Source organism: Mycobacterium persicum (assembly GCF_002086915.1).
Taxonomy (GTDB): domain Bacteria; phylum Actinomycetota; class Actinomycetes; order Mycobacteriales; family Mycobacteriaceae; genus Mycobacterium; species Mycobacterium persicum.
In genome coordinates this window covers 5754115-5811785 of record NZ_MWQA01000001.1, presented here as the reverse complement: position 1 = coordinate 5811785, position 57671 = coordinate 5754115, and the positions used below count along the sequence as shown (strand labels likewise).

Genomic DNA, 57671 nt, shown 5'->3' with positions numbered 1-57671 from the left:
GACGGAGATAATGTGAGCCCGGCTCATCACCCCCAGGTCAGACGGATGTTTGATCAGGCCGACGTCGTGATGTCTCTTCTGGACCAGCAGGTTCACCGGATGGACGCCGAGGCGTTCACCGCCACACATCAGACAGGCGCCGTCGAGGTGACGGTTAATGGGCATCGACGCCTCATCGGACTCAGCATCAACCCGGGGATACTTGGCATGGGCGCCCACGACGTTGCTCGGATGATCAACGAAACCATCAGCGCGGCAACTGATTACGCGCAGGAATGCATGGCCGATGATGTTGCGGAGCTAGCGGACAGTATTGCCGACGCCCTGGCGGCGATGCGAGACCTGCCGCCTCCGGCGTAGGGACGTCAAGACACCCAGATGCGTGGATCTTCCCGGTGAGCCGAGGGTGCCTCAAGCTGATAAGCGCCGTCGGCGCCGCGGGTGTAGGGGAAGATCAGCCCGATCGCCACACCTTCGCGGTGCTCAACGCTGATCTCGATACCGTCCTGATTCGCCTCGGTCAATCTGACGTTGACCGCGACGGCGGCGGCCCGCAGGCTGTCCTTCAAGTCGGTGAGCGCGCGCCACTGCGTAGCGATCTGCTCTGCTATCGGCAGTTCACGACCGCGGGGATAGTTAGGCGCGATGGCTTGTCGTTCGCCGCCGTTGGACACCGCGAGGGCGAACGGCAGAAATTCACCCGCCGAGGCGACCCGCTCGAGCGCGAACCCGGTTGCGGCGTCGACCAACTCGTCGAGGTCGGCTTGTGCTTCCTCGGTCACGCTGTCGCGCCAACCGGCCATAGCTCGCCATCTCCGCTTCGTTCTAGTCGCGTGTGGACCGCCTGTGACAGTAGTCTGCGGATACGACGTCTTTTCGAGGGGTGGTCAGCATGGCGGCCGAAGAGCTTCGCGTTTACTGTGCAGAGCTGGCTCACGCGTCGAAGACCACGACGGGCGCTGCCGACGAGATCGATGGCCTGCGCGACAAGCTGGGCGGGCAGACGGACGGCCTTGCCGGCACCTGGACCGGTCAGGCAGCCAGTGCCTATCTGGATGTCTGGGCCGAGATCGACGACGAGTGCGGCCAGATGCTCGCCGACCTGCGATGGATCGGGGAATCGCTGGCAGCCGCGGCCGCCGGCTACGCCCAGATGGAGCACGCCGCGGCCGATGCTTTCGGCAGCATCAGGCCCGCTGGCCCGGTTGACGGGCGCTGATCATGGCGCGCCGCACCGTCAACGAGCATGACTTGGTGGACGCCGCCGATGCGATGCGGCAGTTTTGCCTGGTGATGAAGGATCGCCTCAACGAGGTGGCCACCGAATTGCGTGGCCTGCAACATCATTGGGAAGGTGTGGCGTTCGACGCATTTCTGGAGCGGGTGCAGCACTGGCAGGGCTGGGCGGACGAGATGAGCGAGGTGGTGTTCGACATGCACCTCAACGCGCACATCGCGCATCGCAACTATGTGCATAACGCGGAGGTTAATACCGCGATGTGGGGCGGTTAACCCTGGTTGAGGCGAGGGCGGATCGCCGCCGGGCTGTTCATGGGAGTGTTGCTAGGCCCATATTCCGAAGGGATGGCCGTGACGCGCAGTGACGCCGGGAACGGATCGGGCAGTCCGGCGAGTTGGCCGCGATCGGTGGGTTCCTCGGTCGGCGCGTATAGGGCGCCCTCGTCGTAGTAGGTGGTGTGTTCGGGCGGCAGATAATCGCGGACCAGTGGCAGGTAATCGTTGCCCAGCCAGGTCCACCAGACTGGGTTGGCCGGCAGACCCAGGATCCCGCCGGGGCCGCGCAGTGAGCCGCTCAGATCCCAGCTGGTGTCTGGGGGTCCGGACAGTTTGTGGTTGCGTAGCACTTCGCCGGTGGCCAGCACGCTGCCGCGCCGGCGGGCGTACTCGACGAAGAAGCGCTGCACGGTGTTGCGCCACGGTGGGTCGTCCAACGGTTGGGCCACCATTTTGAGGGTGTCAATCAGGATGCCGTCCCATGGCTCGAGGTACAGCCCGCCGTCGATGCACGGCAGGGTGGCCTTGAACCATGCGCCGTGGGAGGCGAAGGTTGCGATGAATTGGTCGTCTCCATCCCGATCCAGCCGATACCGCAGCGGGTAGACATTGCCGAAGCGACGTGGCAGCGCCTCGGGCAGAAACTTTCTTGCCAGCTCCAGCCACAGGGTCGCCGCGTCGGGCGCCGACTCCGGTGAGTGCCACTGCAAGTCAACGATGCGGATCAGCTCCGAACCGGGCGAGGCGATCTGGCGTGCCCTCTTCGCGCCGAGAATCTCCTCGGTCTGCTCGTCGACCGCAACACCCCCCGCGGCCCAAGCCAACGCCTTGGCGAACCGCCGGGCGGGCCGCACTTCGGCCGGATCGCTGCCCTCGATGACGATCTGCCAACTGGTGGTCGGGTCCAGCACATGCGGCACCACGTCGTCCGGCACGTCCTCGGGCTCGATCTCGTGCGGCCCGAAGACGGTGAACGAGTACTTTTCTTGCTTACCGCGCAGCACGGTCATCTCATGGTCACCGCTATCGCCGACCGACAACCCGGGGACCGATGCGACGATTTCTTCCAACTGCTCGTCGTCGATGCTGGACGCGGCGTAGACGGTCAGGTCATAGGACAATGGGGTCAGCCCTTACTGTCGTCCGAATTCACCCGAAATCACCGAACGCCAGGTTGCCATACAATCGATCCGCTAGCGCGGGAGGTGGGCGGGGCGGCCATGACTGACGTTGACCCGGAGTTGTTCTACGACGCGGCCGCGGCGTACAAGGAAAACAGCGACCACGCCGGCGCCGCGCTGCGCAAGCTGGCCGGGGTGGATGCCGCCGGAGCGGCCGGAACCCACGGGGTCGGCCCGCAATGGGCGAGTTCCTACGACGCCGCGGCCGAGGAGGCCGGCCAGGTCGCCTACCGGTTGGTCAACGTGTTCCACAATTTGGGCAGCCTGCTACGCCAAAACGGCATCAACCACGACCAAACCGAGGAAGCCTCGACCCTCAACCAGCGCGATGCCTATGGCGCGCCGATCACCCCGCCGGGTGAATCCGCCGGCACCTTCATCGACGCGGCGGTGGCTGTGAGTTCGGTGGCCGGTGGCGGCGATCCCGAACCGCCGCACTGGAATCTGGTCGCCGACCGCATCGTGGACGGCTGGCCCGACGGGCATCCCGATCATGCGCTGGCGGCCTCGGCGGCCTGGGAAACCTTCGGCCACGACCTCGTTCGCATCGACGATCAACCCGGCCCCGAAGAGCAACGGCTGATCGTCGATGTGGAGGCCGCCGAGATTGCGCCGCTGGTCGACCGGCTGGAGGAGGCGCGCGGTGTCAACACCGATATCGCCGGCGCTTGTGGCGATTTGTCGCGTGCGGCAAAGGATTACGGCAATAAGCTGAAGTCCGTCAAGGACGACATGGCCTTCGTCGTCAACCAGTTGCATTGGCTGATAATCATTTTGGATAGCTACCCGCCGGTGCTGCATCGACTGACCGGGCCGATCAAGGAGACCTTCATCGCCGCGGCCGTTACCCAAATCAACGGGCTCAACGCCGCGCTGCGCACCACCGCGACCGCGTCGATGACCGATTTGACGGCGGCAGGCAGCGCCATGGGCACGGCATTGCCCGCGGTGAAGCGGCTGTTGGATCTGGTGCCGCGTCGGGTCAATCCGACACCGACGCATGGGTTAAACGACAACCGCCGCAAAGGCCGCCGCGCCGAGGACATCGCCGGCATCGACCAGTCAAAGAAGGTGCGGATCCCCGTCAGGAACCCGAAACCTGGCCGCCCCAGGTTCAGGATCCCTGATGAAATCGACGATGAAAATCACGTAGTGCGTGAGGTCAAAAATGTTAAGAAGCTCGACACCACCCAGCAGATCCGCGATATCGCAGAGTGGGCGCGCGACAACGGCTACAAGCTGGTCATCGTGGTGGACAAAGGCCGGACGGACGCCGGAAGCGTAGAACAAACATTGGAACGCGACTTTGAAGGACTGGATGTGGTAATCGACGACAGCAAGAACCTGTCATGAACCAGAAGTACGGCGACGACCCCGCAACCTGGCCGGAATACCGACGAGCGATGAAACACGAACTCAACGCCGCTGGCATCCCTGAAGACACCATCTTCCAACTTGTCAACTCCCGCTACGACTACCCTCAGGCAGTGCCGATCATGGTGGACTGGCTGCAGAACCTCGACGAACGCATCCCAGCCGAAGAAGATCGCCGCGCCTGGCGAGTCGCCTTGATCCGCAACCTGATCACCAAGAACGCCAAAGGCAACCGTGTTGCCGCCGACATCTTATTCCACCAATTCGATATCGACCCGCCGCTGAGCGGCTTGGAACTCGAAGTCACCGGGTTTGCCCTGGCTGAAGTCTGTGATGGCTCCGACTTCCCAAGGGTGGCCGCGTTGCTTCGCTCCGGCAAGGACTTCTCAACAAAGTTTGAGTTGGTGCGCTGGCTCGGCCGATTCAAGACCGAGGAGGCCAAGGAGCTAGTGGTTAGCCAACTCGCCGATCCGACAACTCGGGCTGACGCTATGGCGGCCCTGGTGCGCCAACGCGCCACCGGGGTACGGGTGACCGTTGCGAGGTACCTCAACGACGAGGTCTGGCGCAAGGAAGCGCAAAAGACCCTCGACAAACTGCCCCCGGACTAGTCCTGTCCCCCGCCTCACCCGCGGCTCGCGCCGGTCGAGCATGCCCACGCCCGCAGCCACAACGCTCACCCAGCCGGCCCTAGGTGAATCGGACGACGCTGCCCGGTACCAGGAGTTCCACTCGTCCGCGGCATTCGATTTGTACCGGCGGCACATCACGCGGTTCGACGCTGATCTCCGCGCCCTTGCCGCTGACCCGCAGGTGCAGGTGGTTGCCGCGGTAGTGAATCGGAAAGCCAAGCGCACCAAGGTATTCCGGCCAGAGCGGAGACAGCACGATGCGATCTCCACGAATCTCGAGGCCAGTGAAGCACCGTTGCACGAAATCGACACTGCCGGCCATGGCGGCGAGGTGGACGCCTTCCGAAGTGGTGCCACCCTGGATGTCGGCGATATCGGACTTGAGCACTTGCTGGAAGAACTCCAGCGCCCGATCCCGGTTGGCCCTGGCCAGCACCCAGCCATGGACGACCGCGCTCAGCGTCGACCCATGTGAAGTACGCGCCACGTAATAGTCGACCATCTCCGGAATCCGGCGCGGATCCAAGTGGTAGTCGAGCCGGTCCAACAGCTCCCGCAATTCGTCGGCCGACAGCAGGTAGAGCAGCATCAGCACGTCGGCCTGCTTGGACGCCCGGTATCGGTTGACGTCGTCGTCCTCGGCTTCGAGGATGCGGTCGAGCCGCTGAATATTGCGGTATCGCCGTCGGTAAGCGTCCCAATCCAGTTCCAGCAATTGCTCGTATCCTTCGAACTGGCTGATCACACCATCGTGGAACGGAACGAACATGCGCCGGCTGACGTGGTCCCAGTGGGCGAGCTCCTCGTCGGTCACGCCCAGCTCTTCGCACAGGTCCAGCCGGTTGGGCAGCGGCATCAGCTGCAGCGCGTCGATGGCCCGCAGGATCACCCAGACCGCCATCACGTTGGTGTAGGCGTTGTTGTCCACGCCGTCGTATGGCCGGTCCGGGTAGCCGGAGTGGAATTCGTCGGGCCCGATGACTCCGTTGATGGTGTAGCGGTCGCGGTCCCGGTCGTAGGTGGCCCGGCTCACCCAGAATCGGGCGATCTCGGCCATCATCTCGGTGCCGTAGTCGATCATGTACGCCAAATCACCGGTGACCTGGTAGAAGTTCCATACGTTGTAGGCGACGGCGATGCCGATGTGGTGCGCGCGATGGCTGGCATCGGGTCGCCATCGCCCGGATCGCGGATTCAGGTGCTGCTCCGGGCTTTCCTCTCGCCCGTCGCTCCCGGACTGCCATGGGTACATGGCGCCGCGGTAACCGGCCAGCTTGGCCGCGCGCCGAGCCTCCACCAGGCGCCGATGCCGGTACCGGAGCAACGACCGGGTGACCGTGGGAACTCGCAGGTTCAGCACCGGAAAGATGAACAGCTCGTCCCAGAAGATATGGCCGCGGTATGCCTCGCCATGCAGCCCGCGGGCCGGGACGCCGACATCGAGTTCCTCGCTGTTGTAGGACACCGTCTGCAGCAGATGAAGCAGATGCAGCCGCAAGACTCGCAACTCTTCGGTGTGGTTGCTGAATTCGATCGACAACCGCTCCCACAGATGCGCCCAGGCGAGCCGATGGGCAGCACAGATGTCGGCGAACCGCCCTTGGCGGGCGAGCCTGCGCTCGGCTCCGGTCGACGGGTGTGACGTGGCAACGTCACGCCCGGTCACCAGGGCGACGATCTTCTCCACGGTCAGCGGCTGACCCGGTTTCAGGTCGGTGAAGATCTGGTGGCCGATCTCGAATTCCTGGTCGAGCAGTCGATACGTCGCGGGCGCCGGCGCATCGCCGTGCCACACGCTGGTCCGCGCGGCCAGCGCGACCGGGATCTTCGACTGGGTGGTCTCGACGGCCATCAGCACCGAATTCTCTGACAGCGCAACCTTTTCCAGTACCTGGAGGTGGTTGCTGGCCAAGTCCCGGTAACGCTCCACGCCGGAGTTGCGGACGTCGCCGTCCAGGGTTGACCGGATCTCGATTGTCCCCTCCCAGTCCTGGGCCACGATGGTGGTTTGCAGCGCCGCCACGTGCGCCTGGTTCATCGCCACGAACCGGTGCTGCGTTATCGAGGTGGTGCGGCCCGCGTCGTCGCGGTAGGTCAGCTCCCGAGCGAGCACCGCACCGCGCAGGTCCAGGGTCTGGCGGTAGGACAGCAACGTCACCGCGTCGACGTCCAACCAGTCACCGCCGTCGATGCGGAAGGTCAGCGGAAGCCAGTTGGGCAGATTCACCAGGCTTTCGTGCGCAGTCCTGGTACCGGCGACCAGATCATCGAGCCGGTTGTAGACACCGGCGGCATAGGTTCCCGGATAATGGACTTGCCCGGCCTTCGATTCCGGAGCTGCCCCTCGGGTGGCGAAGTAACCGTTGCCCACCGTGCACAGGGCTTCACGCAGCTTTTCGCTCGGCGGATCGTAACCCTCCCAGGTGAAAGTCCAACCGCGAGCGCGCGTCTCCCGGTCATAAGCCAGCCACCTGGCGCCACGCCGGACGAAGTCACGAGCTTCGGTGGGGCTGGTCAGCGTGAAGCTGGCAGCGGTCGGGCGGTCACCGTCCTCGTCGTGCCGGACCACGACCCCGATACCGCTGAACCGCACGGCGTCGAAGGCGTCCTCGTCGGTGAGGTCGCCACCGATGTAGATCGGCAGCACCCGGCCCGGTTGGGCCCCCGATTCGACCCCCGATTCGATGACGTGATTGCGGATCCAGGCAAGTGCGGTGCCCTTGTCCCAGTCGACATCGGGGCGCAGTTCGACAACGCCGCGGGCGGTGGTCAGCCGAAGGCCGTGTCGTCGGCTCTGCCGGTGCGCTGCCCCGACCACCGCGGACACCTGCTCATGCGCGACCTTGCCATAGTGCACGCGGACGACGAACCGGGTGTGTTCGACGAGCGCACCCGATGTCGGGTCCAGTTCGTCGCGAAGTGCGGTGGCCGCGCTTGCCAGCACGGGGACCGCGGCGGCCGCCGCGTCATGCTGATACCGAGTGCCGTCGGGTGCCATCAGGTCAAAACCGTGGCCGCCGGCATACCAGATGCCCGGCAGCCCCACCCGGTTGCGAATATCCGCCAGATCCCGGCCGGACAGCATCGCGACCGGACACTGCATCGCCAAATCCGCAAGCGCCTCGGCCGCACCGTCGACCAGCGTGGCGAGGTCGGGGTCCGGCACGGTCTCCGACAGCGTGCTGTCGTAGTTCACACAGACGAACGGCTGCCGGCCGGAGACCATCCCGATGACCTGACCGTAGGAATCCAGCGCGTTGGGGCGCCGCGACATGCATTCGTCGCCGGTGCGGACCATGACGTCGGAGAGATTGGCGACGACGACGTCGGCGCCGCAGTGCAGTAGCTCGTCGGGATGCCCCTCCTCGTCGAGACCAACGACGTAGGCGAAGCCGCACTCACGGGCCGCCGCACCCCCGCCGCTATCGCCCGCAATCACCGCCGATCGCTCCGCGGCGACTCCCAGCTTGCCGGCGGCCGCTAACAGGCCGATGCAGTAGCGCTTGGTGGGCAGTTCCGGTGCCCCCGCGGGGGCTCGCTCGACCCGGGCGGTGAACGGTTCGGCGATCCCCGTCGCCTCCAGAACTCGGATGCTGTGGCCGGCCGGCGTGTAGAGGGCGGTGACCAATCCGGCTTGGCGGAGCCGATGGGCAAGCGCGAGGGTCGACTCCATCACCGAGTCGTCAGGCTCGGGTCTCATCGGCACGGCAGGAGTGTCGAGAACGAAGATCACCCCGTCGTGCCGACGCGGATCGATCGTGAACGACTTCATCGCGGGGATCCCCCTTGGCCCGGGTACTCAACGTCCAATGGTCGCGCGCATGCGCAACGGCGAGAACCTTTTCCGGGTGATCCGAGCATTTCGGCAGCCGATTGGTGACAAAGGTCCCGTCGAGCGAAGGCAGCTAGGCCATGGCGGCACGCCGTACGGAAACTAGAGCAGCGCTTGGAAACTAGAGCAGCGTAGGTAGGCCCAACGCCGAGTCGACCGCCAGTGCGCAGAAGACCAACGCCAGATAGTTGTTCGACTGCAGGAACAGGCGCAGCGGTTTGACCGGCTCACCGGCGCGGACACCCGCGTCCAACTGATGTGCCATCGCCAGGAACCACGCACCCGCCACCACGGCTACCGCCGCGTACAGCCATCCGGTCGCCGGTGTCAGCGCCAGCGTCGCCAACACGGTCAGCCAGGTATAGATCAGGATCTGCTTGGTGACCTGACGTTCGGTCGCCACCGCGGGCAGCATGGGCACGCCGGCCTCTTGGTAGTCCTCCTTGTACCGCATCGCCAACGCCCAGGTGTGCGGCGGCGTCCAGAAGAAGACGATCGCGAACATCGCCAGCGCCGGCCACGCCAGGGTGCCGGTGACCGCCGACCAGCCGATCATCACCGGCATGCAGCCGGCCGCCCCGCCCCACACCACGTTCTGGGAGGTGCGGCGCTTGAGCAGCAGCGTGTAGACGAACACGTAGAACGCCACCGTCGCCAGGGCCAGCAGCCCCGACAGTAGGTTCGTCGTCCACCACAGCCAGAGAACGGAGACCACCGTCAGCGCCAGACCGAAGGCCAGCGCGCTTCTGGTCGGCACCGCCGCACGCGCGAGCGGCCGACGCGCCGTCCGCTTCATCACCTTGTCGATGTCGGCGTCGGCCACACAGTTGAGGGTGTTCGCGCCGCCGGCGGCCATCATTCCGCCGATCAGCGTGTTGAGAATGACGAACGGATGTACGCTGCCGCGATCGGCAAGCAGCATCGCCGGGATCGCGGTGACCAGCAGCAGCTCGATGACCCGCGGCTTGGTCAACGCCAGGTAGGCCAACGCTGTTGCGAGCGCGCGGCTCCTCTTCGACGTCGCGATGTTCGGCGCGTACTGCCGCCTGGCCATGCCAGGTATGCCAGGTATGCGGCCCGTCGCGACGCGGCCACGAACGCTCACGAAATAACTCCTTGGGGAACGGCCGCGCACAGCTTCTACTACGCACGATGGTAGACGGCGTGGCCGCGGCAGCAGCGCCGCAGGGTCGATTCACAGCAATTTTTCCGGCCTTGCGGCACTGATTGCACAGCCTACGCAGCCGGCAGGCTATTTTCACAGTGCTGTTGGACGCTTTGCTACAGGCCGCGATGGTTACTCCAACTTGGGGCCTGCAACCGCCGGCCATCCCGCACTAGGGTGGGATTGATCAGTTTGATGACCCTGGACTGCGGACTGAACTGAGGACTGAATCTGTGACCACACTCGAAGAGATCTCGACGCTTACCCAACCGCGCCACCCCGACGACTGGACCGAGATCGATTCGGCTGCGGTCGACACCATCCGGGTGCTTGCCGCCGACGCCGTCCAAAAGGTCGGCAATGGTCACCCCGGGACGGCCATGAGCCTGGCTCCGCTGGCCTACACCCTATTTCAGCGCACGATGCGCCACGACCCGAGCGACACCACCTGGCTGGGCCGCGACCGGTTCGTGTTGTCGTGTGGGCACAGCAGCCTGACCCTCTACATTCAGCTCTACCTGGGCGGCTTCGGCCTCGAACTATCCGATATCGAGTCGCTGCGCACCTGGGGTTCCAAGACTCCCGGACACCCGGAATTCCGGCACACCCGAGGTGTGGAGATCACCACCGGCCCGCTGGGTCAGGGGTTGGCGTCGGCGGTCGGAATGGCCATGGCGTCGCGGTACGAACGTGGTCTGTTCGACCCGGACGCCGAGCCGGGCACCAGCCCCTTCGACCACCACATCTATGTGATCGCCTCCGACGGGGACATCGAGGAAGGAGTGACCTCCGAAGCGTCGTCGCTGGCCGCCGTCCAGCAGCTGGGCAACCTAATCGTGTTCTACGACCACAACCAGATCTCGATCGAGGACGACACGGACATCGCGCTGTGTGAGGACACCGCCGCCCGCTACCGCGCCTACGGCTGGCACGTACAGGAGGTGGAGGGCGGCGAGAACGTCGTCGGGATCGAGGAGGCCATTGCCAACGCGAAGGCCGTCACCGACCGGCCGTCGTTCATCTCGCTGCGGACCATCATCGGCTACCCGGCGCCGAATCTGATGAATACCGGGAAGGCGCACGGTGCGGCCCTCGGCGACGACGAGGTGGCCGCCGTGAAGAAGGTGCTGGGATTCGATCCCGACAAGACTTTCGAGGTTCGCGACGACGTCCTCACCCACACTCGGGGTCTGGTGGCTCGCGGCAAAGAAGCCCACGACCGCTGGCAGGTCGAATTCGACGCCTGGGCACAGCGCGAACCGGAACGTAAGGCGCTGCTGGACAGGTTGACCGCCGAGCAGTTGCCCGACGGATGGGACGACGACCTGCCGCATTGGGAACCCGGGTCCAAAGCGCTGGCCACCCGTGCGGCCTCAGGCGAGGTGCTGTCTGCCCTGGGACCGAAGCTGCCGGAGTTGTGGGGTGGGTCCGCGGACCTGGCGGGCAGCAACAACACCACCATGAAGGGCGCGGATTCCTTTGGCCCGCCGTCGATTTCGACCAAGGATTACACCGCGCACTGGTATGGCCGAACCCTGCACTTCGGGGTCCGCGAACATGCGATGGGCGCCATCCTGTCCGGCATCGTGCTGCATGGCCCCACCCGCGCCTATGGCGGCACGTTCTTACAGTTCTCCGATTACATGCGCCCGGCGGTGCGGCTGGCTGCTCTGATGGATATCGACACCATCTACGTCTGGACGCACGACTCGATCGGGCTGGGCGAGGATGGGCCGACCCACCAGCCGATCGAGCACCTTGCGGCGTTGCGGGCGATTCCCCAGCTCTCGGTGGTACGTCCGGGCGACGCCAACGAGACCGCATATGCCTGGCGCACGATCCTGGCCCGCGGCAACGGCAGCGGTCCGGTCGGGTTGATTTTGACCCGGCAGGGCCTACCGGTGCTCGAGGGCACCAGCGCCGAGGGCGTCGCCCGTGGCGGCTATGTGCTTGGCGACGTCGGCGATGACGAGCCTGACGTGGTGATAATCGCTACCGGCTCGGAGCTGCAGCTCGCGGTCGAGGCCCAGCAGTTGTTGGCGGACAAGGACATTATCGCGCGAGTGGTGTCGATGCCCTGCGTGGAGTGGTTCGAGTCCCAGCCATCGGACTACCGCGACAGCGTGCTGCCGCCGTCGGTGTCGGCCAGGGTCGCCGTCGAGGCCGGTGTCGCGCAGTGCTGGCACAAACTGGTCGGGGACACCGGCGAGATCATCTCGATCGAGCACTACGGCGAATCCGCCGACTACAAGACGTTGTTCCGGGAATTCGGCTTTACCGCGCAAGCGGTTGCCGCCGCCGCGGAACGAGCACTCGACAACTGAGAAAGGGCGTTTCCATGAGTCAGAACCCCAACCTCGCCGCGCTCAGCGCCGTGGGCGTATCCGTGTGGCTGGACGACCTGTCCCGCGACCGATTGAATTCGGGCAATCTGCAGGAGCTGATCGACACCAAGTGTGTCGTCGGCGTGACCACCAATCCGTCCATCTTCCAGAAGGCGCTGGCCGAAGGCGATGCCTACAACGGCCAGATCGCCGAGCTGGCCGAGCGCGGAGCCGACGTGGACGCCACGGTGCGCACCGCCACCACCGACGACGTGCGCCGGGCTTGCGACGTGTTCGCCCCGGTGTGGGAGGCTTCCGACGGACTGGACGGCCGGGTATCGATCGAGGTGGACCCGCGACTGGCGCACGACACCGACAAGACGATCCAGCAGGCCGTCGAGCTGTGGAAGATCGTCGACCGGCCGAACCTGTTCATCAAGATTCCGGCCACCAAGGCCGGCCTGCCCGCCATCACCGCCGTTCTGGCCGAGGGGATTTCGGTCAACGTCACGTTGATCTTCTCCGTCGAACGCTACCGTGCGGTCATGGACGCCTTCCTCGCCGGAATCGAGAAGGCACGAGAAGGTGGCCAGGACGTATCCAAGATCCATTCGGTGGCATCGTTTTTCGTGTCCCGGGTGGACACCGAGATCGACAAACGGCTGGAAAAGCTCGGATCGCAGGACGCGCTGGCATTGCGCGGGCAGGCCGGGGTAGCCAATGCCCGCCTCGCCTATGCCGCCTACCAGGAAGTCTTCGGGGGCGGCGACCGTTTCCGAGCCCTCAAGGCAGACGGCGCCCGCGTACAACGACCCCTGTGGGCTTCGACCGGCGTCAAGAACCCCGACTACGCGGACACTCTCTATGTCACCGAGTTGGCGGCTCCCGACACGGTGAACACCATGCCGGAACCGACGCTGGATGCTGTCGCCGATCATGGCGTGATCACAGGAGATACCGTCAGCGGCACCGCATCCGACGCCCAGCAGGTATTCGACAACCTTCAGGCGGTCGGCATAGACCTGGACGATGTGTTCATCGTGCTGGAGAACGAAGGCGTGGCGAAGTTCGAGGCGGCGTGGACGGAGCTGCTCAAAGAGACTCAGGCGCAGCTCGACTCCGTCACCAAATGAGCGCAGCTCGCAACTCCGCCGCCACGCAGTGGCACAACCCGCTGCGCGACAAGCTGGACAAGCGGCTGCCCAGAATCGCCGGTTCCTGCGGCATGGTGATTTTCGGCGTCACCGGCGACCTGGCCCGCAAGAAGGTGATGCCGGCGATCTACGACCTGGCCAACCGCGGGCTGCTACCGCCGACATTCGCCCTGGTGGGATTCGCCCGCAGAGACTGGGACACTCAGGATTTCGGCCAGGTGGTCTACCAGGCGGTCAAAGAACACTGCCGGACCCCGTTCCGGCAGGAGAACTGGGATCGGCTGGCCGAGGGGTTTCGTTTCGTACCAGGCTCTTTCGATGACGAGCAGGCGTTTGCGCGGCTCGCCGAGACGCTGGACAAACTCGACGCCGAGCGCGGCACCGGCGGCAATCACGCCTTCTATCTGGCGATCCCGCCCAAGTCCTTCCCGGTGGTGTGCGAACAGTTGCACAAATCTGGACTGGCCCGTCCGCAAGGTGACCGGTGGAGCCGGGTCGTCATCGAGAAGCCGTTCGGTCACGACCTGGACAGCGCCCGCGAGCTGAACAAGGCTGTCAACGCGGTCTTCCCGGAGGAATCGGTCTTCCGCATCGACCACTACCTGGGCAAAGAGACGGTGCAAAACATCCTGGCGCTGCGGTTCGCCAACCAGTTCTGGGATCCGATCTGGAATGCGCACTATGTCGACCATGTGCAGATCACCATGGCCGAAGACATCGGCCTGGGTGGTCGGGCCGGCTACTACGACGGTATCGGTGCGGCCCGTGACGTCATCCAGAACCACTTGATGCAGCTGCTGGCGCTGACCGCGATGGAAGAGCCGGTCAGCTTCAAACCGTCTGCGTTGCAGGCGGAAAAGATCAAGGTGCTCTCGGCGACTCGGCTCGCCGAGCCGCTCGACGAGACCAGCAGCCGTGGGCAATACACGGCCGGCTGGCAGGGCGGCGACAAAGTGGTGGGTCTGCTCGACGAGGAAGGTTTCGCCGAGGACTCCACCACCGAGACGTTCGCCGCGATCACGCTCGAGGTCGACCCCCGCCGCTGGGCCGGTGTGCCGTTCTATCTACGCACCGGAAAACGCCTGGGCCGCAGGGTAACTGAGATCGCGTTGGTCTTCAAGCGGGCGCCCCATCTGCCGTTCGACGCCACCATGACCGACGAGCTCGGAGCCAACGCTTTGGTCATCCGGGTGCAACCGGACGAAGGGATGACCCTGCGGTTCGGATCCAAAGTCCCGGGCAGTGCGATGGAAGTCCGCGACGTCAACATGGACTTCTCCTATGGCTCGGCGTTCGCCGAAGACTCACCGGAGGCCTACGAGCGGCTCATCCTCGATGTGCTGCTCGGCGAACCGTCGCTGTTTCCGGTCAATGCGGAGGTCGAATTGGCCTGGGAAATACTGGATCCAGTCCTCGATTACTGGGCGGCACATGGCAAGCCTGACCCCTACGAGGCCGGCACGTGGGGCCCGGATTCGGCATTCCAGATGCTGCACCGCACCGGCCGGGAGTGGCGGCGCCCGTGATCCGCGCCGGCGACGATGGATTGCGAAGCGATGAAAAGGAGCGACGCCAATGATCGTCGATCTGCCCGAAACCACCACCACCGCGGTCAATAAGAAGCTCGACGAGCTACGCGCAAGGATCGGCGCTGTCACGATGGGCCGGGTCCTGACGCTGATCATCGCCCCGGACAGCGAGGCGATGTTCGAAGAATCCATCGAAGCCGCCAACTCCGCCAGCCATGAACATCCCAGCCGGATCATCGTGGTGATGCGAGGTAATCCGTACGCCGAGAAACCACGCCTGGACGCCCAACTGCGGGTGGGCGCCGACGCCGGCGCCGGGGAGGTCGTGGTGTTGCGACTGTCCGGCCCCCTCTCCGGCCATGCCCACAGCGTCGTCATCCCGTTCCTGCTGCCCGACATCCCGGTAGTGGTCTGGTGGCCCGACATCGCTCCGGCGGTACCTGCCCAGGATCCCTTGGGCAAGTTGGCGATTCGGCGCATCATGGACGCCACCAATGGCGTCGACCCGCTGTCGGCGATCAAGAGCCGACTACCCGGTTACACCACCGGCGACACCGACTTGGCCTGGAGTCGCATCACCTATTGGCGGGCATTGCTGACCTCTGCCGTCGACCAGCCGCCCCACGAACCGATCGAGTCGGCGCTCGTGTCGGGCTTGAAGACCGAGCCGGCGCTCGACATCCTGGCGGGCTGGCTGGCCAGCCGGATCGACGGTCCGGTGCGCCGCGCGGTCGGCAAACTCCAAGTCGAGCTGGTGCGCAAGAGCGAGACCATCGTGTTGAGCCGACCGCAGGAAGGGACCACCGCCACCCTGAGCCGGACGGCCCGGCCCGATGCCCGGGTTCCGTTGGCGCGCAGGGTAACTGGGGAATGCCTGGCCGAAGATCTGCGCCGGCTGGACCCCGACGAAATCTACTTCGCGGCATTGGAAGGCATCAAGAAGGTGCAGTACCTATGAATCTGGACGTCCAGACCTTTCCTGACAGCGAGATTCTGGTCGAGGCCGCCGGCCAACGACTGATCCGGGCCATCGACAACGCGGTGGCGGCCAGGGGGCAAGCACTGATCGTGCTGACCGGCGGCGGGAACGGCACCGCGTTGCTGCGCTATCTCGGTGCGTCCGGGCCGCGGATCGACTGGTCCAAGATTCATCTGTTCTGGGGTGACGAGCGCTACGTCTCCGAGGACGATGACGAGCGCAACGACAAGCAGGCGCGTGCGGCGTTGCTCGATCACGTCGACATCCCACCGAGCCAGGTGCACCCGATGGCCGCCAGTAATGGTGAGTTCGGCACCGATTTGGACGCCGCGGCACTGGCCTACGAACAGGTGCTGGCAGCAAATGCGGCACCCGGTGATCGGGCACCGAATTTCGACGTACATCTGTTGGGAATGGGGCCAGAAGGCCACGTCAACTCGCTGTTCCCGCACACTGCGGCCGTGCGTGAGGCCACTCGTCTGGTGGTCCCCGTCGACGACTCGCCCAAACCCCCGCCCCAACGAATCACCTTGACCCTACCGGCGATACAGCGTTCCCGCGAAGTGTGGCTGATCGTTTCGGGCCGGGCCAAGGCCGACGCGGTGGCCGCTGCCATCGGCGGCGCGGACCCGGTTGCGGTGCCGGCGGCCGGAGCAGTCGGACGGGAGAGCACACTGTGGCTGCTCGACGAGGAGGCCGCGGTCAAGCTCGGCTGACAACGCGGTCGGCAGACTCGAAGCCGCGTCGGCTCCAACTGGCGCAATAATGGCCGTCATGGCAGACAGAAGCGTGCGCAGCGGGGCGGAGCGTAGCCGGATCAAGACCCTCACCCAGGCGGCGCTGAACGCCGACAAGACGGTGGAGCAGGTCGAGGACGTCCTCGAGGGACTGGACAAGACGATGAAGGAGCTGAACAGTTCACTGTCGGCTCTCAACACCACGGTGGAGCGGCTGGAGGGTGGCCTGGACCACCTCGAGGGCACATTATCCAGCCTCGACGATCTGGCCAAGCGGCTTATTATGCTGGTCGAGCCGGTAGAAGCCATCGTCGACCGGATCGACTACATCGTGAGTCTGGGCGAGACCGTGATGTCGCCACTGTCGGTCACCGAGCACGCTGTCCGCGGCGTGCTGGACCGGCTACGCAACCGCGCGGTCCACTGAGCGCTGACTCGGCAGCGGTGACGGGGTCGGGCCGCAGTTGGCGATCACACTCGCGACGCCCGCCGCTACCCGCTGTTTCGCAGCGCGCTGGCCAGCCCGTTCATCGTCAGCAGGATGCCGCGCTGCACCAATTCGTCGTCTTCGCCCGAGCGGTAGCGACGCAATAACTCCACCTGGAGGTGATTCAGCGGCTCGAGGTACGGGAAGCGGTTGAACACCGACCGCGCCAGGGCCGGGTTGTCGGCCAGCAGATCGTCGTGGCCGGTGATGCGCTTGTACAGGGTGATGGTGCGGTGATGTTCGTCGACAATTTTGTCGAAAACCCGGCGCCGCAATGATTCATCGGCGACGAGTTCGGCGTAGTGGGCGGCCAGGCCTAGATCGCTCTTGGCCAGCACCTGCGCCATGTTGGACAGCACGCTGCGAAAGAACGGCCACCGCTGGTAGAGATCGTGCAGAACGTCGAGTCGCTCGGCCTCACCTTCGGGGCCCGCCGCGATCCATTGCTCGAACGCCGTGCCGGCGCCGTACCATCCGGGAAGCATCACCCGCGACTGGCTCCACGCCAGCACCCATGGAATGGCGCGCAGGTCCGCGATCGACGAGGTGGGCTTGCGGGACGTCGGGCGACTGCCGATGTTCAGCGACCCGATCTCGCTGACCGGCGTGGACGCCATGAAATACTCGACGAAACCCGGTGTCTCGTGGACCAATTCGGCATACGCACGCTGCGACAGGGCGGCGACCTCCTCGAGCACCCCGTAGGCCGGCGCCGCCGTGTCACCGAGACCCTCGACATCCAGCAGCGTCGATTCCAGGGTTGCGGCCAACAGGCTCTCCAGATTGCGCCGCGCCATCTGCGGCTCGGCGTATTTGGCGGCAATCACCTCGCCCTGCTCGGTAAGACGCAACGAGCCGCTCACCGCGCCCGGCGGCTGCGCCAGGATGGCTTGATAACTCGGGCCACCACCGCGGCCGACGGTGCCGCCGCGACCGTGGAAGAGCCGCAACCGAATTCCCGACTTGCGGGCCGTTTCGACCAGGGCCAGCTCGGCGCGATACACCGCCCAGTTGGCGGCCAGATACCCGCCGTCCTTGTTGGAGTCGGAGTAGCCGAGCATCACCTCCTGTATGTCACCTCGGGCCTCGACCAGCCCGCGATAGAGCGGAAGGTCCAGCGTCGCTTGCAGAATCGTCGCGCCGTTGCGCAGGTCGTCGATCGTTTCGAACAGTGGCGAGATACCCACCGGGCAGTACGGTTGCGGTGCCGAGGCGTCCAGCAAGCCGGCCTCTTTCAGCAGGATCGCCGCCTCCAACATGTCCGATACCGACCGGCACATGGAAATAACGTAATTGGGCACCGCCTCGGGACCGTAGGTCTGGACCGCGTGGGCGGCGGCCGCCATGATGTCCAGCTCGCTACGCGCCAGGTCGGACAATTGTGCCCAGCCGCCGATCAGCGGTCGCCGGGTGCTGAGCTCCCCGACCAGCAGCGCAACCCGCTCGTCTTCGGGCAGCGAGCCATAGTCGGGATGCACCCCGGCCCATGCCAGTAGCTCGCCAACGACCTCCTCGTGTACGTCGGAATTTTGCCGCAGGTCCAGGCCGCACAGGTGAAAACCGAAGACGTGCACGGCTTCTCGTAACAAAGCCAGCCGGTCGTCGGCCAACAGCGCGCTGCCGTGGGTGCGCAGCGATGCATCGATGACGTCGAGGTCGGCCCGCAGCTCACCCGGCGTGGCGTACGGCGGCAATCCCAGGTCCAGCTGGTGCTGCGGTTGTTGGTCCAGGATCTCGGCGCCGGTGGCGCTGAGCCGGGCGCGGATCACGCGCAGCGCCCGCCGGTATGGTTCGTCGTCGCGAGCCTTGTCACGGCAGCCGTCGGCCAGCGCGGACAGCTCGGGTGTGACGGTGAGCAGCCGCGACGACATCGACAGCTCCTGCTCGAGCTGGTCGAGCTCGGCCAGGTAGTGCGACAGCGCGGTGTAGGCGGCGCCGCCGGTGGCCAGCCGCACCACCTCGGCGGTCACGTTGGGGTTGCCGTCACGGTCGCCGCCGATCCATGATCCCGGTTTCAGAATGGGCTCCGACAACAGGTCGGTGTCGGGCCACCGGTCGCGCAATGCCCCCCGCACCTCGGCATTGACCTGCGGGACGACCTTGAAGAACGCCGACCGGTACAGCCGCAGCCCGACGGCGATCTCGTCGCTGATCTGCAGTCGCGATAGCCGGATCAGCGCGGTCTGCCACAAGGTCAGAACCTGGCGACGCAGCTCCAATTCGATGCTGCGGCCGTCGTCGGTCTCGCTGTGGCCCTCGGCATGGAGCCGCATCAACTCGGTGATCCGGTGCTGGGTGACGAAGATGGTGCGCCGGCGGATCTCGGTCGGATGGGCCGTGATGACCGGGGAAACCAGCGCGCCCTTCAACGCGTCGGCAACGGTGACCGAATCCAGCTCGGCCGCTTCGAGTTTCAGGTACGTGGCGGCTAGGCTGCTGTCTTGCGGCGGCTCCCCGGCGGCGATGTGACCGGCGCGGCGGCGTTCCCGGTGGATGTCTTCGGCGACGTTGGCCAGCAACGCGAAATGGCTGAAGGCCCGAATGACCGGAAGCGCCCGGTGAATGTCGATACCGTCGAACATCCGCGCCATCTCGGTTCGGTCGATCTCGGAGCGACGCACCCGGAAGGCTTCCACCCGTGCTCGCTCGACGAGTTCGAAGATCTCGTCGCCGTTCTGTTCGCGAACGGTGTCGCCCAGGATGGAGCCCAACAACCTGATGTCGGCGCGCATCGGCTCGGTCGCCTCGCGCCCCAGCCGGGTCCGGTGGACATCGCCAATCGGTTCCAGCGCGGCATCTGAAACCAGGTCGGTAGCGTCACCCATGAGTCCCAGTATCAGCGACGGGCCGTAGGGCAACGGCGTGGACCGCACGTTTGCGGGCTGATCTGCCCTACGGGGCCGTCGTGCCGACGCATGGACCGCGTAGCCGTGGGGCGACAAGTGTGGCTCCGGCGTCTTTGGCGATTTCACCGGATAATGGCGACGCAGATGCGCGACGCCCTGAACGGCACTGGTCCTCGTGCAACACCCGTTCGCAATCGCCCCCTCGTGATGGCGGCTCCCCCGCCCGCAGGCTCGTCGGCGCTCGTCGCCGGGGAGTCTGAACCTGCTGGTCCCAGGCGCAAACTGGCCGCCGGGGCGATGATCGCTCTACTCGTGCCAGCGATCATGGTGATGGCATGGGATCCGCCGTTCGCAGCGCCGCCACTACCAGCAAGCCGTCCACGGCACCGGAGGCGGCGACGTCGCCGACAGAGGCGACATCGCCCGTCAGCATCCCGGCACCGCCACCACGGCCGCCGCGGGGGCCATGGCAAGAACCCCAAGGGCCGACCAGGCGACTAATCGGTCGGGCAGTCGCCAACCCGATGCCCGACGCCACGCAATCGTTTCCACCACCGTGCGGTGATCGCGAAACGCCTGCCGCCTTGACGACCGCCGGCATCAACGACCCGACCGCCCGCCGCCCGCTATCGGCCGGACATTCGGTAGGCTGCCGGTCATGGAGTTGGCCCTGCAGATCACCTTGGTGATCACCAGTGTGCTGGTGGTGTTGCTGGTGCTGTTGCACCGCGCGAAAGGTGGCGGCCTGTCGACCCTGTTCGGCGGCGGTGTGCAGTCCAGCCTATCCGGGTCGACCGTTGTCGAGAAGAACCTGGACCGGTTGACGCTGTTTATCACCGGGATCTGGGTGGTGTGCATCGTGGGCGTGGGTTTGCTGATCAAGTACCGCTGACGCGCCCGCGCAGCCCAGCGCCGCGACGGGTCGTCTGGTAGCTTTCAGCCCTGGTGTTCGTCCCTATCCTGGTAGCCGGCGTCGGTGTCTGAGCTGGTGCGGTTCACCGACGCGTCGGGGCATGGGCCCGGCCACGGCGTCGCGGGACCGCTGGCCCGGTCGGAACACGACCTGGTTCGCGGCACCGGCGCCTACGTGCGATGCGGTTCGACGGCGAGGCGCACGGCTGCCTGGTGCGCTCCCCGTTGCCGCATGCCCGGATTCGGCGCATCGACAGCTCGCGGGCAACGAGCGCGCCGGGGGTTCTGACTTCGGAGTCGTTGCAGTCCGATACTCAAGACCGCGGGCACATCACCGACGCGGCGATCGCCCTGGACAAGGACGGCCGCTTTCTGGCGTTGTCGGTCCGGTCGACCGTCGACTTGGGCGCCTACCTGTCGCAGCTCGCGCCGCTGACCGCGACCGGCGTCGGCGCGCCGGTACAGGCCGGCGCCTACCGCTTCCGGGCCGTCGAAATCAACGTACGAGCCATGTTCGCCAACAACGTGCCGATCGACGCTTTCCGCGGAGCGGGCCGTCCGGAGGCGACCTACGTGCTGGAACGACTGATCGACCCGAGCGGCTCAATAACTGGGCTTCGATCCGGCCGCGCTGCAGGCCCGCAATCTGCCCGCCACCCAGACCTGGTCCCTGACCGCGGCCACCGGGCTGGTCATCGACGGCAGCCGGTTTCTGGACAACCAGATTCGGTGTCCGGAGTGGCCGACCGTGCCGGGTTCGAATCGCGCCGGCGAGAATCGGCGGCACGCGGCCGGTTGCGTGAATGCGGCTTTGCCAACTACCTGGAAGCCAACGGCGGCCTCCAGGTCGCCGAGGCCATGCGCACCGGCGCCTTTCCCGTCGAGTGCGCCGCCCTGACGTTTTCCGGCGACGGCTGCCTGGACATTGCGGACGGGACCCAATCGAGCAGGACCATGCTGTTCCGCTTCAGCAGCTGGCTGCCGAGCGGCTCGGTATCGATCCGCGGCACATCACCGTGCGCGCGACATCACCGCCGGTGGCACCGAGGTCCGTATCGGCGCAATGGCGACCCATACCCGGGTCGCTACCGATGCCCTTGTCCGGCAAGCAATTCCAACACTGGCGCTGCCGGCTTCCCAAATCGCAGATCTGCAGGTGCGCAATCACGCCACCATCGGCGGGTCACTGGCATACAACGATCCAGTCGGCGACTACCCGGCTGGCTGCGTCGGAATGGGCGCCACGGTGAGCACCGACCGGCGGCGCATTCCGGCCGAAGAATTCTTCACCAGCGCTTTCAGCACCGCGTTGGCAGAGTCGGAAGTCATTGTCTCACTGGCCTTTCCGAAAATCCCCCAACTATTTCGGGCGGCGTTCGTGCGGCTGCCCGATCGAGCCGCGCGCCGTGCGCTGGTAGGGGTGACGGTGGCCGAGACGAAAGCACCTGGCACGGACACTGACCATTCGGGCGGTGCGGTCGTTGACCACATGACCTCGCGATCGACTATCGAAGAGCGAGTGCGGCCGCGCATGCCGCACCGAGGCAGGCCACTACCGCGACTCGGGGATCTCCGACGAGCACTCCGACACCGCCGCTCAACGCCGCGGTGGCCATCGCCCAGGCCGCCGGCTCGACCACCCAGCGCGCTTGGGCCGGCCGACCGTCGAGCTGAGCTACCCCGCCCGCTACTACGCACCGTCGCAATCGAAATGCAAAGCATGCTAGAGAATCGGCCGCTTAGAATTTCGATAACGCGCCTTCGAGTATATCGTGTGGCGCCGCATTCTGCCGGATGCATAAATTGCTCCCGATGATGTCCGGTGCATACCGCGCCGGACGTCGCGAAGTGCGATTAAAACGAACGCAATAGCAGTTCCCGCACCCGGCCTGCCATCCCTTGTCTGGTGTACAAAGTCTCTACATCCATGTTGTCACTCCGCACATCGCGCCCTGATGTCGAAAACTTGTGCAGCGCACCCGGAACCAATCACCGGTTCGACAGGGCAGGTGATTACCAAAACCGCTCGTCAACGGGAAATCGCGGGCGAATTTAAATCACCGACATAGTTATTGTTGACGATAGCTATATTCCCTGGGATTCATTGGTTCCGCCGGAGATTCGGCCGGCCTCCGAGTCGGCGTGAATGTGATCTGGGCCTGCCGGTGAAGAGCTGCACCAGAAAGGTTGGCTAATGGCGTTAGGGCTGAGTGATAAAGGTTCCACAGTGGCTAACGGCCTCCCGATATTTCAGCGCGGTCGTTGTATCCGATATTCGCCGGCCCGGCCCGAGGAAAGACCTCAATGCTGACCGTGACGTTCATGGTCCACGAAAGCTAGGAACCTTTCCTACCCGCGCAGCTTCGGCACCGCGATACTGATCGGTTTTGCCGAGAGCCGCCGCCGAATGCATTAGCCGCCGCAGTTCGAACAAATCACCCGCCAGCACCGGACACCGTAGCCCGGGCTTCATCAGGCCGGGCCCCGGTTCGCATGCACCGAACCGCGTCGCCTTAGTCGCCTCGACCAGCCAAGGAGGTAGCACATGTTCACCAATTTTGCGTTACTACCGCCAGAGGTCATCTCGACCAGGATGTATAGCGGTCCGGGATCAGGCTCGCTGCAAGCCGCGGCGGCGAGCTGGCAGCAGTTGTCTGCTGAATTGCAGACCAGCGCCCAGACGTACCGATCGGTGGTCTCGGACCTCATCGCCTGGCATTGGGTGGGCCCTTCGTCCGCTGCGATGGCGGCAGCAGCCACCTCTTACGCGGAGTGGCTGGAGGCAACAGCCATCCAGACATGGCAGACCGGCCGGCAGGCCGCGGCCGCGGCGAGCGCATTCGACGAGGCGTTTGCCATGACGGTGCCCCCGTCGATCGTCATCGCCAACCGCGAGCAGCTGCACTTGCTGATAGCGACGAATTTCTTCGGACAGAACACTTCGGCGATCGCCGCCTTGGAGCTGGCCTACGCCGAAATGTGGGTCACCAATAGCAGCGTGATGCAGGATTATGCCGTCACTTCGGCGGCCGCGACGACGCTGACGCCATTTGCTTCCCCGCAGCAATCCACCAACCCCGCCGGTCTACCGGCGCAGACCGCCGCGGTGGCTCAAGCCACGGCCGGAGCCGCCGCTGACGGCGGTAACTGGCTGGGGAATCTCTTGGAACAGATCGGGATCGCCCTGCTGCCGATCGCACCCGAGCTGACGCCGTTCTTTCTGGAGGCGGGTGAATTCATCAACGCCATTCCTTTCCCGTCCATCGTCGCGGACGACTTCACGTTCCTCGACGGCGTGATGGCGTGGTACGCAACCGTCAGCTCGATCAACAACATCAGCTCGCTGGGCACCGGTATCATCGGGGCCGAGAAGAATCTGGGCATCCTGCCCAACCTCGCGGCACCGGCAGCCGATGTTGTCCCCAGTGAGCTTGCCCCGCTGGTCAATTCGGTCAAGAACGTAGCCGACGCGGTGGCGAAGGGCGGACCAGGAATTGGCGAGGTGTCCGCAGCTTTCCGCGGCGCCGGTTCGATCGGGCAAATGTCGGTGCCGCCTACCTGGACCGCACCGGCAGTCACCACGGTGAAGACGTTCCAAGGTACGCCCCTGACTACGCTGCCAGCCGGCGACGGAGGGGCCGGGATGCCGGGGATGCCAGGGATAGCGTCTGCCGGGACGCGGCGCGGCGGGGTGGTGCCCCGGTACGGTTTGACACCTCGAGTGATGACACGCCCCCTCTCCGGAGGGTAGCGCGAGCGTCGATTGCCGTGCGGTGGCTACGGAAGCGGTCCCCCGGCGGCGATGGCCGCCAGCGTCGCGAACTGCTCCCCGTCCAGCGACGCGCCACCGACCAGCCCGCCGTCGATGTCGTCTTGGGCAACCAGGTCGGCGACGTTCTTCGCGTTCATCGAGCCGCCGTAGAGCACCCGCACCGTCTCGGCGATCTTCGCTGATGCCAGCGACGCCAATTCCTTTCGGATCGCCGCGCAGACCTCCTGGGCGTCGGCGGCGCTGGCCACCCGCCCGGTGCCGATCGCCCAGACCGGCTCATAGGCGATGACGACGGACCCGATCTGCTCAGCCGACAGCCCGGCCAGCGAACCACGTAGCTGTTCGACGTTGTATGGCACGTGGTTTCCCGCTTCCCGCACGTCGAGGTGTTCGCCGATGCAGACGATCGGCGTGAGCTCGTGCTTGAGCGCGGCGGCGGCCTTGGCGGCGACCAGGGCATCATCCTCGTTGTGATAGGTGCGCCGCTCGGAGTGTCCGACGATGACGTAGCTGCAACCCAATTTCGCCAGGAACGCCCCGCTGATGTCACCGGTGTAGGCGCCGGAGTCGTGTTGTGACAGGTCCTGGGCACCATAGGTCAACCGGAGCTTGTCGCCGTCGACCAGCGTCTGCACGCTGCGCAGATCGGTGAACGGCGGGATCACCGTGACGTCCACCTTGTCGTAATACTTGTCCGGCAACGCGAACGCGACCTTCTGCACCAGCGCGATCGCCTCGAAGTGATTGAGGTTCATCTTCCAGTTGCCGGCGATCAACGGCTTGCGGCTCACGACTGTCCGCCTCTCTTGTCTTGACCGGGCTGGACCTCACCAAGGACCTCGATACCGGGAAGTGCTTTGCCCTCAAGGTATTCCAGCGACGCGCCGCCGCCGGTGGAAATGTGCGAAAAGTCGCTTTCGGCGATGCCGAGCGCGCGCACCGCGGCCGCCGAGTCGCCGCCGCCGACCACGCTGAAAGCTCCTCTACCCGTCGCGGCGGCGATCGCCTCGGCGACGCCTCTGGTGCCCGCCGCGTAGCCGGGGAATTCGAACACGCCCATGGGCCCGTTCCAGAAAATGGTCTTGGCGTTGGACAACAGCGTGGCGAAACGTTTGACCGATCCCGGGCCGATGTCCAGGCCCATCAGCTCGTGCGGGATAGCGTCGGCGGCGACGGTTTGGGGCGGGGAATCGGCGGCGAACTTCTCGGTCACCACGATGTCGACGGGCAGCCGCAGTACGTCGTGGTAGGTGTCGAGCAGCCTGCGGCAGGTGTCGATCATCTCGCCTTCCAGCAGCGACGTGCCAACCGAATAGCCTTGCGCGGCAAGGAAAGTAAAACACATTCCGCCGCCGATAACGATGCTGTCAGCCTTGGTGGCCAGCGACTCGATCACACCGAGTTTGTCCGACACCTTCGATCCGCCCAGCACCACCGCGTAGGGCCGCTCGGAGGAGCCGGTCAGCTGCTCGAGTACCCGGATCTCCTCGGCCACCAACTCGCCGGCATAGTGCGGCAGCAACGTCGCCACGTCGTACACCGAGGCCTGCTTGCGGTGCACCACGCCGAACCCGTCGGAGACGAAAGCACCTCCCGGAGATACCAATTCGGCAAGCTGTCGAGCCAGGGCGAGGCGCTCACCGTCGTCCTTGGCGGTCTCGCGCTTGTCGAAGCGGATGTTCTCCAGCAGCAGGATGTCGCCGGCCGTCAGCCCTTCGGCGCGGGCTAGCGCGTCAGCACCGACGACATCCCCGGCCAGCTGAACGTGCCGACCCAACTGCTCACCCAGCGCCGCGGCCACCGGCGCCAGCGACAGCTTCGGGTCGGGGCCGGCCTTGGGGCGACCCAGGTGCGCGGTGACCACCACCTTGGCGCCGGCATCGAGCAGTGCCTGCAATGTCGGTACCGACGCGGTGATGCGGCCCGGGTCGGTGATGGCGCCGTCCTCATCGAGCGGAACGTTCAGGTCGGAGCGCACCAATACGCCGCGACCCGAAACGCCTTCGGCGAGAAGGTCTTCGAGGGAATGGATAGTCACGGCTGCCTGAGTTTACAGGGACTTGCCGACCAGGGCGACCAGGTCGATGAGGCGGTTGGAGTAACCCCACTCGTTGTCGTACCACGACACGACCTTGGCCTGGCCTTCGATCACCTTGGTCAACCCGGAGTCGAAGATCGAGCTGTGCGGGTCGGTGACGATGTCGCTCGAGACGATCGGGGCGTCGTAATACTTCAAAATTCCCTTGAGCCTGCCCTCGGCGGCCGCTTTGTATGCGGCGTTGATCTCTTCGGCAGTGGCAGACTTGGCCAGGTCGGCGGTCAGGTCGGTGACCGAACCGGTGGGGATCGGCACCCGCAGCGCGTAGCCGTCGAGTTTGCCCTTGAGCTCGGGCATCACCAACCCGATGGCCTTGGCGGCTCCGGTCGAGGTGGGGACGATATTGAGCGCGGCGGCGCGGGCGCGCCGCAGGTCCTTGTGCGGGCCGTCCTGCAGGTTCTGATCCTGGGTGTAGGCGTGGATGGTCGTCATCAGGCCCCTGACGATGCCGAACTCGTCGTTCAGCACTTTGGCCAGCGGTGCGAGGCAGTTCGTCGTGCACGAGGCGTTGGAGATGATGTTCTGGCTGCCGTCGTACTTGTCGTCGTTGACACCCAACACGATGGTCAGGTCCGGGTCAGTCGCGGGCGCCGAGATGACGACCTTCTTGGCACCGGCGTCGAGATGACCCTTGGCTTTGGCGGCGTTGGTGAACAGGCCGGTGGATTCGACGACCACATCGACGCCGAGGTCGCCCCACGGCAATGCGGCCGGCCCTTCGCGAACGGCCAGCGCCTTGATCTTGGTGCTGCCGACCACGATCGTGTCCTCGCCCTCGAGGCTGACGTCCTGGGGCAGCCGGCCCAGGATCGAGTCGAATTTCAGCAGGTGAGCCAGTGTATGGTTGTCGGTGATGTCGTTGACGCCCCCCACCGCCATATCAGCGGTGCCCTGCTCCTGTTGAGCCAATAAGGCCCGGTAAAAGTTGCGGCCGATTCGACCAAAGCCGTTGATGCCTACCCGGACCGTCACTTGCCTCTCCCTGCCTTTCGCTGTCCACTCATGAGTCCGCTTACGAGCGCCTTGCCGCCAGCCTAGATCAGTGACGGGCGCCCCGACGCCCCGCCAGTAAGAGTGCGGGACCTCCGCGGCGCGAAAAGCCGGCGCGGGTCGAGCGCGGGTTGCGACAGAGGTGGGTGAGAGCACCGATGGTCCTGTTCGACGGCGCACGGCTGGCCCCCGCCGCCCTCCTTTGCAAGGAAAAGTGATGGCGAACGTCACCATTTGGAAACGGCGCGGTGCGGCGCGCCTCGTCTTTCCCGTCGGCTGCCGAAAATTGTGCCGGTCGGCTAGACACGAGTGCAGTAGGGCTAGCTCTGCTGCTGCACGTTTTGATTGCGGAAATGCTGGGTGCCAATAAAGAGGAGTCGGCGTGATGACGGTCTTCGATCGGTTCAACTTGAAAGTGGTTGCCTGCGCTGGCTTGTGCGGGGCCGCCATAGCGTTGAGCCCGAATGTAGCTGCCGCCCCGCTGAAGACCGGCGGCTACGGCTGCGTGCAGGGGATGGCGGGCGAGGGTGCGACGCCGGCGGCCGCTGGTGCGGCCGCGGCCGCATCCGGGGCGTGCTGCGCGCCGGGAGGACCGGCCGCCGGCGGAGCAGCAACCGGAGGCGCACCGGGCGCCGGCGGAGCAGCAACCGGGGGCACACCGGCAGCCGGGGGCGCACCGGCAGCTGGGGGCGGACCAGCCTCCAGTGCCGAGATATGCGCGGCTAGCGCTGCGCTCACTGACATGTCTGGTGTTCCGATGGTTGTCCCCGGACCGGTTCCGGTGCTGCCGGCTGGTGCTCCGCTGATTGACCTTGGGCCGGCCGTTGCCCCGGTGCCCGCCGTTGCCCCGGTCCCCGCCGCGGCCCCGGTACCGGTGCCAGCGGCCGCTCCGGTACCCGCCGTGGCCCCGGTTCCCGCCGCTGTTCCGGTGCCGGCCGCTGTTCCGGTGCCCGCTGCTGTTCCGGTGCCCGCCGCCGCCCCAGTGCCCGCCGCTGTTCCGGTGCCCGCCGCTGTTCCGGTGCCCGCCGCTGTTCCGGTGCCCGCCGCTGTTCCGGTGCCCGCCGCTGTTCCGGTGCCCGCCGGCGCCCCCGTCGTTGCGCCGATGCCAGCTGGTGTTCCGTTGATCGCACTCGGGCCGGTCGCGGCTGGTGCTCCGCTGGATGCGCCGGCGCTGGCTGGGGCTCCGATCATCGACATGTCTGGGACCGGCAAGGGTGCGCCGACTGGTCCCGCACCCGCGGGTGGGCCCGTACCCGGTCAGCCCGTTGCGCCGGGTCCTTCCGGTGCGGGCGCGGGCTGAGATTCGGCTCTTTCGGTCAGCTCTTCGGGTTTGTGCTGACCCACTTGGTACCAGCAGCGAATGCGGTAGCTGCCGCTGCTGGCCGGTATCTCGTCGGCGGTCTTGACCTGGGCCCGACGCGGTGCAGGTAAGTGCGCCGTCAAGGATGGAAGTTCAAGCGCCCCTGAGCAATTCGATTAGACCCAGCGCCCTCTGGCCACGTCGAGCCGACTCGGCGGCGTGATTGCCCGCCATCCGGCCAACCCCGTTGTAACCCGGCATCACCGCAGAATCTCCGGCAACCAGGAAATTGCGGTTCATAGTTTGCGTTAATGAACCGAACATGAAAATGAATTGCCGAGATGTTGTCGGCATAGCGCCGCATTGGTTTTAATGGAATCTCGTTTCAATCGAAGCACGCAACGCGCAAAGGCAGCGAGGCGCGGCGGTGTAAACCGAAGGATTAGCGTTGACGCAACGAATGTTTCCTGCGGGGCTGATGACCCATGGCACGGCCGCGCACACGTTCACTCTTGGCCGGAGTATCACACATGTCGCCGCGACACCAAGGAATATCACGGCGACGTCCGCAACAGGCGAACAATTATTGCCGGTTGCCTCGGTGAGATTCACCGGTTGCCGCGATATACCAAATGCGCGCGCAGGTAGCTCACAATGACGGCGCCGATATGGATGGCAGCGCCACCGGAGGCGCATTCGGCGCTACTCAACGCGGGGCCAGGACCGGACTCGTTGCTGGCCGGGGCGCAGGCCTGGACATCACTGAGCTCCGAGTACGCGTCGGTGGCCGAGGAACTGACCGCCATACTTGCCGGGGTCCAAGCCGGCACCTGGGACGGTCCCAGCGCAGAGCTCTGCGTGGCAGCCTACGTCCCCTATCTGGCGTGGTTGGCAGGCGCCAGTGCCGTCAGCGCGGAAACCGCTGCAGCCCACCAGAATTTGGCAACGGCCTATGTCGGTGCGGTAGCGGCGATGCCGACGTTGGGCGAGTTGGCGGTTAACCATGCCACCCACGCGGTGCTGGTGGCCACGAACTTCTTCGGTATCAACACCATCCCCATCGCACTCACCGAAGCCGACTACGCACGGATGTGGATCCAAGCCGCGACCACCATGAGTGTGTACGACGCGGTTGCTACTACCACGCTGGCCGCCACCCCACACACCGTCCCGGCGCCGTTCATCATCAAACCCGGCGCCAACATCGTGGCCGGCATCGCCCAGGCCGTCACCGAGACGCCGATCGAACAATTATTGATTGAGTTACTTACCCTCGTTTTAGCCGAGTATCTCAATGTGCTGGAAATAGTTATCGGCATCCTCATCTTGCCTACACTGGGACTGAGGATCCCGTTATTGGCCCTTTTGGACTTCTTGACCCTGCACTTTGCCGCCGGCTTTTTCATGCTGTGGTATTACGGCTTTCTCTGGTATCACTTCGTCGTCGCGCCGGCGTTCTGGTTCGTGGCCGATCCGTTGTTGGTCGTCGGTGCGGTGATCGAATGGATTCTTGGGGGTGGTGCGGGTCTTGGCGCTGTCGGGGCTATGGCGACTCCGTTGACTGACGCGGTGGCGTTGGCGGCCACCGGTGCGGCGGCTGCTTCCGCCGGCGCGAACCTGGGCGCTATGAGTGCCATGCCCGTCGCCGATGTCGCCGTTGGCGCGTTAGGGCCGTTGGCTGGCGCATCTGCGGTTCAGCCACTAGCACAATTCACGGCGGCGGCGGCGCCGGCGGTACCGGCGTCGGTGATAGCTGCTGATCACGGCGCCGGGGTGCTGGGGTTTGCCGGGACCACGCCCGGTGCGACGGCCATGCCGGCCGCAGGATTGACGACGCTCGGCGGCGGCGAGCTTGGTGACGGGGCACGGGTACCGATGCTGCCGGCCAATTGGGAGCCCACCTTGGTCGGCGGCCCAGTCGAGAACCCGTGATAGTTGGGGTGATCCAGCTGGCAAGCTCGAAAGGTGACCGCGAGATGCGGTTTGTCGCTGCGCGAATCGACCCGCGGCCAGTGGGTAACCGTCGGCTCGAATTGCACAGCTGCGTGGGCCTTGTCAGGTCGAGCGCACGTGACGGTGATCGCGCCGGGTGCCGTCAGCGTCGCCTACGCAGCCACCGCAACGCTGATTCTGCGGCGTAGTACCCACACAGTCCATGGATGCCAGCACCCGGCGGGGCGGATTGCGAGCAGAGGTAGACACCAGGCACCCCGATCACATAGGGATCGACGGCGACCCGTGGCCGGAAGATGACCTGGAGCCGGTCATTGGCACCGCCGATGATGTCACCACCGATGAAGTTTCGGTTGTAGGCCTGCAATTCGGCGGCGGATTTGCTGACGCTGGTGATGACGCGGTCGCGGAAACCGGGGGCGAACCGTTCGATCTGGTCGACGACGGCCGCGGTGGCGTCACCGGTATAGCCGAACGGCACGTGGGCGTAGGCCCAGACCGGATTGACGTCACCCGCTGAGCGGCACCGGTCGGCCAGGTACTGCTGCCCCACCAGAACAAACGGCCGTTGCACCATCTTGCCTTGTGCGCGTTGCCGTTCCGTGTCCGCAATCTCGGCGAAGGTGCCGCCCAGATGGACGGTCCCGGCGCGCCCACAGTCTGGATTTGTCCACGGAATGTCGCCCTCGATGGCGAAGTCGACCTTGAACGCCGACGATCCGGCGCGGTAACGCCGATAGGACGACTTGATCCGGCCCGGCATCACATCGCCGTAGAGTTCCAGGACGCCCGCCGGGCTGAGATTGAGCATGACGATGTCTGCGTCCGGGATGTCGCGGCGGCTGGTGACGGTCACGCCGGTGGTGATGTTGCCGCCGTGCGCCCGCAGCGCCGCATCCAGTGCCTGCGTGATCGACCCCGATCCGCCCTGGGCTACGGGCCAGCCGTACCGGTGGCCACTGGCCAGGATCATCAGACCGAGCGACGCGGTCAGCGGCCGGTCCAGACGCGTATAGACGTGTGCGGCGGCCCCGCCGAACAGCGCGCGTGCCTGCTCGGTACGAAACCAGCGCGCCATCACGGTGGCCGGCAGCGCCGCACGCGGACCAAAGGCCGCAAGACGAAGCGGGTGCCGCGGCACATTGATCACCGGCCGGAGCAAATCGCTTGCCAGGTCATCGAATCCGACCGCCAGATCCCCTACCGCGCGTCGCCAGCGGCCGCCGTCCGGTCCCATCCGCGCGGCGGTCGTCTCGATCGACTGGAACAGCACGGCGGCGCTACCGTCGTCGAGCGGATGCGCGCAGTCGATCTCCGGCCACTTCCAGGTGAGTCCATAACGCTGCAGGTCGATCTCCTGCCAGAACGGCGAACCGACGCCCAGCGGGTGAAACGCCGAGCAGTGGTCGTGGATGAGCCCGGGAACGGTCAGCTCGCCCGAACGCGCTCCGCCGCCGATGGTGTCGCCGGCCTCGAGCACCTGCACGTCGATACCGTGGCGGGCGAGTTGGATCGCTGCGGCCAGGCCATTGGGTCCGGAACCGACGACGATCGCGTTGGTCATCGCATCGGGCGTTGAGTCGTCACCTGGACGAGCTTAAAGGTCGGCCAAGACCGGGCCCGCAACGCCAGCTATCGGCGGCCCTCTGTCGATGCCGACTTCTTCACCGGCTTCTTCACCGGCTTCTGGGTCGGTCCGCGACGCGGCGAGGGCGGCTGCGGCGGCTGAGCCCACTGCGCGCCGGTGGCCTCGAACAGCCGGGTGATCTCGGCCACGTGCATGTCGGCCAGGTCCCAGACGTCGGGAACGAGCTCGCGGTCGACGATGAAGCCGAAGTCGAGCCGGTCCAGATAACTCACCACGGTGATGTTCAGCCCCTGCCCATCAGTGACGATCGAGACGGGGAACTGGTGACACAGCTTCGCGCCAGCGAAATACAACGGCTGGCGGGGCCCGGGCACGTTGGAGATCACCACGTTGAACGGCTGGGAGACCCGGTCGGCCAGCCGCAGCCGCGACGCCAGCCGCACCGCCGCCGTGGAGAGCACCGGCGGCGAGTAGCGGCTGAGGTCGACCAGTTCGTCCGCCGGCACCAGCTGGTGGGTGCGCTTGGCGTCCTGCATGGCCTTGCGGCAGCGCGCGACCCGTTCCACCGGATCAGCGCAGTCGGTGGGCAATTCGGCGACGATCGCCGACACCCGGTTGGTCCACGGGTCCGCCTCGTCTCCGGTCCGGATCGACACCGGCACCATTGCGCGCAGCGGGCGGTCCGGCAGCGCGTCATGGGCCAACAGATACTCCCGCAGCCCGCCGGCGCAGATCGCCATGACGATGTCGTTGACAGTGCTGCCGGTGGCGTCTTTGAGCCGCTTGACGTTGTCCAGCGAGGTGGTGCGCATGGCGAAGCGGCGGTGGCTGGTGATCGTCTTGTTCCACGGCGTCGGAGGTGCCGTGACGGCGGGCAACGAGAGGTTCGGCCGGCTGCCTCTATTTCTGAGGCCCAGTTGGGCGACCCATTTGACCGCGTCGCCGGCCCGGCCCGCAGCACTGCTCACGCCATGGATTCCGGCGGCGTCGGCGAGCCGACCGACAATGCGGGCCTGCACCCGCAGCGCCCGGAACGGGTTGCGGGCCAGGTGGCCCGCCGTTCGGCGCAGTACCTCGGCGGTGGACGGCAATGCCTCGGGTTCCCACGACGGGCCCTCTCCCGGCGGCGGCGCGTCGGGCTGCGTGTCGGTGACGATCTGCAGCATCAGCTGCCCGGAAGCCCCGTCGATGGTGGCGTGGTGATATTTGGTGAGCAGCGCCCAACGACCGTCGGCCAGGCCGTCGATGACGTACACCTCCCACAGCGGCCGGGTGTGATCCATCGGCCGCGCGATGATCCGGCACACCTGCTCGGCCAGTTGATCGACGAGACCTGGACGGGCCAAATGCAATTCGCGGATATGGTAGTCGAGGTCGAAGTTCGGGTCGAACACCCAGTACGGATGGTCGAGCCCGAACGGCACTTCGACCAGGCGCCGCCGCAACGGTTCGAGCTCGCCCACCAGCGAGGCGAACTTGGCGTACACCGCCGCATACGGGTCGTAGTCAGGATTGGGACGTTCGAAGATCATCAGGCCGGTGACGTGGCCGAAGGTCGTCGGCGTCTCCAGGTAGAGGAACGCGGCGTCCAGGCCGGAGAGCTGCTTCATGGATGGTTCCTTGGTGACTCGGGCGCCGGTACTGAAAACTGTTCGCGCAGAACGCGTTTAAGTGCCTTGCCAGTGGGGGTGCGCGGGATGGCATCGACAAAGACCGCCCGCTTGGGCAGTTTGTAGCGCGCTAGTTTGCCCTCGCAGTGCGCCAGCACCGCCGCCTCGTCGAGTTCCGGGTTAGCGCGCACCACCACCGCCAGCGGCGACTCGCCCCATTTGGCCGACGGGATGCCGACCACGGCGACGTCGGCGATGCCGGGATGGGATAGCAGCGCGTCTTCGACCTCGGCCGGGTAGACGTTCTCGCCGCCGGAGATGATCATGTCCTTGATCCGGTCCTGGATGTAGACGAAGCCGTCGGCGTCGCGGACCGCGATGTCGCCGGTGTGCAGCCAACCGTCGATGATCGTCTCGGCGGTTGCGTCGGGACGGTTCCAGTAGCCGGCCATGATGTGGCGACCGCGTATCAAAATCTCGCCCGGCACCCCGGCTCCCACCTCGGCGCCCTGCTCGTCGATGATGCGAATGTCGGTGTGGAAGAACGCCTTGCCGGTCGACCCGATGTGCGACATCGCGTCGTCGGGGCCGATCACACAGCCCGGACCGCACGATTCGGTGAGCCCGTAAACCTGATGCACCTCGAAGCCGAGGTCGGCGTAGGACTTGATCAGCGACGGCGGCACCGGTGACGCCCCGCTCATGATCCAGCGCAGCGCCAGCGACTCCCGCAGCTCGGGCTGATATGTCGGCAGCATGAAGTTCAGCATTGCCGGTACGGCCAGGGTAGTGGTGATCTGTTCGTCGCGGAACACCTCCCAGATGCGCTTGGGGTCGAACTGGCGCAACATGACGATGGTCGCACCGCGGTAGACACAACCGACCAGCGGGGCAAGTGCGGCCACGTGGAACAGCGGCAGCGAGATCAGGTAGCGGTCCCGGAACCGCATGTCGACGCTGGCCAGCATCGTCAGCAGGCACCACTGCACGCTGTCGTGGGTGTGCACCGCCCCCTTCGGCAGCCCGGTGGTGCCCGAGGTGTACATGATGAACAGCGGGTCGTCGTCGTCGCCGACGACCGAAACCGGTTGCGGCGCAGCCTGATCCACCAGCGCGTCGAAGTCGGTCGCCCAGGCCGGGCCGTCGGCGCCGACGCGCAGCCAGTGGGCCACCGGTGTGCGGTCGTTTCCGTCACGCTCATGCAGCTCGGCGACGACGGCGTCGTATTCGGCGTCGAACACCAACACCGTCGCGCCCGAGTCGCGCAGCATGAACGCCAGCTCGTTGGCGACCAGCCGCCAGTTCAACGGCACGACCACCAGCCCGGCTCGCGCCGCCCCGTAGAACACCTCGACGAACTGGTGGGCGGTGGGCAACAGCACGGCGACCCGGTCGCCCCTGCCCAGCCCCAGCCCGGTGAGCACCCGGGCGGCCCGGTTGGCGCGTTCGTCGAGTTCGGCAAAGGTGAACCGCCGTCCGGCGGTCTCATCGACGAGTGCCTCCAGGGCGGGATTCAACTCGGCCCGTTTGCGCAGATGCGATCCGACGTTCACGACTGCCTTTCTCAGAGTCGGTGCGGTCAGGAGGTGAGCAGGCCGCCCTCGACGGGCAGCGTGATACCGGTGACGTAGCTGGCGGCGTCGCTGGCCAGGAAAACCATTGCGGCGGCCAGTTCTTCGGCCAGTCCGACACGGCCCATCAGGGTGCGCGGGATGACCGTGGTCTCGACGTAACCGGCGGGAAATTGGTCGGTCATCTCGGATTCGAAGAAACCGGGCGCCAACGCGTTGACCCGGATGCCCTTTCGCCCGGTCCACTGCTGGGCCAGATCGCGGGTCAGACCGATCAGCCCGGCCTTCGACGATGCGTAGGCGGCCTGCGGCAAACCGGCGGTTGTCAGGCCGAGCACGCTGCTGATGTTGACGATCGAGCTGCCGGGCCGCATGACCTGCGCGCAGGCCTGCGCCATCCAGTAGCAACCGTTGAGGTTGAGCTCGACCACGGAACGGAACTGATCGGGAGTCTCGCGGGTGGCGGGCACCGCGGTCCCGACGCCGGCGTTGTTGACCAGGATGTCGACCCGACCGAACGTGTCGACCGCGGCGTTCACCAGTGCCCGGCACTGCTCGGGATCGGTGACGTCGGTGCGCACCGCGACAGCGCTGCGCCCCGCCGCCTCGACGAGCGCACGGGTGCCGGACAGCCGGTCTTCGCGCCGTGCGCCCAACACCACGTCGGCACCGGCCTCGGCCAGTGCCCGGGCGAACGTGACGCCGAGGCCGCTGGATGCGCCGGTAACGATCGCCACCCGGTCGTCGAGTCGGAAGCGGTCGAGGATGCGCATCACGGGGCTCCGCCAAGCGAGGGGAACATCATGGCTGCACCATATCTAGATATGTTGCATGCTTGCAACCAAACGCGACGTATCTCACTGAATTTCTGTCTACGTAGGCATTATATGCTGTTGAGCAGGATCTAATAGCTTCCCGACGAATAGAACCGATGCAACACATGCTAATCTGTCGCAGAAGCGAGACGTTAGGTGATTGACGGTTATTCTCACCGGCCAGGAGGTGCGACATCGGCGAGACACAGCTGGCTCGGCTGCTGGCGGCGACGGACCGCCGCCCCGATGCCCTGACGGCATTCCGCATCGCCCGCCGGTGGTTTATGGCCGGTCGGCGGATCGAGATGCAGGAGCTGGCCGCCGAGCTCGGCGTGAACCGCGCCACCTTGTTTCGCTGGGTCGGCAGCCGCGAGGAACTGCTGGCCGAGATTCTCTGGTCACTGGCCGAACGCACGCTGGAACTGGCCGTCAAGGACGCGCCCGGGTCCGGCGGCGAGCGCATCTCGGCCATCATCGGCAGCTTCGTGGCGTTGCTGGACGACGCGGCGTACTTCCGCGAGTTTCTGCGCCGAGAACCGGAACGGGCGCTGCGCATCCTGACCACACAGGCCGGTACGGTCCAGGCGCGGCTGGTCGCGGCCGTCGAAACCCTGCTCCGCGAGGAGATTACGCGCGCCCGGCTGCACCCGCCGTTGCCGCCACACGACCTGGCGTACCTCATCGTGCGGATCGTCGAGTCCTTCCTCTACTCCGACATCATCACCGGCGAACAACACGACGCCGCCAAGGCGGCGCTGGCGGTGACCGCACTCCTCGGAAGCGATGCGCCGCCGGCGAGTGCCCCCGCCTAACCGCTATGGCACGGCGCGCTGAGTCGTGACGTGGACCGGGAATTCGTCGCCGGGTTCCGGCCACGGCTGACGCGACAGCATGTCCTCGACCTCGACATAACCGGCCTCGAGCACCCCGGCTTTGGCGTCGACGATGCGGTACCACTGCTTTTGGACGTGGATCGGTTGCCCTTCCAGGATGACGACGCGGATGTCACCCTCCTCGAGATGGCACCGCCGCTGCACCGCGGCCAGCAGTTGCTCGTTGTGCAGATGGCCCTCGCCGAAATTCCAGCCGACCAGCGGCCCGGCAATCAGTTCGCCCTCACGCACGCTGTAGTCGGTTTCGTCGACGTCGCCCCCCACGGCGCGGGAAACCAAGCCGTTGAGCGCTCTGCCGTGGGTATGCATCGCCCGGAACGCGGCCGTCTTGTCCATCATGATTTCCGCGTTGTCGGCGCCGTAGAGCCTGGTCAGCTGATTGACCACCAGCGCTGAGCTTTTGACGACATTGGCCTCGAGCTTGTCCTCGACCCCGGGACGGAAGCACCACACGCTGGTGGCCCAGTTGCCGGCGTAGTAACGCATCCCCGGCAGGAACGAAATCATTTCGGGGAAAAGGTTTCCCGCAACGGCCACGGCCACCGCGGCGAGCACTATCGCCAGCAGCAGCGGTGACTGCAGGTCGGTTGCCTGGATCGCGCCGTAGTGGCCGAACAGATAGAACAGCGAAAAGATGAAGAACACGTTCCACTCCAACGGCACCCCCATCGGAAGGTTGGACAGGATGTTGAGGTGGAAGATCACCATGAACCCGATGAGGAACCATCGCCAGGGATGACCGTCGGCGACGAACACCAGCACCCCGGGGACCAGGAATTCCGCGGTGGTCCCCCCGACATGGGCCATCAGCTTGGGCAGCCAGGACGGGCGCAGGTCATTAACCGGATCGAGGTAGAGCAGGTGCTTGAGCCAGTTGAACAACCTGCTGCGCAGGAGCGCGTTGTTGCTCGTCATCACCGAGACCACGTACGGGAAGTGGTGGTTGAGCTTGGACGTCGCCGCGCCCCACCACAGCGCGAGCATGATGAGCTTGAACGCCGCGATCTGATCGGTGAACGGGAAGAAGAACACGAACAGCTTCAGCCAATAGTGTTCACCGCGGGCCGCAAGGAAGATCGTCTTGTCGCGCAGACCCAGCAGCGCCAGGGCCACGATCGTCGGGATGACCAGCACCGGGTCGATCAAGCCGACGTCGCCGGCCCCGGCGACCGGTCCGCCGTGTCCCGGGGACAACAATGCCCACACCCCACCTGCCAGCACGACGGCATAGAGGATGACGTCGCCGACGGTACGGCTATCGCCACGGGTGAACGGGACTTTGTCCGGCCACGCTGGCAGTCGAATGGTCTTGGGCCGCAACCAATATAGGAATCCGCCGACCGGCGGCAGGAAGCGGCCGGTCAGCGGACCGGACCCGCAGCCGAAGCCCATCACCTCGAACAGCAGCGTAAAGATGATCACCTTCTGGTACACGATCGGTTGGGTCCACCAGTCGGCGATGTGGCCAAGTCCGCCCAGCCCGGGCGTGAGCGAGATGATCGCCGCGGGCGCGGCGATGTAAACGCCGATCTTGAACAGATACAGCAGATACGCGGCGTACGGGGTTCCGAAGCCGTGCTCGACCCAATGCCGGGTGACGATTTGCAGCCTCGTTGCCCGGGGCAGGGTCTGCCAGGTGGCGGGGTCGACGTCCGGAAGCTCCGGTGACATGAAACCCATGACGGCCTTCCTGATTGGTCCGGTGTGAAATCAACTGACGGGCAAGGTGAATCGGCGTCGATCAACTCGGTGGTCGGTCCTGCGCATCGTTGGCCCCCTCGGTGCCTCTGATATAGATGTTCGCACCACCGCCGGGCTTCTGGCGAGACCGTCGTGCCGGCCTCTGCGTGATCGTCGCCTTCACACCCCGATATTCGGAGTCGTCGGCGTCGCGGATCAGGTCGGAAGCGGCTGGCCGCTCAAGATCGCCGCACCGATACGGGCCACATCCGAGGCCGCCGACGCGATCATGTCCGGCTCGGCCACCACAAACGACCTTCCCGCCACTACCACCCTCCGGTGCCGGTCTGGTCGGCGTCGGTGCCGCCCGCGGTGGCTGGATGGTAGCCAACGAGTCGCGCGACTGGGCTCGAAACCGGCCCAACCCGGCGTGCGCCCGCCGGGTCCGCCCCCCTCTGGCGGACCCGGCCCCGTACCTTCGGGCTACCGCTCGGCCGGGCGGCGCTGCCTCGGCCGGCTCGGGCTCAGCCATGCGCGACCCCTCAACACGCACGGACGGTTACCCGCTGCCGCCTCGGACAACTCATCGCAGACCCCTTGCAAGACTGGTCGTGCGAATTGATGTGCGCATACGTTAAAGACCCCAGGCGGATGGACACCATATGCGCCCGCACTGAAGCTCAAGATCACTTTGGTGCGCGCAGCATGAAAGGCTGCCAGTTGTGGCCACCCCCGGCCGGGCCCATTACCCGGCCGGGTCACGTCGTTCTACCTCAAACATGCTGCGGCATACGCTGTTTCGCACGTGTTGCCTATGTGTCAACGAGCGCGCCGGGAAACCCCCGCGCGGGGGTCGGGGCCTGGGCCGATCGGGGATCAGCTGTCCTGCCCCACGCTTTGGCCCGGCCACGCTGGCCGCGGGACCGAACTGAATCCTCGGACCAGCGGATTCAAATTGCCCGGGTGGGGTACTGCCAGAGGATGCCCGCCCACACACTCCCCCGACCGTTGGTCGATGCGTTTGAACGAGCCCGGGTACTGGACACCCCCGCGCAGGCAATTGCCAAGAGAGTCCGCCAGCTACTGGCCCAGCCGACATTGAAACAAGCCATCAGCGGAACGTGGCTCGGTCATCCGGTCCATCCGCCGTTGACCGACGTGGTCATCGGCTCGTTCCTGTCGGCCTCGCTGCTGGATGTGATCGCGCCCCGCTCCGGCGGGACAGCGGCACGGCGGCTGATCAGCGTGGGCATTGCCGCGACCTTACCCACCGCGCTCACCGGCATCAGCGACTGGGCCGACACCGAACTTTCCGACGAACGGGTACGCCGCGTCGGTTTGGTCCATGCCGAACTGAACAGCGTCGCACTGCTGCTCTACACCGCCTCATTGAGAGCCCGTCGGCACGATCGGAGGCTATCCGGCATGCTGCTCGCGCTCGCCGGGGCCACCGCGCTGGGGTTCAGCGGATACTTGGGCGGCCACATGTCATATGTGCGCGGGGTCGGCGTCAATCAAACCGCGTTCGACCCTGGTCCGCCGCAGTGGACGGCGGTGCTTGACAGCACCGAGCTTGGTGACGGACAGCTGCACGGCACGGACGCCGAGGGCGCGCCGGTACTGCTGGTGCGCCACGACGGCGGGCTCTATGCCATTGACAACCGCTGTAGCCATCGCGGCTGTCTGCTGAGCGAGGGCAAGCTGGAGGGCGCGGTGATCACCTGCCCATGCCACGGGTCACAGTTCGATGTTCGCGACGGAACACTGGTGCGCGGCCCCGCCACCGCCAGCCAGCCCCTGTTGGACGTGCGGGAAACCAACGGGCGCATCGAGGTTCGCGCGGCCACCCGGGGCTGAGCGTTGCGGCCCGAGCCCGCGACAACGATCCTTGCTTACGGAGCTCCTAGCACCGCCGGGGCCATCCACCGGCAGATCTCCAACGCGACCTGCACCCTGAACGCGGCATCGGGATCGTCGAAGCTGCCTCCGCACAACTCCATCGCCTGAGCCACCCGGTACTGAATGGTGTTGCGGTGCAACAGCATCGCTTCGGCTGTCGCGACGTAACTGCGATTGCGCACCAAGAACTCGCGCAGTGTCTCGCGTAGCCACTCATTGCGCTCTTCGTCGACGCTGAGCTCACCCAGCACCTCTGCGACGTAGCGTCGCAGCGCATCCACGTCGCCGGCGATCAACGCTATCGGCGCCACGTCGTCGTAGCAGACAACACGGGCGCCGCGACGGGCTCCACCGGCATGCACCACCGCTTTCACCAACTCGGCCTGTTTCAACGATGCGCGGAAACCACGCAGCCCGTCTGCCGTCTGACCGCAGGCCAGCCGCGCCCGGATGCCCGCCGACTCGAACGCGGCGCGCAGCCGCGACGGATCACCGGCGCGGTCCTCCCAGACCGAAAACCACAGCCGCGCCTCCCGTTCGTCGGTCGGCACCAGCAACGAGCCACCCACCAAACCCAGCTCGGTGATACTGGCCTCCCACATGTCCAGCATCCGGCTGTCGTAGTCGAGCCCCTGGATTTCGTTTTTCATGGTGTCGAACACCTCCGCGATGAACTGGTCGCGAATCATGTCCATCTGCCGGGCTATCACCGCAATAGAGCTGCCCCCGACCTCACCACCGACCTGGACCACCTGTGCGTCCCTCCTGGGCTGTGCTCTCATCAGCACCGTTGATCAGTTGCCCGGCCGGAAGCGGGCATCAATGACCACTGTGCCCGCCGACAGGCCACAACGGAGCGGTTTCGCCGCCCATGCCGGCGCGTCGGTCCGACATCGGTCGCTACCATCGAGGGACTCGACGGCAACGCAGCCCAGAGACAGCCTCCAGGGAGGAACGTGAGCACCGACAGCCCCGACATCGGAGGTCCCGAGATCGACAAGTGGGATCCCGGCCTGACCAAGCGGTTGATGAGTGTCATGCGCCCGATCTTGAAGACGTACTTCCGGTGCGAAGTGCATGGACTGGATTCATTTCCGCCCGGCGGAGCGCTGGTGGTCGGCAACCACTCGGGCGGAATGTTCCCGATGGACGTTCCCATCTTCAGCATCGATTTCTACGACAAGTTCGGCTACGACCGGCCCGTCTACACGTTGAGCCACGACATTCTGTTCATGGGGCTGACCGGGTCGCTGTTCCGGCGCACCGGCTACATCCGGGCCAGCCGGGACAACGCAGCCAAGGCGCTGCGCTCCGGCGGCGTGGTGATCGTGTTTCCGGGCGGTGACTACGACGCCTACCGGCCCACGTTCGCCGAGAACGTCATCGACTTCAACGGCCGCAAGGGATATGTCAGCACCGCGATCGAAGCCGGCGTGCCCATCGTGCCCGCCGTGTCCATCGGTGGTCAGGAGACGCAGCTCTACCTGTCGCGAGGCACCTGGCTGGCCGAGCACCTCGGACTAAAGCGGCTGCTGCGCAGCGACATCCTGCCGCTCTCGTTCGGTTTTCCGTTCGGGTTCAGCGCCGCGATTCCGCCTAACCTGCCGCTGCCGACCAAAATCGTCACCGAGGTGCTGGATCCGATCGACATCACCGCACGCTTCGGCGAAAACCCCGACATCGACGAGGTCGACGCGCATGTGCGGGCGGTGATGCAGGAAGCCCTCAACAACCTCGCGGCCACGCGTCGCTTCCCGATTCTGGGCTGAGCCATGGCATCTCGCGTCAACGAGGCTTTCGGACTGATCGCGACGATGCGGCGCGCCGGGATCATCGCACCGATGCGGCCGGACCGTTACCTGAAGATTGCCGCCGCGATGCGTCGCGAAGGTCTGGGATTCACCGCGGGTTTCGCCGGCGCGGCCCAGCGATGCCCGGACCGGCCGGGGCTGGTCGACGAACTGGGGACGCTGACCTGGCGACAGCTCGATGAGCGCAGCGACGCCTTGGCCGCCGCGCTGCAGGCTTTGCCTGCCGGTCGCCCGAAGGTCGTGGGCATCATGTGCCGCAACCATCGCGGGTTCGTCGAGGCACTCATCGCGGCCAACCGGATCGGCGCCCACATTTTGTTGCTCAACACATCGTTCGCCGCCCCCGCGCTGGCCGACGTGGTGGGCCGGGAGAATGTCGACACTGTCATCTACGACGAAGAATTCACCGCGACGGTGGATCGCGCCTTCGCGGCCAAACCGGAAGCCACTCGCATCCTGGCATGGGCCGACAATCAGCACGAGCTGACCGTCGAAAAGCTGGTCGCCGCGTACTCCGGCAAGCGGCCCCGGCGGCCCGGCGCCAAAGGCAAGCTGATCCTGCTAACGTCTGGCACCACTGGGACACCCAAGGGCGCCAAGCACTCCGGCGGAAGTGGCGGAGTTCGCACGCTGAAAGCTGTCCTGGATCGCACCCCATGGCGCGCCGAGGAGCCCATCGTGATCGTGGCACCGATGTTCCACGCCTGGGGGTTCTCGCAGCTGGTGCTGGCCGCGTCGCTGGCCTGCACGATCATCACCCGACGCAAGTTCGACCCGGAGGCCACGCTGGACCTCATCGACCGCCACCGGGCGACGGGTCTGGCGGTGGTGCCCGTGATGTTCGACCGGATCATGGAGTTGCCCGCCGAGGTGCGTAATCGCCACAGCGGCAGGACGTTACGCTTCGCCGCCGCATCCGGCTCCCGGATGCGACCCGATGTCGTCATCGCCTTCATGAACCAGTTCGGCGACGTGATCTACAACAACTACAACGCCACCGAGGCGGGCATGATCGCCACCGCGACGCCGGCCGACCTACGCGCCGCGCCCGACACCGCGGGCAGGCCGGCGCAGGGCACCGAAATCCGGATCCTGGACCCGGAATTGAACGAGGTACCGGTCGGCGAAGTCGGCAGCATCTATGTCCGCAATGACAGTCAATTCGACGGTTACACCTCCGGGACCACGAAAGACTTCCATGCCGGGTTCATGGCCTCGGGCGACATCGGGTACCTCGACCAGAACGGGCGGCTGTTCGTGGTCGGCCGCGACGACGAGATGATCGTCTCCGGCGGCGAGAACGTCTACCCGATCGAGGTGGAGAAGACGCTGGCCGCACATCCCGACGTGGCCGAAGCCGCGGTGATCGGTGTGGACGACCAGCAGTACGGCCAACGGCTCGCGGCGTTCGTGGTGCTCGAGCCCGGCGCTCATCTCGATAGCGGCGCGGCGCCCGAGGCCCTCAAACAGCACGTGCGCGACAACCTGGCCAACTTCAAGGTGCCCCGCGAAATCACCGTTCTCGACGAGCTGCCGCGCGGCAGCACCGGCAAGATCCTGCGTGCCGATCTGCGGGCGAAGGTCAGCGGCTCATGAGAGGCGAGCGACTGCTGCGGCTGGCGCGCCGTCCCCGGCCGCTGACCCGCGGAGCCGTCGAACTCGTCAACGCCGCCAACGGATTTCATCCGATTACCCGGCACCCCTACGCCTCGGCCCTGGTGTTCTGGTTCGGCTGGCCGGCCTCGGAGGTGCCGGGGCTGTATCTGAGCGCCTCGGTGCTCGACGCGGTGCGGCGCGGCCGCCGCGGCGATTTCGCCGGAATTAAAGGAAAGGCGGCGTTGGCGCTGACCGTTGCGGCCTGGACGATCTTGGGGGTGATCCGCTACCGCGGCATCACCACTCCGGGCCCGGTGCTGGAAACGGGACTGACCGAAGGACTCGGACCCGACTACGCCACCGAGCTGGCCGCGCTGCCGACCGAGCCGACGCGCCGGGGGCGGCGTAACCTGCCGCTGCGTACCACCGTGGCGCGTCGTCGCTATGTCGAGAAGACCAACATCGTAGCGTACGGCCCGCACCGGCGTGCCAACCTTGCCGACATCTGGCGTCGCCGCGACCTGCCCCGCGACGGCAAGGCGCCGGTGCTGGTGCAGGTGCCCGGCGGTGCGTGGGTGCTGGGCTGGCGCCGCCCGCAGGCATATCCCTTGATGAGCCACCTGGTTTCGCGGGGCTGGGTCTGCGTGTCGCTGAACTATCGGGTCTCTCCGCTGCACACCTGGCCCGCGCACATCGTCGACGTGAAACGTGCGCTGGCGTGGGTCAAGGAGAATATCGCAGCCTACGGCGGGGGCCCCGACTTCGTTGCGATCAGCGGGGGGTCGGCCGGCGGGCACCTGTCGGCCCTGGCGGCGCTGACGCCCAACGAGCCCAGGTTCCAGCCCGGTTTCGAACGGGCCGACACGTCGGTGGTGGCGGCGGTCCCCTTCTACGGGCGCTACGACTGGTATTCCATCGACGCCGACGGTCGACCCGAATTCATCGGGCTGCTCGAAAGGTTCGTGGTGAAGCGGAAATTCAGTGAGCATCGGCAGATTTTCGTCGATGCGTCACCGATCCATCACGTGCGGGCGGACGCGCCGCCGTTCTTCGTGCTGCACGGCGCCGACGACTCCCTCATCCCGGTCGTCGAAGCCCGGGAATTCGTCGACGAATTGCGCGCGGTGTCGAAGTCCCCGGTCGCCTACGCTGAATTGCCCAATGCCCAACATGCTTTCGACATCTTCGGTTCCCCACGCGCACATCACGCCGCCGAAGCCGTAGCCCGGTTCCTGTCCTGGGTCTATGTGACGAACGGGCCCGGCGCGCGGTAGCTGCGGCGGTCCGACAACGCAACGCGGGCATCGAATTTCGTCGCTGCCAGGGTTCGGGGGCGCCAGGCGTGCGTTCATGGCGTCGAGTGTGCGTTCATGGCGTCGAGTGTGCGTTCATGGCGTCGAGTGTGCCGCCAGGGCGGTCCCAGCGCGAAGTTGCCGCCGCCCTGGCACACTCAAAGCCGCCACCGCACACTCAAATACGACGGCATCACAGTCGCCCGGTAAAGCGCGGCCACGGTCCACTGACCAGACCAGTCGCCCGACAGCTAACGCGGCGACAACCGCGTCAGCGCAGGCCGGCGGCGTGCTCGAGTTCGGTCAGCGCCGGCTCGATGGCGTCGGCCATCTGGTCGATGTCGTTGGCCACTTCCGGGGTCGTCACGAAACCGAAATCTAGGTACTCCATGTACGAGAAGCAGGTGACGTTGAGGGCGACATCCATCACCGGTGGCCCCAACGGCACCAGCGAATCCAGTTTGGCGCCGGCCATGTACAGCGGGAACTGCGGACCGGGCACGTTGGAGACGACCAGGTTGATCGGCGCCAAGTTGTGCGATAGGCCGGTGGCCGTATACGCGCGGGCGGCCAGCTGCAGCAGACCCGGCGGGGTGGTCTCGGTCAGGCCCATGATCTGATGCGCCGAGAGCGCCTTGGCCATTTCCTTGGCGCTCCGGGTGCTGTCGTGGATCGCCTTGAGCCGCTCGGCGGGGTCCTCGATGTGGGTTGCCAGTGAGGCCGTCATCGAGCTGATCTGATTGCCCACATCGGATTTCGTCTCGTCGGTGCGGGTAGAGACGGGAATCTGTGCGATCAGCGGCTTGGTGGGCAGTTCATCGTGCTTTTGCAGGTATTCCCGGGCCGCCCCCGCCACCAGCGCGAGGACGACGTCGTTGAGCTTGACCCCGAAGGTGTCCTTGACGGCTTTGACCCGGGCCAGCTCCACCCGCGCACCGGTAATCCGCCGGTGCGGCGAAACCGACGCGTTGAACCGGGTCTTGGGGGCGTCGAAGTAGCGCGGCGGCTTGGTGCGCACACCCAAAGCAGCGATCTGTTGTCGCACGGTCTGCTCCACCAGCCGCGCGATGCGGAACGGTGTCATGATGCCGACGTTGATGAGTGCGCTGACCGCACGCCGCTCCAAGCCGGGAATCTGAAATCCCACGAACCCCACCGTTTCCTGTTGCGGTGCCCGCGGTTCGGGCGTGACGTCCAACAGGATTTCACCCAAACCGGCACCGGAGACGCCGTCAACGATCGCGTGGTGCATCTTGGTCAACGTGGCGATCCGGCCGCCCTCGACACCCTCGATGACCCATAGCTCCCACAGCGGCCGGGAGCGGTCCAGCTTGTAGGACATCAGCCGGCCGACTAGCTCCTCGAGTTCGCGTCGTCCGCCCGGACCCGGAACGCCGATACGACGGACGTGGAAGTCGATGTCGAGGTCCTCGTCCTCGACGAACCAGGGCCGGTCCAGGCCCAGCGGGGCGCCGGTGACCTTCCACCGCAATTGCGGCAGCTCCGGCAATCGCTCGACGAGCAGTTCGCGGAGCCGCTGAAAGCTGTAGTCGGGCGCGTCAGTGGGATCGCAGATCGCCAGCGCACCCACATGCATATGCCAACCTGCGGTTTCCGCAGACCAAAACGCCGCATCGACACTCGAGAGCCGCTTCATTCCGAGACCATAGCCCGCACCTACCGGCCGGGGCCAGCTATCCCGAGAATCTCACATCGCGCCGACCGGCCGGTTAGGCGTCCTCGAGCAAGTCGGGCGTCACCGCCGACTCGGTATCGGGGATCCCGTCGACCTTAGCCTTGCGGTCGGCCATCGACAGCAATCGCCGGATCCGGCCTGCCACAGCATCTTTGGTCATCGGTGGTTCGGCGAGGCGGCCCAGCTCCTCCAGCGATGCCTGCCGGTGCTCAACCCGCAGTTTGCCGGCCGCGGCCAGATGGTCGGGCACGGTGTCGCCGAGGATCTCCAGCGCACGCTCCACCCGAGCCGCCGCCGCGACCGCCGCCCGGGCCGAACGGCGTAGGTTGGCATCGTCGAAGTTGGCCAGCCGGTTGGCCGTCGCGCGTACTTCGCGACGCAGCCGGCGTTCCTCCCATACCAGCCGGGTGTCCTGCGCTCCCATCCGGGTCAGCAATGCACCGATCGCCTCGCCGTCGCGCACCACCACCCGGTCGGCGCCGCGCACCTCGCGGGCCTTTGCGCTGACCCCGAGCCGACGTGCCGCACCAACCAGCGCGAGCGCAGCCTCCGGGCCGGGACAGCTCACCTCCAGCGCCGACGAACGTCCCGGCTCGGTCAGCGATCCGTGGGCCAAAAAGGCTCCGCGCCAAGCGGCTTCGGCGTCCGCGACACTGCCCCCAACTACCTGCGCCGGCAGGCCGCGCACCGGACGCCCACGCACATCCAGCAACCCGGTCTGGCGAGCGAGCGCCTCACCGTCGTTGGCGACCCGCAGCACGTATCGGGTGTTCTTGCGAATGCCGCTGGCCGACAACACGTGCACCACCGCGTTGTAGCCATACAGCTCGAAGATGTCCTTGCGCAGCCGCCGGGCGATGCTGCCCAAATCCACCTCGGCCTCGACGACCACCCGGCCGCCCACGATGTGCAAGCCGCCGGCGAACCGCAGCAGGGAGGTGACCTCAGCTCGCCGCGCACTGACCGATTTGACCACCAGACGACTCAACTCGTCCTTGACTTCGGTCGTCATCGCCACGCGTCGTCACCCCTCGGTCCGTTGCCGCCCAGCGCCGTGCACGCCGGTCTGTTGACGTCCACCCTCGATCGGTATCTCCTGTGTCGTCACCGGAGTCGCCGCCGGGCCTCTGTCCCGCGCCCGCACCGCGTCGAGGACGGCCGCCAGCTTGCCCGGGTCATGTAAAGGTGTACCAGGTCTGGCGACGTCGGCGAAGTGCACCTCGGCCTGTAGCAGCGTCGCGGTCCGGCGCAGTTGCTCGCGCTCCCGCTCGCTGGGCACTCGTTCGGCGTCGATGATGATGTCGTGCACGGTGAACCCCGGGGCATGCTGGGCCAGCACGTGCAGATGACGCTCAACCGAAAAGCCCGCCGTCTCCCCCGGCTCGGCCACCAGGTTGAGCACCAGCGCCCGCTGGGCGGTGGTGGTCTGCAGCGCCGTGAGCAGTCCGGGCACCAGCACATGCGGGATCACGCTGGTGAACCACGAGCCGGGTCCCAGGACCACCAGGTCGGCAGCCATGATGGCGTCGACCGCCTGGCGGGTCGCCGGCGGGTCCGGGGGCAGCAACCGCACCCGCCGCACCTTTCCCGGTGTGGTGGCGATCGCCACCTGCCCGCGGATCAGCCGGAACATTCGCGGGTCGGACTCCAGGCCGGACACGTCGGCCTCGATCTGCAGCGCGATCGGGCACATCGGCAACACCCTGCCCTTGACGCCCAGGATGCGTCCGAGTTCGTCGAGCGCGGCAACCGGATCGGCAAGGACCTCCGACAGGCCGGCAAGAATCAGATTGCCGATCGGATGTCCGGCCAGGGCGCCATCACCACCGAATCGATGCTGCAGAATGGTCGCCCACAAGCGCCCGTGGGGGCTGTCAGATGCCAAGGCCGCCAACGCCATTCGCAAGTCTCCGGGCGGCACCACGCCGAGTTCGCTGCGCAGCCGGCCCGAGGAACCACCGTCGTCGGCGACGGTCACGATCGCGGTGACGTAGGGAGTCAGCCGGCGCGCCGCCGATAACGTCGCATACAACCCGTGTCCGCCGCCCAGAGCGACGATGTTATGGCTTGACTGCGGGCCGGTTGGCGTGTTCATTCGCGACCCAGATCCCGGTGCAGCACCCGTACCGATAGCCGCGGATCGGAGCCGAGCAGCCGCATCAGCGCTTCGGCGATCGCCACACTGCGATGCTTGCCGCCGGTGCAGCCGACGGCAACCGTCATATAGCGCTTCCCCTCCCTGCGGTAGCCCCCGACGACCAGCGACAGCAGCCGATGGTAAGTCTCGAGGAACTCGGCCGCGCCGGGTTGCTCCAGCACATAATCGCGCACCGCGGGGTGTTGGCCGGTGAGTGGCCGCAGCTCGTCCACCCAGTGTGGGTTGGGCAGAAAACGCACGTCCATCACCATGTCGGCGTCCATCGGCAGCCCGTATTTGAAGCCGAAGGATTCGACGGTGACGCTGGTGGTCGCGCCGCCGTCGCTGCCGAACGCGCGCTCGATGCTTTCCCGCAAGCCTCGTACCGACAGCGTCGAGGTGTCGATGATCAGGTCCGCGTTGGCGCGCACCGGCGCCAGCATTTTGCGTTCGGCGGCGATGCCCTCGGCCAGCGTCTGCTGGCCCTGCAGCGGGTGGCTGCGGCGGTTATTTTCGTAGCGGCGCACCAACATGTCGTCCGAAGCCTCCATGAACACCACCCGGGGGGTGATGTTGCGGGTAGCCAGTTCGTTGCGCACCTCGTCCAGGTCGCCGGTGAATCCGCGGGACCGCACGTCCATCACCACGGCCAGTTGGGTGATCCGCGATCCCGCTGCCAGCCCGAAGTCAACCATGCGGGTGATCAGCTGGGGCGGCAGGTTGTCTGCGACATACCAGCCCAGGTCCTCCAGCACCTTGGCCGCCGTGCCGCGTCCGGCTCCGGACAACCCGGTCACCAGAACCACGTCGATATCGGGCGATGCATGATTTTCCGGGCCCGCTGAGCTGTCCCCGGTCATTCCGAAGCTTCCGATCGGTCAGGGCGCAGCGCCTCGAGGACAGCCGTAGCCGTGGCTACGCCGATACCCGGAACGGCGGTGATCTGGTCTACGGTGGCCTCCTTGAGGCGCGCGATCGACCCGAAATGGGTGACCAGCGCCTTGCGACGGTGTTCTCCCAATCCGGGCACCCCATCGAGCGCCGACGCCGTCATTCGCTTGGATCGTTTGCTCCGATGGTAAGTGATGGCGAATCGGTGCGCCTCGTCGCGCACCCGCTGCAGCAGATACAGACCCTCGCTGTTGCGCGGCATGATGACGGGGTCCGGCTCGGACGGCACCCACACCTCTTCCAGCCGCTTGGCCAGGCCGATCACCGCGACGTCGCCGACACCCAGTTCATCGAGGACGGCTTGGGCGGCATTGACCTGCGGTGCGCCCCCGTCGACGACGTAAAGGTTGGGCGGGTAAGCGAACCGCCGTGACTTCCCTTCCGGGCTAAGCAGATTCGGATCGATTTGATCACTGAGGTGGCGCAGGAAGCGTCGTCGGGTCACTTCCGCGATGGAGGCGACGTCGTCGGAGCGTCCCTGGCCGGCGGCCTCCCGGATCCCGAAGTGGCGGTAATCCGACTTGCGCGGCAAACCGTCCTCGAAGACCACCAGCGAGCCCACCACGTCGGTGCCCTGCACATGGCTGATGTCGACACACTCGATGCGCAGCGGCGCGTCGGCCAACCCGAGAGCTTCCTGAATATTCTGCAGTGCAGCCGATCTGGCGTTGAAGTCACCGGCTCGCTTCAACTTGTGTTGCTGCAACGCCTCTTTCGCATTGCGCTGCACGGTCTCGGCCAACGCCCGCTTGTCGCCGCGGCGCGGCACCCGCAGCGTGACCCGAGAGCCACGCAGACCCGACAGCCAGCTGGACAACTCCTCGGAGTTGGACGGCAGACAGGGCACCAGCACCTCACGCGGAACCGGGTTGACTGATTCGTCTACGGCGCTACCCAACTCGGCCTGCTCGCCATAGAACTGAGTGAGGAACTGTTCGACCAACTGCTCCTCACCGGAATCCCCAGGGTCTCCTGACTTTTCGACGATCCAGCCGCGCTGACCACGGACCCGGCCGCCACGGACGTGGAACACCTGCACCGCGGCTTCGAGGTCGTCGTCGGCGAAGGCCATCACGTCGGCGTCAATGCCGTCGCCGAGCACCACGGCCTGCTTCTCCATGGCCCGCTTGAGCGCCGACAGGTCGTCGCGAAGCCGGGCGGCTCGCTCGAAATCCAGCTGCTCGGCCGCGGCGTTCATCTGACGTTCCAACTCGCGGGCATAGCGATCGGTCTTACCCGACAGGAAGTCGCAGAAGTCCTCCACAATCTGGCGATGCTGCTCAGCGCTGACCCTTCCCACGCACGGAGCCGTACATTTGTCGATGTAGCCGAGCAGGCATGGGCGCTCGATTTGCTTGTGGCGCTTGAACACTCCGGCCGAGCAGGTTCGCGCGGGAAACACCCGGGTGAGCAGATCCAGCGTTTCCCGGATGGCCCACGCGTGCGAGTACGGCCCGAAATAGCGGACACCTTTGCGCCGTGGACCGCGATAGACCATCAACCGCGGAAATTCCTCGTTGAGCGTGACGGCCAGCGTCGGATACGACTTGTCGTCGCGGTAGCGAACGTTGAAGCGGGGGTCAAATTCCTTGATCCAGTTGTACTCCAGCTGCAGCGCCTCGACCTCGGTGTTGACCACCGTCCACTCGACCTTGGCCGCGGTGGTCACCATCTGCCGGGTCCTCGGATGCAGATGCGCGACATCGGCGAAGTATGACGTCAGCCGGCTGCGCAGACTTTTTGCCTTGCCGACGTAGATCACCCGCCCGTGCGGGTCCCGGAACCGGTAGACGCCGGGCTCGACCGGGATGAACCCGGGCGCGGGGCGGTACGTTGCGGGATCTGGCACGTACCCAGGCTAGTAGTCGTGAGAAGCGCGTCTAGAAAGGCGGGGGCTCGTCGGGATCAGGTGGCAGTTCCGGGGTGTCGTGCGCACCGACGTACTCGGCTTGAGCCTCGGCGGCCTGGGTGGCCAGGCGGTTGTGTCGGCGTTCGGCGATGATGCGTTTCGCGCGGTTTTGAGCTCGGGTGCTGCTGCGGCGGGGCATCATGACTTCGCGGTCTTCGCTGCGCCGGTGGGGACCAGGCGAGGCGGCCGGCGCGTCGCCGGTTGGCGCGCACAGGTTCGGAAAGAGCAGTGCACTGCCCGGAGTGGTCACGTAGGTATGTCCGTCGGGAAGAAGCCAGATCACTGTCCCGTCGGGCAGCTGCATGTCGCGCCAGCCCCAGAACGTTTTCAGCAAATGATGTTTTCTACAAAGGCATTTCAGGTTGGTTACAAGTCGTTGATCTACCTGCTTCTTGCCTGCATTCTCCCAGTATGGCGCTGGTGAGCGTGAGCAAAGCTGGGTGAGCGTCAACGTACGTACTGAAGCCCGTACACGATCTATGGGGTTGTGCCGCCTCCTCTGAGTGAAGTCTCTTCAGATGTTGTCATCGCCTGTGGAGCATGCAGCCAATGACGATCCGCTTGGCCTGCTCGTACACGACCTAGGCGGTCTAGTGCTCCCGCGAGGGTGAACTTGCGCCGCCCGACGCAGGCAGCGACCACAGGCCCAGAGTTCGCATTGCGCCTGGACTATCCAACTATCCAACGGCTCTTCCCGATCGCGTCCGGAATTACTGCCATGCAGGCTTGTCGGCGTCGGTGCCTGGCTTGTTTACTCCCAGTGAGCCGTGGAGTTCTTGTGAGGGATCGGTAATCAATCGTACGACGAGTGCCGCGATGCTTTTTCGGGATACCTCGGTGCCTTTGAAAGGTTCTCCTTTCTGGGTGATCTCGTAGTCCACTTCGTCTTTGTCTGTAAGCCATGCGGGTCTGATGATTGTGTAGTCAAGGCGCGAAGACTCGATCACTTTCGCCGCTGCGGCGTAGGTTTCGAGATAGCCGCCGTCGAGCATCCGGTGGTTCCAACGGCCAAACTCGCCGGGGACTTCGTCGTAGATCCCTAGCGTCGAGATCCAAATGAGCCTTCGCACGCGAGCGCCCTCAAGCGCAGTGACGACCCCACGCGCTTGGTCCACGATATCTTTACCGCCAAGGTTGGCATAGACGATGTCCTGTCCCTCGACCGCTTGTTTCAGGAGACTTCCGTTAAGGACATCACCTTCTACTGCCGTTGCGCGGAGGTCGGGCAAGTCGTGCAAGCGTTGGTCGTTCCGTAGGTAGAGGGTGAGATTCACGCTCTCGTCGTGGAGCAGTTCGCGTACTACGATTTGCGCGATTCTGCCTCCGGCACCAAGTACAAGAACTCGTGTCATGAATGCTGCTCCTTCCGTCGTCGTGTCTGGTGGGCGTTATAAGCGGCCATCAAGGTATTTCCTACTCGGCCAAGTCCGGCACGACAGATACTGGCGAGCTGGCGGCCCCTCGGTTGTGCTGATCGCATGCTGCGGGAGAGCACGTGCCTATCGTGCAGGTAACCCGTCAGCTCTAGCGACTATCCCGCACTGCTCCAGCAAAGGGGAGTTAGCGATTCACGTCAACGATGATGCGGCCCCTCACTCGGCCCTCAAGAAGATCTGTTGAAGTGGAGATAGCGTCAGTGAGGCCGATCTCGTGGCTGATCTCTCCTAGGTGTCCGGTGTCGAGGTCCCTGCTCAGCCGGCCCCACGCTGTGACGCGTTTGGCGTGGGGCTGCGTGACACTGTTGATACCCAACAGGCTCACTCCGCGCAGGATGAATGGCGCAACAGTGCTTGGGAATTCCATGCCTTGAGCCATGCCACACGCGGCGACGGCTCCCTCGGCACTGGTGGTGGCACACACATTAGCCAGTGTGTGGCTGCCCACGGAGTCGATAGCGCCGGCCCAGCGCTCGCTGCCCAAGGGGCGGCCCGGTTCGGCGAGTTCGGCTCGGTCGATCACCGTAGCCGCACCCAACCTCCGCAGATAGTCTGCCTCAGCGAGGCGGCCGGTTGCCGCGACGACCGTGTAGCCGTTGCTCGCGAGCAGCGTGACCGCGATGCTTCCGACGCCGCCACTGGCACCGGTGACGAGTACTTCACCGTCACTAGGGGTGACCCCGTGTTGTTCGAGTGCCATCAGGCAAAGCATCGCTGTATAGCCCGCAGTGCCGATGGCAGTGGCCTGCGCCTCGGTGAACGAGGGGGGGAGTGGCACTAGCCAGTCCGCCTGGAGCCGAGCGATCTGTGCAAGCCCTCCCCAGTGGGTCTCGCCCAGTCCCCAACCGTTCACCAGAACGTGATCACCGGGTTTGTAGCGCGCGTCATTGCTGGCCTCAACGACGCCGGCTAAGTCGATTCCCGGGACCATCGGGAAGCGACGGACGACGGGGCCCCTACCGGTGATGGCCAGGGCGTCTTTGTAATTGAGGCTGCTGTATGCGACCCGGACGGTCACTTGCCCCTCAGGTAGGTCGTCGCTGCCGATCCGCCGCATTTCCGCACGGTAGTCCGTGTTGGTCTTCTCAACCACAATCGCGCTGAACATCGTATTCCCTTCTCCTACGCGCGGGCACATGCGAGGAATCCACTGAAAAACACGTCGAGCGGTTCGACTGTCCGAGCGAGTTTGGTGCGCAATACCGCTCCCTCCCAACCGATCCAGAAGAACCGTGATAGCGCGGCGCAGTCGGTGTCGGCCGGAAGATCTCCTACGTCAACGGCCAGTCGCAGGCAGTCCTGTAAGCGCTGCTCCCAGTCCTCAAGTGTTTCTTCGAGTTTCGTGCGATAGCTCTCGGGAAGTGTCCGAACTTCTTGCCCAAGATTGCCAACAAGGCATCCACGATCAAACCTGTGTCTGGCCATTCCGGCTTTCGCGTCCTCGACGAAAAGGGTCAGACGTTGCAGTGGTGGCAGACTGTCGTCCAACAGCCAGCGATCAAGTTTGCGCGCGAAATACTCCGCGTAGCTCTGCAGCACCTCCAGACCGAATGCGTCTTTGCTGTCGAAGTAGTGATAAAACGAGCCCTTCGGTACATCGACGCGCTTGAGCACCGATTCAATACCTGTCGCAGTGAGGCCCTGAGCAGTCAGGATTTCCATCCCGCAGCGAAGCAATGCTTCCCGCGTGTCTTCGTGGTCACGGCTGACTTTTGGCGGCCGTCCACGACGAGGCCGGACAATGGAAGCGCTCATGTGATGAGATTAGACCGATTGTCTCTAAATGTCCACGGGGGCGTTCAGCGCCCGGTGAGTTCGTGCTGCGCAATGGCGCACAAAAAATGCTCACTTGACCGGATATGTGCGTCTGGACGCGCGTGGTCGAGTTGGTGCCGTGCACGGCCAAGGTCCCTGTTCGGTCAGTTACTCTGCTCCTGTGCCTCGCCCGGGGAACCCGGATATCCGCAGACGGTTACTCGCTAGTGGACTCGAGCTCTTCTATGCCCGTGGCGTCAACGCGACAGGTGTCAAGGAAATTGCCGATCGTGCCGACGTACCGAAGGCGGCATTCTACACGTACTACGAGAGCAAAGAAGCCTTTGTTGTCGCAGTGCTAGGCCAGTACTGGCTCGAACTTCAGGACCGGTCGGGATCCTTGCTGCTAGGTCGCGGGACACCGGTTCGCCGCCTGCAACGCTACTTCGCGGTGATTGCCGACGAGCACGAGCGCCACACCTTTATGCGCGGCTGCCTAATTGGCAATCTCGCGCTCGAAGTCTCAGCCACCAGTGCGTCGGTCCACGAAAAGCTACGCGGCATTGTTTGTGTTTGGGAGCACGAACTGGCCGCTGTTTTCACAGAGGGAACGCCTCAACGGCGTCGCGAAGTCGCAGGTTTGATTATCGAAGCGTGGGAAGGGGCAGTGCTTCGCGCCAGGATCGATCGCACCCGCGCTCCATACGACCGTTTCTCACGAATAACCTTGCCGCAGTTGGTGGGTTTGGTCGGCACGTCCTGAAGTCCCGCCTCCATCATCGAGGTCCGAAAGGCCGGACTTGTTGATATCCGACCGGTCGTCTATTTATACTTTCCGGGCGCTGCCGTGTGTCGCGCACTAGCGCCCGATAGGAAAGGGACTCCCATCCAATGTCGACTTCATCCGTGTACGACGAGCCCGCAGAGCCCGGACTTCCGCCATCTGGCTTCCAGCTTGACGTGACGCACGCTGCGCTCGTCGTGACTGACCCGCAGAACGACTTTCTCAGCCCCGATGGTGCAACATGGTCGGTGTTCGGCGCCAGCGTCGAAGACAACGACACTGTCGAGCACATCGACCAACTACTGTCAGCTGCCAAGAGCGCGGGGATCACGGTTGCGATCTCTCCGCACTATTACTATCCATCCGATCAGGACTGGCAATTCGGCGGACCGCTTGAGCGCTTCATGCACAGTGTCGGTATGTTCGCGCGGACGCATCCGCTGCAGCTGGAAGGGTTCGACGGTTCGGGCGCGGACTATCTCGAGCGGTACAAGAACCGCATCCTGGACGGAAAGACGGTGGTCGCTTCTCCCCATAAAATCGTGGGTCCGCAGTCCAACGATCTCGTACTTCAGCTTCGCAAACGCGGTGTGACCCAAGTTCTTCTGGCTGGAATGGCCGCGAATCTGTGCACCGAAAGCCATTTGCGTGAGCTGATCGAACAGGGTTTCGAGGTTGTCGTCATCCGTGACGCGACTGCGGGTGCACGGTTGCCCGAAGGCGACGGATACTTGGCCGCCCTGATTAATTTCCGATTCCTCGCCTCAGCTATCTGGACCACCGATCAAGCGGTGGCTGAGTTGGCGCAAGCCACCTAAAGACCGATGGGCGCTGACGGCAGCAAAGTTGGTGTATCCATTGTTGCTGAGCTGAACTCGGTTGCCCTGCGAAGCTCAGCGGCGCCGTTGGTGAAAGTGCGCCGATAACGTATCGCGCAGCGTGCGCTTGAAGCCGGCCACGGGGATCTGATTCAAGATTGCGATCGTCGATATGTATTGAGTGCGATAGTTTGCGCATCCGTCGCACTCGGACAGGTGCGTTTCGAGCCTCACGTGGTCGCTCGAACCGAGCGAGTCGTCCAGGTATTCGGTGAGTAGTTCGGCGAGTTCGTTGCATCTCATCTGTCTGCATCCTTTCATGTAGTACATGAGCGACCGGCTCGCCGGCGACCATGCTCCCCGGTGCTTGAGGAAAAATTCCCGAGGATGGCTTCGTTGCTCCGACTCCTCGTCCAGTTTCTCGTCGCCAAGGGACTGCGACCTTTCCTCCTATGAAAGTTCGCAGACAGCTCTGTGAACCTAGGTGACTGATCCTGGGAAGAGCCGATTCCTTTGTGTAAGAGGCCTTCCTGTAGGGGGCCTTCGGCGATCGGTGTCCTGACGTAGTCGCGTGCGAGGCGTGGCGTCGTGGGGCTTGCAAGTCGACAACTTGCACGAAGCCGCCCTCGTCACCCGCACGAAGCGAGGTG

Annotated in this window: 44 protein-coding genes and 4 pseudogenes; 24 read left to right on the top strand and 24 right to left on the bottom strand. The window is 65.4% G+C overall.

Annotated elements, in window-relative coordinates; translation table 11 throughout:
- The first annotated feature begins 45 nt into the window (after positions 1-45).
- On the top strand, positions 46-360 hold the full coding sequence (locus B4U45_RS26420; protein ID WP_075546223.1) for a YbaB/EbfC family nucleoid-associated protein: 315 nt from the start codon (positions 46-48) through the stop codon (positions 358-360).
- 5 nt (positions 361-365) lie between these two features.
- Here B4U45_RS26420 and B4U45_RS26415 read toward each other — a convergent pair whose 3' ends face one another.
- Complete coding sequence (locus B4U45_RS26415) at positions 366-803, bottom strand: hypothetical protein (RefSeq protein WP_023373298.1); 438 nt, start codon at positions 801-803, stop codon at positions 366-368.
- A gap of 89 nt (positions 804-892) precedes the next feature.
- On the opposite strand from B4U45_RS26415, the gene B4U45_RS26410 reads away from it, so the two are divergent.
- Both B4U45_RS26410 and B4U45_RS26405 read left to right on the top strand, forming a co-directional pair.
- Positions 893-1219, top strand: a complete 327-nt coding sequence (locus tag B4U45_RS26410; protein ID WP_129111742.1) for a WXG100 family type VII secretion target — start codon at positions 893-895, stop codon at positions 1217-1219.
- A gap of 2 nt (positions 1220-1221) precedes the next feature.
- Positions 1222-1512: a WXG100 family type VII secretion target gene (locus tag B4U45_RS26405; protein WP_023373294.1), complete on the top strand. Its 291-nt coding sequence runs from the start codon at positions 1222-1224 to the stop codon at positions 1510-1512.
- Here B4U45_RS26405 and B4U45_RS26400 read toward each other — a convergent pair.
- Positions 1509-2636 carry a hypothetical protein gene (locus tag B4U45_RS26400; RefSeq protein WP_075546060.1) on the bottom strand — a complete coding sequence of 376 codons (1128 nt, stop codon included), beginning with the start codon at positions 2634-2636 and terminating at the stop codon, positions 1509-1511. The two genes, B4U45_RS26405 and B4U45_RS26400, sit on opposite strands and share 4 nt — an antisense overlap.
- Positions 2637-2939: 303 nt before the next feature.
- Between B4U45_RS26400 and B4U45_RS26395 the strand changes: the two genes are divergently transcribed.
- Together B4U45_RS26395 and B4U45_RS26390 are read left to right on the top strand one after the other, a co-directional pair.
- Positions 2940-4049, top strand: coding sequence for a putative toxin (locus B4U45_RS26395; RefSeq protein WP_244899422.1), 1110 nt, complete (start codon positions 2940-2942; stop codon positions 4047-4049).
- A complete protein-coding gene (locus tag B4U45_RS26390) occupies positions 4046-4681 on the top strand; it encodes a hypothetical protein (RefSeq protein ID WP_023373288.1) in 636 nt (211 codons plus the stop codon). Before B4U45_RS26395 ends, B4U45_RS26390 begins: the two co-directional genes overlap by 4 nt.
- 79 nt (positions 4682-4760) lie before the next feature.
- On the opposite strand, the gene otsB is transcribed toward B4U45_RS26390, so the two are convergent.
- Both otsB and B4U45_RS26380 read right to left on the bottom strand, forming a co-directional pair.
- Positions 4761-8474, bottom strand: coding sequence for a trehalose-phosphatase (gene otsB / locus B4U45_RS26385; RefSeq protein ID WP_219859550.1), 3714 nt, complete (start codon positions 8472-8474; stop codon positions 4761-4763).
- A 181-nt stretch (positions 8475-8655) separates the two neighbouring features.
- Positions 8656-9639: a heme o synthase gene (locus tag B4U45_RS26380; protein WP_089025139.1), complete on the bottom strand. Its 984-nt coding sequence runs from the start codon at positions 9637-9639 to the stop codon at positions 8656-8658.
- 293 nt (positions 9640-9932) lie between these two features.
- Between B4U45_RS26380 and tkt the strand changes: the two genes are divergently transcribed.
- From tkt to B4U45_RS26350, 6 genes are read left to right on the top strand one after another with little or no spacing between them, the layout of a single operon-like run.
- Positions 9933-12023 carry a transketolase gene (tkt, locus tag B4U45_RS26375; protein ID WP_075546056.1) on the top strand — a complete coding sequence of 697 codons (2091 nt, stop codon included), beginning with the start codon at positions 9933-9935 and terminating at the stop codon, positions 12021-12023.
- A gap of 14 nt (positions 12024-12037) precedes the next feature.
- Positions 12038-13156, top strand: a complete 1119-nt coding sequence (gene tal / locus B4U45_RS26370) for a transaldolase (RefSeq protein WP_075546055.1) — start codon at positions 12038-12040, stop codon at positions 13154-13156.
- Positions 13153-14703, top strand: coding sequence for a glucose-6-phosphate dehydrogenase (gene zwf, locus B4U45_RS26365; protein ID WP_219858812.1), 1551 nt, complete (start codon positions 13153-13155; stop codon positions 14701-14703). The genes tal and zwf overlap by 4 nt, the downstream gene beginning before the upstream one ends.
- Before the next feature lie 49 nt (positions 14704-14752).
- On the top strand, positions 14753-15664 hold the full coding sequence (gene opcA / locus B4U45_RS26360; RefSeq protein WP_075546053.1) for a glucose-6-phosphate dehydrogenase assembly protein OpcA: 912 nt from the start codon (positions 14753-14755) through the stop codon (positions 15662-15664).
- Positions 15661-16401, top strand: a complete 741-nt coding sequence (pgl, locus tag B4U45_RS26355; RefSeq protein WP_075546052.1) for a 6-phosphogluconolactonase — start codon at positions 15661-15663, stop codon at positions 16399-16401. Before opcA ends, pgl begins: the two co-directional genes overlap by 4 nt.
- A 49-nt stretch (positions 16402-16450) precedes the next feature.
- The gene (locus B4U45_RS26350; RefSeq protein WP_075546051.1) at positions 16451-16849 is read left to right on the top strand and encodes an ATPase; all 399 of its coding nucleotides are present in this window, start codon (positions 16451-16453) and stop codon (positions 16847-16849) included.
- 65 nt (positions 16850-16914) lie between these two features.
- On the opposite strand, the gene ppc is transcribed toward B4U45_RS26350, so the two are convergent.
- A complete protein-coding gene (gene ppc, locus B4U45_RS26345) occupies positions 16915-19734 on the bottom strand; it encodes a phosphoenolpyruvate carboxylase (protein ID WP_075546222.1) in 2820 nt (939 codons plus the stop codon).
- Between the two features lie 679 nt (positions 19735-20413).
- Here ppc and secG point away from each other — a divergent pair.
- From secG to B4U45_RS26330, 4 genes and pseudogenes are all read left to right on the top strand, one after another.
- Positions 20414-20647, top strand: a complete 234-nt coding sequence (secG, locus tag B4U45_RS26340) for a preprotein translocase subunit SecG (protein WP_036391473.1) — start codon at positions 20414-20416, stop codon at positions 20645-20647.
- Positions 20648-20847: 200 nt separating this feature from the next.
- Positions 20848-21249, top strand: a pseudogene (locus B4U45_RS30615) (molybdopterin cofactor-binding domain-containing protein); the annotation flags it as partial.
- A 343-nt stretch (positions 21250-21592) separates the two neighbouring features.
- Positions 21593-22483, top strand: a complete 891-nt coding sequence (locus B4U45_RS30610) for an FAD binding domain-containing protein (RefSeq protein ID WP_371687173.1) — start codon at positions 21593-21595, stop codon at positions 22481-22483.
- A 729-nt stretch (positions 22484-23212) separates the two neighbouring features.
- A complete protein-coding gene (locus B4U45_RS26330; protein WP_075546048.1) occupies positions 23213-24418 on the top strand; it encodes a PPE family protein in 1206 nt (401 codons plus the stop codon).
- Between the two features lie 26 nt (positions 24419-24444).
- Here B4U45_RS26330 and tpiA read toward each other — a convergent pair whose 3' ends face one another.
- From tpiA to gap, 3 genes are read right to left on the bottom strand one after another with little or no spacing between them, the layout of a single operon-like run.
- Positions 24445-25230 carry a triose-phosphate isomerase gene (gene tpiA / locus B4U45_RS26325; RefSeq protein WP_075546047.1) on the bottom strand — a complete coding sequence of 262 codons (786 nt, stop codon included), beginning with the start codon at positions 25228-25230 and terminating at the stop codon, positions 24445-24447.
- Entirely contained in the window at positions 25227-26477 is a 1251-nt protein-coding gene (locus tag B4U45_RS26320) for a phosphoglycerate kinase (RefSeq protein WP_083154511.1), read from the bottom strand. The genes tpiA and B4U45_RS26320 overlap by 4 nt, the downstream gene beginning before the upstream one ends.
- 12 nt (positions 26478-26489) lie before the next feature.
- Positions 26490-27509, bottom strand: a complete 1020-nt coding sequence (gene gap, locus B4U45_RS26315; RefSeq protein ID WP_219859549.1) for a type I glyceraldehyde-3-phosphate dehydrogenase — start codon at positions 27507-27509, stop codon at positions 26490-26492.
- Positions 27510-27912: 403 nt separating this feature from the next.
- Here gap and B4U45_RS26310 point away from each other — a divergent pair, with 403 nt between their 5' ends.
- Complete coding sequence (locus B4U45_RS26310) at positions 27913-28827, top strand: beta-xylosidase (protein WP_219859548.1); 915 nt, start codon at positions 27913-27915, stop codon at positions 28825-28827.
- Between the two features lie 654 nt (positions 28828-29481).
- The gene (locus tag B4U45_RS26305) at positions 29482-30759 is read left to right on the top strand and encodes a PPE family protein (protein ID WP_075546043.1); all 1278 of its coding nucleotides are present in this window, start codon (positions 29482-29484) and stop codon (positions 30757-30759) included.
- Between the two features lie 163 nt (positions 30760-30922).
- Here the strand turns inward: B4U45_RS26305 and B4U45_RS26300 are convergent, their stop codons facing one another.
- The 4 genes from B4U45_RS26300 to B4U45_RS26285 form a co-directional block, all read right to left on the bottom strand.
- Positions 30923-32344 (bottom strand): phytoene desaturase family protein, encoded by a 1422-nt coding sequence (locus tag B4U45_RS26300; protein WP_075546042.1) that lies wholly within the window; start codon positions 32342-32344, stop codon positions 30923-30925.
- A 68-nt stretch (positions 32345-32412) separates the two neighbouring features.
- Positions 32413-33978 carry a WS/DGAT/MGAT family O-acyltransferase gene (locus tag B4U45_RS26295; protein ID WP_075546041.1) on the bottom strand — a complete coding sequence of 522 codons (1566 nt, stop codon included), beginning with the start codon at positions 33976-33978 and terminating at the stop codon, positions 32413-32415.
- Complete coding sequence (locus B4U45_RS26290) at positions 33975-35531, bottom strand: acyl-CoA synthetase (protein WP_198929512.1); 1557 nt, start codon at positions 35529-35531, stop codon at positions 33975-33977. The genes B4U45_RS26295 and B4U45_RS26290 overlap by 4 nt, the downstream gene beginning before the upstream one ends.
- A 26-nt stretch (positions 35532-35557) precedes the next feature.
- Complete coding sequence (locus B4U45_RS26285) at positions 35558-36322, bottom strand: SDR family NAD(P)-dependent oxidoreductase (RefSeq protein WP_075546040.1); 765 nt, start codon at positions 36320-36322, stop codon at positions 35558-35560.
- 347 nt (positions 36323-36669) lie between these two features.
- On the opposite strand from B4U45_RS26285, the gene B4U45_RS26280 reads away from it, so the two are divergent.
- Positions 36670-37176 carry a TetR/AcrR family transcriptional regulator gene (locus B4U45_RS26280; protein ID WP_240316631.1) on the top strand — a complete coding sequence of 169 codons (507 nt, stop codon included), beginning with the start codon at positions 36670-36672 and terminating at the stop codon, positions 37174-37176.
- 3 nt (positions 37177-37179) lie between these two features.
- Here B4U45_RS26280 and B4U45_RS26275 read toward each other — a convergent pair whose 3' ends face one another.
- The gene (locus B4U45_RS26275) at positions 37180-38937 is read right to left on the bottom strand and encodes a DUF3556 domain-containing protein (RefSeq protein WP_075546038.1); all 1758 of its coding nucleotides are present in this window, start codon (positions 38935-38937) and stop codon (positions 37180-37182) included.
- Positions 38938-39918: 981 nt separating this feature from the next.
- Here B4U45_RS26275 and B4U45_RS26270 point away from each other — a divergent pair.
- Complete coding sequence (locus tag B4U45_RS26270; protein WP_075546037.1) at positions 39919-40794, top strand: Rieske (2Fe-2S) protein; 876 nt, start codon at positions 39919-39921, stop codon at positions 40792-40794.
- A 35-nt stretch (positions 40795-40829) separates the two neighbouring features.
- Here B4U45_RS26270 and B4U45_RS26265 read toward each other — a convergent pair.
- A pseudogene (locus B4U45_RS26265) lies at positions 40830-41417 on the bottom strand (PucR family transcriptional regulator); the annotation flags it as partial.
- 447 nt (positions 41418-41864) lie between these two features.
- Here B4U45_RS26265 and B4U45_RS26260 point away from each other — a divergent pair.
- The 3 genes from B4U45_RS26260 to B4U45_RS26250 are packed head-to-tail and all read left to right on the top strand — an operon-like array spanning position 41865 to position 45517.
- Positions 41865-42605, top strand: coding sequence for a lysophospholipid acyltransferase family protein (locus tag B4U45_RS26260; RefSeq protein ID WP_089025235.1), 741 nt, complete (start codon positions 41865-41867; stop codon positions 42603-42605).
- Between the two features lie 3 nt (positions 42606-42608).
- Positions 42609-44243 (top strand): acyl-CoA ligase FadD12, encoded by a 1635-nt coding sequence (fadD12, locus tag B4U45_RS26255; protein ID WP_075546035.1) that lies wholly within the window; start codon positions 42609-42611, stop codon positions 44241-44243.
- On the top strand, positions 44240-45517 hold the full coding sequence (locus B4U45_RS26250) for an alpha/beta hydrolase (protein ID WP_219859547.1): 1278 nt from the start codon (positions 44240-44242) through the stop codon (positions 45515-45517). Before fadD12 ends, B4U45_RS26250 begins: the two co-directional genes overlap by 4 nt.
- A 289-nt stretch (positions 45518-45806) precedes the next feature.
- Here the strand turns inward: B4U45_RS26250 and B4U45_RS26245 are convergent, their stop codons facing one another.
- The 9 genes and pseudogenes from B4U45_RS26245 to acuR all read right to left on the bottom strand — a co-directional run bounded on the left by B4U45_RS26245 (position 45807) and on the right by acuR (position 55419).
- Entirely contained in the window at positions 45807-47192 is a 1386-nt protein-coding gene (locus B4U45_RS26245) for a WS/DGAT/MGAT family O-acyltransferase (RefSeq protein ID WP_075546033.1), read from the bottom strand.
- Positions 47193-47265: 73 nt separating this feature from the next.
- Positions 47266-48243: a DNA-binding protein WhiA gene (gene whiA / locus B4U45_RS26240; RefSeq protein WP_089025236.1), complete on the bottom strand. Its 978-nt coding sequence runs from the start codon at positions 48241-48243 to the stop codon at positions 47266-47268.
- Positions 48240-49326, bottom strand: a pseudogene (locus B4U45_RS26235) (YvcK family protein). Before B4U45_RS26235 ends, whiA begins: the two are co-directional and overlap by 4 nt.
- Positions 49323-50228, bottom strand: a complete 906-nt coding sequence (rapZ, locus tag B4U45_RS26230; protein WP_075546030.1) for an RNase adapter RapZ — start codon at positions 50226-50228, stop codon at positions 49323-49325. Before rapZ ends, B4U45_RS26235 begins: the two are co-directional and overlap by 4 nt.
- Positions 50225-52168 carry an excinuclease ABC subunit UvrC gene (gene uvrC, locus B4U45_RS26225; protein WP_075546029.1) on the bottom strand — a complete coding sequence of 648 codons (1944 nt, stop codon included), beginning with the start codon at positions 52166-52168 and terminating at the stop codon, positions 50225-50227. Before uvrC ends, rapZ begins: the two co-directional genes overlap by 4 nt.
- A 31-nt stretch (positions 52169-52199) precedes the next feature.
- Positions 52200-52595 (bottom strand): annotated as a pseudogene (locus tag B4U45_RS26220) (HNH endonuclease signature motif containing protein); the annotation flags it as partial.
- 343 nt (positions 52596-52938) lie between these two features.
- A complete protein-coding gene (locus B4U45_RS26215) occupies positions 52939-53580 on the bottom strand; it encodes an SDR family oxidoreductase (protein WP_016343728.1) in 642 nt (213 codons plus the stop codon).
- A 208-nt stretch (positions 53581-53788) separates the two neighbouring features.
- Complete coding sequence (gene acuI / locus B4U45_RS26210; RefSeq protein ID WP_041927776.1) at positions 53789-54772, bottom strand: acrylyl-CoA reductase (NADPH); 984 nt, start codon at positions 54770-54772, stop codon at positions 53789-53791.
- 14 nt (positions 54773-54786) lie between these two features.
- The gene (acuR, locus tag B4U45_RS26205) at positions 54787-55419 is read right to left on the bottom strand and encodes an acrylate utilization transcriptional regulator AcuR (RefSeq protein ID WP_016343726.1); all 633 of its coding nucleotides are present in this window, start codon (positions 55417-55419) and stop codon (positions 54787-54789) included.
- Positions 55420-55513: 94 nt separating this feature from the next.
- Between acuR and B4U45_RS26200 the strand changes: the two genes are divergently transcribed.
- Together B4U45_RS26200 and B4U45_RS26195 are read left to right on the top strand one after the other, a co-directional pair.
- Complete coding sequence (locus B4U45_RS26200) at positions 55514-56182, top strand: TetR/AcrR family transcriptional regulator (RefSeq protein ID WP_082275296.1); 669 nt, start codon at positions 55514-55516, stop codon at positions 56180-56182.
- A 143-nt stretch (positions 56183-56325) separates the two neighbouring features.
- Positions 56326-57021: a cysteine hydrolase family protein gene (locus B4U45_RS26195; protein ID WP_226069240.1), complete on the top strand. Its 696-nt coding sequence runs from the start codon at positions 56326-56328 to the stop codon at positions 57019-57021.
- 75 nt (positions 57022-57096) lie between these two features.
- On the opposite strand, the gene B4U45_RS26190 is transcribed toward B4U45_RS26195, so the two are convergent.
- Positions 57097-57324, bottom strand: coding sequence for an anti-sigma factor family protein (locus B4U45_RS26190; protein WP_016343723.1), 228 nt, complete (start codon positions 57322-57324; stop codon positions 57097-57099).
- Positions 57325-57671 lie beyond the last annotated feature (347 nt).

Excerpts from the sequence above, each read along its gene's own strand:
- pgl (WP_075546052.1), top strand. The coding sequence starts at position 15,661 with ATGAATCTGGACGTCCAGACCTTTCCTGACAGCGAGATTCTGGTCGAG.
- ppc (WP_075546222.1), bottom strand. The coding sequence starts at position 19,734 with ATGGGTGACGCTACCGACCTGGTTTCAGATGCCGCGCTGGAACCGATT.
- B4U45_RS26330 (WP_075546048.1), top strand. The coding sequence starts at position 23,213 with ATGTTCACCAATTTTGCGTTACTACCGCCAGAGGTCATCTCGACCAGG.
- B4U45_RS26295 (WP_075546041.1), bottom strand. The coding sequence starts at position 33,978 with ATGAAGCAGCTCTCCGGCCTGGACGCCGCGTTCCTCTACCTGGAGACG.
- B4U45_RS26350 (WP_075546051.1), top strand. The coding sequence starts at position 16,451 with ATGGCCGTCATGGCAGACAGAAGCGTGCGCAGCGGGGCGGAGCGTAGC.
- secG (WP_036391473.1), top strand. The coding sequence starts at position 20,414 with ATGGAGTTGGCCCTGCAGATCACCTTGGTGATCACCAGTGTGCTGGTG.
- tal (WP_075546055.1), top strand. The coding sequence starts at position 12,038 with ATGAGTCAGAACCCCAACCTCGCCGCGCTCAGCGCCGTGGGCGTATCC.
- B4U45_RS26300 (WP_075546042.1), bottom strand. The coding sequence starts at position 32,344 with ATGACCAACGCGATCGTCGTCGGTTCCGGACCCAATGGCCTGGCCGCA.
- B4U45_RS26260 (WP_089025235.1), top strand. The coding sequence starts at position 41,865 with ATGAGTGTCATGCGCCCGATCTTGAAGACGTACTTCCGGTGCGAAGTG.
- B4U45_RS26415 (WP_023373298.1), bottom strand. The coding sequence starts at position 803 with ATGGCCGGTTGGCGCGACAGCGTGACCGAGGAAGCACAAGCCGACCTC.
- whiA (WP_089025236.1), bottom strand. The coding sequence starts at position 48,243 with ATGACGACCGAAGTCAAGGACGAGTTGAGTCGTCTGGTGGTCAAATCG.
- B4U45_RS26190 (WP_016343723.1), bottom strand. The coding sequence starts at position 57,324 with ATGAGATGCAACGAACTCGCCGAACTACTCACCGAATACCTGGACGAC.
- B4U45_RS26215 (WP_016343728.1), bottom strand. The coding sequence starts at position 53,580 with ATGACACGAGTTCTTGTACTTGGTGCCGGAGGCAGAATCGCGCAAATC.
- B4U45_RS26390 (WP_023373288.1), top strand. The coding sequence starts at position 4,046 with ATGAACCAGAAGTACGGCGACGACCCCGCAACCTGGCCGGAATACCGA.
- fadD12 (WP_075546035.1), top strand. The coding sequence starts at position 42,609 with ATGGCATCTCGCGTCAACGAGGCTTTCGGACTGATCGCGACGATGCGG.
- B4U45_RS26250 (WP_219859547.1), top strand. The coding sequence starts at position 44,240 with ATGAGAGGCGAGCGACTGCTGCGGCTGGCGCGCCGTCCCCGGCCGCTG.
- B4U45_RS26245 (WP_075546033.1), bottom strand. The coding sequence starts at position 47,192 with ATGAAGCGGCTCTCGAGTGTCGATGCGGCGTTTTGGTCTGCGGAAACC.
- rapZ (WP_075546030.1), bottom strand. The coding sequence starts at position 50,228 with ATGACCGGGGACAGCTCAGCGGGCCCGGAAAATCATGCATCGCCCGAT.
- acuI (WP_041927776.1), bottom strand. The coding sequence starts at position 54,772 with ATGTTCAGCGCGATTGTGGTTGAGAAGACCAACACGGACTACCGTGCG.
- acuR (WP_016343726.1), bottom strand. The coding sequence starts at position 55,419 with ATGAGCGCTTCCATTGTCCGGCCTCGTCGTGGACGGCCGCCAAAAGTC.
- opcA (WP_075546053.1), top strand. The coding sequence starts at position 14,753 with ATGATCGTCGATCTGCCCGAAACCACCACCACCGCGGTCAATAAGAAG.
- B4U45_RS26280 (WP_240316631.1), top strand. The coding sequence starts at position 36,670 with ATGCAGGAGCTGGCCGCCGAGCTCGGCGTGAACCGCGCCACCTTGTTT.
- zwf (WP_219858812.1), top strand. The coding sequence starts at position 13,153 with ATGAGCGCAGCTCGCAACTCCGCCGCCACGCAGTGGCACAACCCGCTG.
- B4U45_RS26275 (WP_075546038.1), bottom strand. The coding sequence starts at position 38,937 with ATGGGTTTCATGTCACCGGAGCTTCCGGACGTCGACCCCGCCACCTGG.
- B4U45_RS26270 (WP_075546037.1), top strand. The coding sequence starts at position 39,919 with ATGCCCGCCCACACACTCCCCCGACCGTTGGTCGATGCGTTTGAACGA.
- B4U45_RS26305 (WP_075546043.1), top strand. The coding sequence starts at position 29,482 with ATGACGGCGCCGATATGGATGGCAGCGCCACCGGAGGCGCATTCGGCG.
- B4U45_RS26285 (WP_075546040.1), bottom strand. The coding sequence starts at position 36,322 with ATGCGCATCCTCGACCGCTTCCGACTCGACGACCGGGTGGCGATCGTT.
- B4U45_RS26410 (WP_129111742.1), top strand. The coding sequence starts at position 893 with ATGGCGGCCGAAGAGCTTCGCGTTTACTGTGCAGAGCTGGCTCACGCG.
- B4U45_RS26420 (WP_075546223.1), top strand. The coding sequence starts at position 46 with ATGTTTGATCAGGCCGACGTCGTGATGTCTCTTCTGGACCAGCAGGTT.
- B4U45_RS26310 (WP_219859548.1), top strand. The coding sequence starts at position 27,913 with ATGACGGTCTTCGATCGGTTCAACTTGAAAGTGGTTGCCTGCGCTGGC.
- otsB (WP_219859550.1), bottom strand. The coding sequence starts at position 8,474 with ATGAAGTCGTTCACGATCGATCCGCGTCGGCACGACGGGGTGATCTTC.
- B4U45_RS26405 (WP_023373294.1), top strand. The coding sequence starts at position 1,222 with ATGGCGCGCCGCACCGTCAACGAGCATGACTTGGTGGACGCCGCCGAT.